Genomic DNA, 55486 nt, shown 5'->3' with positions numbered 1-55486 from the left:
CCGCGGCGTCCATGCGCAGGGGGACGTGCCGAACCGCTGGGGCCCCCTGACCAGGGCCGGAGGGGCCGGCCCTGACATGCTGACCGCCGCCACGGCGGCCGAAGCCCAGCGGGGAAGGGGGCGTCCCGTGGGGACAACGAGGAGTGCCGTGCGTACGGCACGTGACGCAGCCGGGAGGGCGAACGCTCGGCGACGGCCCGCGCGGCGATCCGAAGCGCACACCCAGTGGGGTGAAGACCTGAGGCCGCCGGAGCGTCGCGTGGCATACGGAATGGGTGAGCGAAAAACCGGAGGAAGGGCAGGAACCACCCGACGCAGGGCACCGGCGTCCGCCCGGAGTGAGCGACCTGACGGTCCAGGCACTGGGTTCCTTGTCGAAGGCGCTGGAGACCACCGAGCGGGCCCGCGGGCACCTGTACGCCTTTCACCAGCTGACCGGGACCGCCGACCTCGAGCTCGACCGCGCCGTCCGACTGCTGCGGGAGGCCGGCCACGCCGAGCCGGCCGACACGGTGGAGCGGGAGATCGTGGGACGCAATGTCATCCCCGGGCACTGGACCTTCCAGATCGTCGACGCCTACAACCGCACGTACTACCGGCCCTTCGCCGCCCTGGAGCAGAGCCTGGTCGGCGAACTCGCTCAGGGCCGGGACCATCTGTACGAGGCGGAGATGAAAGAGGCCCGGCGTACCCGCCACCATCCGCACCACACCGCCCGACCGCCGCACTGAGGCACGGATGCCGGCCGCCGGCGGCGTCCTCGCCCGGGCCAGGCGTCCCGGTGGGGAGGAACGCGCCGCACTCCACGGGGCGGGCGGTCGCGGACGTGCGGGTGCCGTGCCCGGGACCCGGGAGCCGGTGTGGCCAAGACCTGCTTGTGAGCACGCGTTCGGGGCGACCCCACCGTGGGGCCGCCCCGAACGCGTTGCAGCTGCGTGTGCCGGTGGATCAGTGCCGGCCGATGTCCTTGATCTTCTCCTTGGCCTCGCGGGCGTCGCCCTTGGCCTGTTCGATGTGGCCCTCTGCGGTCAGCCGCTCGTTGCCGACGGCCTCGCCGGTGGTCTTCTTGACCTTGCCGACAACCTGCTCGGTCTTCGCCTTGGCCTTCTCGTTGGCGGACATACTGTGCACCTTCCCTGGCCTCGACATCGTGTGCTCCGGCTTCGCCTGACCGCTGCGGGACGCGGCAAACATGCCGTGCGGGACGGGAGGACAGGCGAGCCGCCCCAAGAGGAGACCGCTGCCGCCTGCCTGGATGCCGCCGGCCGCTTTCCGGCGTGCCGCCTCGGGCCTGTGGCCCGCTGTGAATCGGCACGCTCCCGGCCGCCGAGTGCGGCGGCGCCGGGCGCCCGCGGGCCGGGCCGGAGCAGCCGCCGCTTCGCCGTCTGCCTTGCGGGGAACCGGGTCGCCTGCCCCGTCAGCCCTGCTGCTTTTGCCAGTGGAGTACGAGGAAGAGCGTGAGGAGGAGGTCGTCGGGCAGCACGCCGCCCTCACCCGGAAGACGTACGCGATGGGGGCGCGCGCCCAGCCGGTCGTAGAAGATCTCGAGCGGCCCGATGCCGCGCACGCGGTTGCCGAGTTGGTCGTGTCTCAGTTCGTACGGCCCGACGCGCAGCAGGCGGTTCGTGAGCTCGGTGTGGTCGCAGTTCCACTGGCCGACGGTGTGAGGCACGCCGGACCACCGGCTGTAGGTGATGCGGGCGGCACCCACGGCGGACAGGCGGGTGCCGAACTGCTCGTACACGAGCGGCCATGAACCCAGCGTCCGAGGCCGGCTCCCCAACCGGTCGTAGCTGATCGCCGAGCTGCCGATGCCGCACAAGCGGGTCCCGGCCATGTCGTAAGCCAGCTCGATGTCCATACGCCGCCTCGCCTCCGGACACGATGCCGCGCCGGCCGGGTCCGGCGGCGCGGGGCAGGTCGCACGCTTCCACGCAGGTGCAGACTTCCCTGGGGACGTCGATCGGCCCTCGGGTGGTTGCGGCCGCTGTGGCGGTCCGCTTCGCAGGACCGTTCGCGCGGGCAGGCGTGAGATCGGCTTTCGGGGGCAGAAGGCCACGGACGGGGCGGACAACTCAAAGGTGATGACGTGACGGAATCCACGCAGCAGGCCACGAGCATCATCGAACGCTCCGGTGGCCTCCCCGCCACGCGAGCCCTTCAGGAGACGGGTCTGCCCTGGATCGAGAACGCCGGTAAGGTAGCCCCCAAGGACGCCCGCGAGTTGTCGAAGCTGTTCTTCGACCGGCTGCAGAGCCTCGAAGAAGGCACAGCGGAGTACAGCTACGCGCGCAGCACGCTGATCGAGATGAACATGTGCCTGGTCCACTTCGCCGCCCGTCGCTTCCGCGGCCGTGGTTCCGAGGAGCAGGAGGACATCCTTCAGGTCGGCACGATCGGCCTGATCAAGGCCATCGACCGGTTCGACCTCAGCCGTGAGGTGGAGTTCACGACCTTCGCCGTCCCCTACATCGTCGGTGAGATGAAGCGGTGCTTCCGCGACACCTCCTGGGCCGTCCATGTGCCGCGGCGCCTGCAGGAGTTGCGGGTGGAACTGGCCAAGGCCCGCGATCACCTCACCACCGTCCTGGACGCCCCGCCCACCGTGGCTGAACTGGCGGCGTACCTGGAGATCGGCGAGGAGCAGGTCATCGAGGGCATGGTCGCCGCCAACGGCTACACCGCGGGCTCCCTCGACCTGCCCGCAGGGGACGAGGGCGACGAGGGCGGCCACTCCTACGCCGACACGATCGGTGCCTGCGACCCGGCGATGGAAAAGGTCGAGGACCTCCGGGCACTCGCCCCCATGCTGGACGATCTGGACGAGCGTGAACGTGTCCTGCTGGAGATGCGCTTCGGCCAGGAGATGACCCAGGCCCAGATCGGCGCCGAACTGGGGCTCTCGCAGATGCACGTCTCCAGGCTGCTCTCCCGGCTGCTGGCCAGGCTCCGTGCCGGAATGCTCACCGAAGCCTGAGCCCGCCCTCCGGCGTGAGCCGTGAACGGACTGAGGCCGGTCCCGCGACGAGCGCCGTCGCGGGACCGGCCTTTTGCGGGAACGACTCCGAACGCCGGAAGAAAATCGGTTGCGCGATGTGTGGTGCTCGGTAAGATCCTGCCGTTCCTGGAGTGCCGGGCGTGGACGACAGCCCGGTCGTGACGAGAGAGGAGGTGCGTCCTCGTGGATGCCGCCGTGATGCGGCGCGCCCGTGTGTGCGCGCCAGACGCCTTGTCTCGTCACCTTCCCACCGGCTGACGGCGCGCGTTTCGCCGACGCGCCTCGCGGTGGGTCCTTCCCCAGGAGATCACCACAGTGCGTGAGCGCTTTGCCGACGGCGAGTCCTTCGCCCGTATCCGCCCCAAGGGCAACAACCGACGCAATCACCGCGGCGAAGAAGCCTTCGAGGAGGCCTTCTCCGAGTACGCGGCACGCTGGACCCCGGACGCCTTCGCCGAGGCCGACGAGGACACCTACGAGGCCGAGGACGGCCTCACCCCGCCCGGCCACGCGGCCGACGGGCCTCCCCAGGGCGACCGCTGGTCCACCTGGGACCAGTCGACTCCGACCGAGAAGGGCCCCGAGCCCCGCCCCGCATGGGTGGTGACGGACCTGGCCGCCGTCGACACCGAGCTCGGCATCGTCAAGACGGGCAAGGAAGCCGACGTCTTCCTGATCGAACGGGCCGTGCCCGGGACCGACCGCCGCACCCTGATGGCGGCCAAGCGCTACCGCGACGGGCAGCACCGCATGTTCCACCGGGACTCCGGCTACCTGGAGGGGCGTACGCACAAGGAGTCCCGGGTCAGCCGGGCCATGGCCAAGCGCACGTCCTTCGGCAAGGAGGCCATCGCGGGCCAGTGGGCCGCTGCCGAGTTCGCGGCGTTGTGCCGGCTGTGGTCGGCGGGGGCGGCCGTGCCCTATCCGGTGCAGATCCTGGGGACGGAGATCCTGATGGAGTTCATCGGGGACCGGTCCGGGACGGCCGCCCCGCGCCTGGCCCAACTCCGCGTGGAAGAAGCCGATCTGGACGACCTGTGGGAGCAGCTCGGCCGCGGCCTGTCGCTGCTCGCGCGGGACGGCTACGCGCACGGCGACCTGTCCGCCTACAACATCCTGGTCCACGAGGGCCGCCTCGTCATCATCGACGTGCCCCAGATCGTCGACGTCATCGCCAACCCGCGGGGCCGCTCCTTCCTCGAGCGCGATGTCCGCAACGTGGGTGCCTGGTTCGTGGCCAGGGGCCTGGCGGAGCGACGTGTGGAGGAACTGGCGCAGTCCCTTGCCTTTGACGCACGGCTCGACTGAACGCCCTTGCCGCATCGGCGTGTTCGCGCTGCCGAGCACGCCGATGCGGGGGCGGGACCCGGGAGCGGCGCCCGGGTCCGCGCGGGCAGCCCGCTTCAGGCGTGGTAGTGGGTGAGGTCGATGGAGTGGATGCGCAGCGGGAAGCCGTACTCGGGGTGTGTGGTGTCGCGCTCCGGCGCCATGCCGAGCTTGCGCATCACGTTCTCCGAGGCGTTGTCGCCGATCCGGGCGATGCCGACCAGGCGGTCCAGGCCGCGGTCCTGGAGCGCGAACTCCATCGCGGCGTGGGCGGCCTCCGAGGCGTAGCCCTGGCCCCAGAACTGCGGGCCCAGCCGCCAGCAGACCGACACCTCGGGCATCACCTCGGGCAGGAACTCCGGCAGGGACAGGCCGGTGAAACCGGCCAGTTCGCCCGAGGCGAGCAATTCGACGGCGAAGAGGCCGAAGCCCTCCTCGTCCCACTCCTCCTCCCACCGCTCGATGGCCTCCGCCGTGTGTTCCAGGTCGCGCACGGAGCCGTCGCCGACCCAGCGCATCACCCGCGGGTCGCCGTTGATCTCGGCCATGGGGACCAGGTCGTCGTCCTGCCAGCGGCGCAGGAGCAGGCGGGGGGTCTGGATCTCGGTCATGAACTCATCCTGTCGGAGGCGGAACCGCAACGGTAACCGGCGCGGCGGCCGACGCCGACCAGCCGTGGGGGCGGCCTGTCGCGGCCGCCCGCCTCACCCGAGGGACGGCCGGGCGGGTTGGGCCCGGGCTCCAGGGACGCCGGGGGGTGGAGACGTGCGGCGAAGGCGTTGATGTCGTCCGTGGCTGCCAGGCGGTGAAGAGATTTCAGGGCGGCCGGGTCAGGGCGGCGTCGCTCGCATCGTCGGCTGCCGCGACACGTCACGGCGTCTTGCGAGGGTGCTTCCCGCGTGCCGGTGTGGGAGCACGGGGCGGGGGTAGCCGTTCAGAGTGCGACGATGCCGCGGGTCCGCCGCGGTGGTGATTCCCCAGGCGTCGCACGGGCGCGGCCCCGTCCGCTGCAGCGGTGGGCGGAGCTGTGTCGCGTTGAGCCGCTCCGGCGTACCCGCTCTCGCGCTGACGGTTCCGTTCCGCCGATCACTGTCGGCCCACCCTCACCCACGCGACGGCGGGAGTCGAGGCATTCAGCGGTACGTCGCGGCCACTGACGCCGTCCCGCTCAGACTCGGCCAGGTGAGCGGTCTTCGCGGGTCGCCCTCGGCCTACTCGACGCGGTGCGGCCGGCGGCCGGCGACGTGCAGACGGGTGCGGGTGGGGAGGTGCTCCCAGCCGGCGGATCGGCGGGCTCGTTCCACAGGTCCGTCGTGCAGGTCCGCCAGTACCTGGGCGGGGGTGCTGTCGGGATCGAGGGTGAGATCGATGCGGCCCTCGGGGTGCGGGGCCCTGCCCGCCATCCGTGCTGTGGCCTTGCGGACGCCTGGCAGGCGCCCGGCATCGGCGGCGAGTGCGTCGCTCAGTGCCCTGTCCCGTACTTGGACACCCTCGGCGGGGGAGTCCCCGCCCACTGCGACGGGACCGGGACGGTGCCGCCGCAGTTGTGCCAGCAGCCACCACAGGGCGAGCAGAACGGCGACGACCAGGGCGGCGATCACGGCGGGCCACCACCACCATCCCTGCCCGGACCAGGCGATCCGGTCCGCACGGCTGAGCAGGACCTGGTGCGGGGAGGTCAGGGGCCAGCCGTCGGGGGGCGCGAGAGCCCATCGGCGGTACACGTTCAGTCCGGCGGCCAGCACCAGGAGCCCTCCGCCCAGCAGAACGAATCCCACCGCGGCAAGCAGTGTCCGGTTGACCTTGGCTTGGGTGTCCATGATCCGTCCTCCATGTCACGTGGTCCCGGGGTGTGCGGCCGGTCAGGTCGAACGCCGTGCGCGGACTCTCGGTTTCGGGCTGTGGGCCAGAGCGAGCCGGTTGCGCTGCTCGTCCCTGACGGCGGCGACGATCTCGCTCTTGACGTCATGCGGGTCGCGGAAGCGCACGTCCGCCCGCACCCGGGTGCGGTGCCGGCGCACCCGGACCCGAGCCCGGCTCACTCCGGGGACCCGCAGGGTGGCGTCACGCAGCAACTGGGCCGCGCTGTCGCGGTCCAGCGTGGCGCGGGTGCGGCCGCGGCCGGCGGGTACCTGGAGCGGCAGCCGGCGGCGCAGGCCGGGAGTGAGCGCGAGCACGATCAGCCACAGGCCGAGGGCGGCTGCGGTGGCCGCGCCGGCGAGCATCCACACGTCGTCGAGAGGACGGCTCGCCAACTCGTCGAAGAGCCCCTTGCGCCAGGCGGCGGCCGGTTGGCCGGCCCGTACCTGCACGACGTCGAACAACAGCATCCCGGCGCAGAACAGCATCACCAGCGCGGCGAGGGCGGCGGGGGTCCGGCGTGCGGACCACAGCCGCCGCGAGGGTTTCCGTCTCACGGCGCCTCCCACCGGGCCGTGGCCGGGCGGGGACTCGTCACGCCTTGGCCCCCCGGTCGCCACGCGCCGTGTCGCCGAGGTCCCCGCGGGGGACTGCGGTGGGCGGGGTTCGGGGACGGGGGCGGGGACAGCGGGTTCTCGTCGGGGATTCATGACACTCCTTGCGTCGCTTCTTGTTCGGCGGCGGCGCCCCGCCGGATCAGTGGACTCTTCCGCTTCCCGGGCCCTCGACCGGGACGAGCCGGCGCACGGTCAGCGTGACCTCGCGGACGTCCAGCCCGGTCAACTGGGCGACCCGTTCGGCGATGTCATGCCGCAGCAGCGATCCGGTCCGCGCGAGGTCGAGGGGATAGGGCAGATCCAGGGACAGGGCCAGCCGTGCCGATCCGTGGTGCACGGCGGCCGAGGCGCTGGGGGAACCGAGCGCCCGGCGGCCCGACGCCCGGCCCGTCCGCCGGGTCATGGCCTCGCGGGCCGCTCTGGCGGCGATCCTTTCCACCACCTTGCCGGGGATGTCGGTCGCGCCGCGTTCGGCCGGGGGCGGCAGGCCGTCTGTTCCCGTGTCCCGGTGCCGGGTGGAGTCATGGACGGGAAGGGCCGGCTGCGCGGTCATTGCACTCGACTCCGAGGCGGCGTCGAGTCATTCCGGGGGCGCCTGAAGGTCTGGTGGCTGGGGCCGCTCCGGGGGCGGGGAAGGTCTCCCTCGCTCCTGTGGCTTCCCTCGTCGCGCCTTCCGTCACGGCGGTGGACGAAGTCGCCGACGACAAGGTCGCCTTGCGCGAAGCAGCCGATGATCAGACCGAGTGCCCCGAGGACGGCCACGACCAGAAACGCTCCGAACCCGCCGAAGTAACCGGCGAAGCCCAGTGCCATGCCTGCCACCAGGCCCAGTGCTGCTGTGCTCATCTCTCACTCACCCATTTCCTGGAGTGTGCCGTCTGGGCACACGGTTCGTCGCGACGCGGGTCGCGACCGGCCGATGACGCCGGGCGGTTCACGACACGCGGCCCTCGGTCGGGGGCGGCTCGTCGTCCTCCTCGTCGGGGAGGTGGACGTCGTCGACGGTGATGTTCACCTCGACCACTTCCAGTCCGGTCATGCGCTCCACCGACGTGATCACATCGGTGCGGACCTCCGCGGCCACGTCCACGATGGAGATGCCGTACTCGACGACGACGTCGAGGTCGATGGCGGCCTGGCGTTCGCCGACCTCCACGGTCACGCCGCGGCCGACGCCGGGGCGTCCGCCCGGGACCCGGTCCCGTACGGCCCCGATGGCCCTGGCCATCCCGGTGCCGAGGTTGTGGATGCCCGGTACTTCCCGGGTGGCCATCGCCGCGATCTTCTCCACCACGCTGTCCGTGATGGTGGTCTGGCCCCGGCTGTCGGCCGGGCAGTCGGCGCCGCGGCCGCCCTTCAGGATCGATCCGGCGTCGGCGGCCTGGTCGTTGGCGAATACCGGGCGGCTGGTCGTGTCCATCATGAGGAACTCCTTGATCGATGCGGGCACCGGTTCAGTGCCCGTCAAAGGATTGGACCCGCTCCAGCGGCAATCGTCACGGAATTCGGCCATTTATCTCATATAGACTGAATGATGCGGTGTTTTCGAAGGGTCGCAGTGCGTGTTCCGGCGCTGACCGCGCCGACCGCACACGCTTCCTGGGACAGCCGCTGGACGGCCCCGACACCCAGGGGAGCGGCCGTGCAGGAACCGGAGGAACCCACGCCACCCGAGCGGCCGGACGTCGCCGCGCAGGGTGGACCGGACTGGCTGCTGGCCGTACGCGCCGGTGAAGGCGACGACGACGCGTTCGCCGTCCTGGTGCGCCGGCACAGCGCCTCCCTGCTCGCGCTGGCCCACCATCTGCTCGGGAACTCCTCGGACGCCGAGGACGCCGTCCAGGACGCTTTCATCAGTGCCTGGCGGCGGCTCCCGCAGTTCCGGGGCGACGCGGCGTTCCGCACCTGGATGTACCGCATTGTCACCAACAGGTGCCTCAACGTTCTCCGCCGCCGCACGTCCGCCGTACCCCTGGACACCGTCCCCGAGCCCACCGCCGGCACTACGGGATCCGGGCCGGCCGGCGCCGCAGAGAGCGGCGCCGCCACCGCCGCGCTCGCCCGCGCGCTTTCCCGGTTGAACCCCGAGCAGCGCGCCTGCTGGGTGCTGCGGGAACTGCACGGCCTGCACTACGAGGAGATCGCGCAGATCGTGGACGCCAGTGAACAGACCGTACGAGGCAGGCTCTTTCGAGCCAGGCGCTCCCTGATGAAGGAGATGGCCCCATGGCGCTAGAAGACCCGCATGCACGGCCCTCCGCGGCTGGGCCGCCGCCGGCCGGCATCGAGGGTGCGGCCCCGCCCCGGGGCGCTGACGCGTCCCTGCTCGCCGGTGATCAGCTGCTGCCCTGCGGGCGCCCCCTCAGCCGCGCCTGGGAGCTCGCACGCGATGCCACTTCCGCCACCGATCCGCACACCGCCGACTGCCCCTACTGCCGGCAGGCCATCGAGGGTCTGGCTGCCCTGGACGAGGCGATCGGCGCCCTCGGCGCCCAGGAGCGGCCCAGTGCCCAGGCCATCGCCGACCGGGTGATCCGCACCGTCCGCGCCGAGATCCGCCTCGGCCGCATGCTGCCCCTGGACGACCCCGCCGGAGACCTGCAGATCGCCGAGACCGCGGCGGCGAAAGTCCTGCGCCGGGCCGCCGACACCGTCAGCGGCGCGCAGATCGCCAGTCTGCGCATGACCCCCTCCGGAAAGGGCCGGGCCGTGCACGTCGCCCTCACTCTGGCCGCCACGCCGGACCGGCCGCTGCCCGAGTACGCCGACCACGTACGCCAAGCGGTCCTCCACGCCGCGCACCGGACGCTCGGCCTGGCCGTCAGCGGCGTCGACGTCACGATCATGGACCTGCTGGAGCCCGGCGTTCCCACGGCCCGCGGCGAAGCCGATCTCCCGGAAGGCGAATTCCGATGACCCTCCTCCAAGCGGCGAACCTCAACCAGACCGCGGCCCATGCCGCCCTCGCCGTTCCCGGCGTGGCCGGACTGCAGCCCGGCCTCGGCTACCGGCTCGCCAATGCCGCCGCCCGTGCCCAGCAGCACATAGGCGTCGCCGCCCGGCCCCCCGAAGCGGGCATCCTGGTCGAACGCACACTCAAGCCGTCAGGCTGGCACGTGGAAGTGCGCTGCGTTCTCAACCAGGAGCGCCGCGCGCTGGACACCGCCCGCGACGTCCGTCAGCAGGTGCGGTCCGCCGTCACCGACCACCTGGCCCGCAACGGCACACCGGAACCGGTCACCGTCGTGGTGACCGTCACCGGTTCGACGCCCTGACCCGCTGGCCGTTGACAGCATCTCCGGGGGCCGGGTCGGGGCGTGAGCGGGTCCTGACAACCCGTCAATTCCGGGACGCTGGCGGCCCGGGGATCGTCGTCCGCCGTGCACTCGGCGTCGCCGCCGGGCGCCGAAGCGGTCCCTCTGTCACAGCGGGCGCACACGCGGGCGACCGCGTCGCCGCGGACTCCGCGGACTCCGCGGACCCGCCCGCGTCCGGGTGGGCGAGGGCCGCGCGAGTCCACGGGGGAGTGGGGGTCAGCCGGCCAGCAGATCGGCCACGGCGGCGATGCCCGTCGCGATCGCGCGCTCGCTCACGTTCCCGAAGCCCAGCACGAGACAGGCCCCGCCGGTGCCGGCCGGCGCGGAGCGGTTGGCCGTCATCCCGTAGAGGCCGACCCGCCGAGCGCGGGCCTCCGCCACTACGTGTGCCTCGTCGCGGCCCGCGGCGAGATGAGCCACGGCGTGGAAGCCGGCGGCCAGGCCGGTGAGGCGTACGCCGGGCGCGTGCGCCGCGAGCGCCTCGACCAGGGTGGCGCGCCGGGCCGCGTACACCGTCCGCATCCGCCGCAGGTGACGGTCGTAGCGCCCGGAGGCGAGCAGTCGGGCGAGCGCGACCTGGTCCAGGGTCGGCGATCCGCGGTCGTCCCCCTCCTTGAAGGCCACGACGGACTCGACGAGCGCCGGCGGACACAGCAGCCAGCCCAGCCGGAGTGCGGGCGCGAGGGACTTGCTCACCGTGCCGAGGGCCACGACGCGGTCGGCGGCGAGGCCCTGGAGTGAGCCGACCGGCTCACGGTCGTAGCGGAATTCGGCGTCGTAGTCGTCCTCGACGACGAAGGCGTCACGTCGCTGCGCCCAGGCGATCAGCGCGCGCCGCCGGCCGGCGGCCATGACCACCCCCGTCGGCCACTGGTGCGCGGGGGTCACGAGGACCGCCCGCGCGCCGGTCGCCTCCAGCGCGCCCACGTCGATGCCGTCCTCGTCGACGGGCACCGGCACGGCGGTCATCCCGGCGTGCGTGGCGGCCAGGGACGTCGCGCCGGGAGCGCCGGGGTCCTCGTAGGCCAGGGTGCGGACACCGTGGGCGGCCAGCGCGCGCAGGACCAGGCCCAGACCCTGGGCGTAGCCGGAGCAGATGACGGTCCGCCCGGGGTCGGCGGCGGCGGCCCGCACCCGTCGCTGGTACCCGGCGACCACTTCGCGCAGCGCGGGTGCGCCCCGCGGCTCGCCGTAGCCGAGTGCGGCGGTCGGCAGGGAGTTGCCGGCCTCGCGCATCGCCCACAGCCAGTCGGCGAGAGGGAAGGATCCGAGGTCCGGGACGCCGGATCGGAAGTCGGCGATGAGCCGCGGTACGGGCGGCGGTTCGGGGGCCGGCGCGGGTCGCGGGCAGGCGCGGGCCGCGACGGTGGTGGCCGCGCCGGCCCTGGTGGTGAGGTAGCCCTCGGCCTGCAACTGGGCGAAGCAGTCCTGGACCAGTCCGCGGGACACGCCCAGTCGGCGGGCCAGTTCGCGGGAGGACGGGAGCCGCTCGCCGACCCCGAGGCGTCCGGCCCTGATGGCGTCCCTGATCTGACGTTCCAGTTGCGCGCGCAGCCCTTCGGCGCTCTCCCGGTCCAGGGCGAGCAGCAGTTCCGGGGACAGACCGGACCACTCCAGCGGCATGGAATTGGAGCTTAGCCGGGGGCCGGCCGGCCTTTAGCGTCAACGGCATGACCAAGCCGCCCAGTCACCGGCCCGTCGCCGCGGCCCCGGGCACCGCACGCCTGCCGGGTACACCCCCCGTGCCCGCCCGGCCTCCGCTGATGACGCGGCGGTTGCTGCTGCGCTTCGTGACGGTGATCGGCGCCTCCGCGAGCTTCTTCCTGCTGCTGTCGGTGGTGCCGCTGTACGCCGAGCGCGGCGGCGGTGACGCGGGCCTTGCCACCGGTGCGTTGATGCTCGCCACAGTCGGCGGCGAGTTGGCCACGCCGCGCCTCGTCGCCCGGTTCGGATACCGGTCTGCGCTCGCCGCGGGGCTGGCGCTGCTCGGTGCGCCCGCACTGGTGCTGACCGTCGGGCACGGCATGGCGTGGATCGTCGGCGTGTGCCTGCTGCGTGGGTTGGGCTTCGCGCTCACCGTCGTCGCCGGCGGCGCTCTGACGGCCTCGCTGATCCCGGCCGAACGGCGCGGCGAGGGGCTGGCGCTGGCGGGCATCGTGTCGGGCGTGCCGTCCCTGGTGGGCCTGCCGCTGGGCGTGTGGCTGGCCTCGCACGTGGGGTTCACGCCGGTGTGCGCGGCGGGCGGGGTGGCGGCCCTGGCCGCGATGGTGGTGGTGCCGGGGCTGCCCGGGCGGGAACGGTCCGCGGGCCGGGACGCGGGGGTCGTCGCCGGCCTGCGCGGCGGAGCCCTGGCCCGGCCCACCGCCGTGTTCGCGGCGACCGCGCTGGGTGCGGGAATCATCGTGACCTTCCTGCCGGTCGCCGTCCCCTCGTCGCTGTCCGGGCTGGTGGCGGCAGCGCTGTTCGCCCAGCCCGCGACGGCCACCGTGGCCCGCTGGTTCGCCGGGCGGTTCGGCGACCGCCACGGCCCGGGCCGCCTGGTGCTCCCCGGCCTGCTGGCATCGTCCGCGGGCCTGCTGGTGACAGCGGCGACGAGCAGTCCGGTGGCGGTGCTGGCCGGGGTCGCGCTGTTCGGCGCCGGCTTCGGGGTGGCGCAGAACGCGACGCTGACGCTGATGTACGCGCGGGTCCCGGAATCCGGGTACGGAACGGTCAGCGCGTTGTGGAACGTCGCCTACGACGGAGGGATGGGCCTGGGCGCCGTCGGCTTCGGCGCGGCGGCGGCCCGCGCCGGCTACCCGGCCGCCTTCGCGCTCGCCGCCGCCGTGATGCTCGTCGCCCTCGCCCCGGCGTGGCGTGACCGCTGAGCTCTCGGCCGCGCCGTTTCCGTACCCGGTCGCGGGGCGGGCGCGGTCCGGGTGACCGATGGGCTCACGCGCCCGCTCGGCGGTGGCGCCGGGTCGAAGGGTCGCCGGGTTCGGGACGACGGTCCGGCGAAGGCCGGTGCTCTGAAGGCACGTTGGCCGCTGTCGGGCGATCAACTCGCGATGGCGTTGTCGTCGATCCAGTTCCCGTGGAAGCCGAACGGCACACGGCCGGGCAGGTGCACCCTCGCGACCGGGGCGGCGTCGAGGTCGGCCGCTTCGAGGACGACCAGTTCGGCGCGGCCGGCGTTGGCGTCGTGGACCACCGAGAGGATCCAGCCGTCGTCCTCGCACACGGCGTCCGGGCGCGGTACGAACGCGGGCTCCATCGTGACCCGGCCGGGACCGTAGTCGTGGAGGCTGGTGTTTCCGGTGCGGGTGTCGACCTTGACCAGCGGTCCCGTGCCGAAGCCGTCGCTCGGGTCGCGCTTCACGTCGTCGGTGATCTTCAGGCCGTGTGCGCTGAAACCGGCGAACCAGCCGTAGCGGTGCGCGCGTCCGGTCAGCGCGGGGTCGATCCGCGGGAACTCCACGCGGTACTCGCTGATCACCTCTTCGCCGACCGTGCCCAGCGCCGGGTTCACCGTCCAGCGGACCAGGGTGGGCTCGGCGTCACCGGGCCCCCAGACATCGCGGACGAACATCCGGTCGTAGCGCACGACGTCCATCGTCAGCGAGCCGTCGGCGTTGTCGTGGGCGTTGAGGACGTGGAAGACGAAACAGCGCGGCGCCTCGATCCAGCGCGTCTGCTCGGCCGTCCCGCCGATCGGCAGGATGCCGATGCGCGCCGCGTGACGGTCGTCCCAGGTCAGGGGCAGCCTGGTCAGGGGACCGCCGGCCCGGGCGAGGCGCTCGGCGGCGGCCAGGGTGACCGGGAGGTCGAGCACGACGACGCGCGTCTCGGTCAGCGCCATGTCGTGGACCATCGGACCGTCGTCGACCTCGATGTCACTGCTGTGCCTGGCCCTGCCGTCGGCTCCGAGCACCACATATCGAAGGGAGCTGAAACGCGGGTTGTAGGTGATGGCGTGCATGTCGCCGGTCACCGGGTCCACCTTCGGGTGGGCGGTGAACCCGCGGCTCAGGGCGCCGTCGCAGTCCCAGACCGCCATGCGGGCGAGGTCGGGGCTGATCTCGACCGGCGGCTTGCCGGCCTCGATGAGCGTGAGGATGCGCCCGGCGTGGTGGACGACGTTGGTGTTCGGCGCGCCCTGCTCGCTCTCGATGAAGCGGCTGCGGTACCACTCGGCCCTGCCGTCGCGCAGCCGGACACCGTGCACCATTCCGGCCCCGTTGAACCAGTGATGGGTGGCCGGGTCGACATCGCCGCGCGGATTCGGTCCGATCCGCAGGTAGCGGCCGTTCAGCTCGCGCGGCAACTCACCCGTGACGGGCAGGCCGGAGGCGCTCACCTCCTCGGTGAGCGGGGCGTAGTTGCCCGCGGTGAGGTACCGGTTGCCGAGAGACACACTGGTCACGTTGATTCCCTTCGACCGTGGTGACCTACGGTACGGTCGGGACGTTCCAGGCTGGAATATTGAGGTTCAGAACGTCCGAACCAGGAGACAGTGATGCCGGGCGCCCTCCCGATCAGTGCGTATGTCGTCCTCGGCCTGCTGGACAGGCACGACGGGGCGACCCCCTACCAACTCGACCAGCGCATCCGCGAGAGCATCGGCTACTTCTGGTCGTTCCCCCGCTCGCAGCTGTACGAGGAGGCCGGCCGGCTGGTCCGGCGCGGCTTGGTCGTCGAACGCCAGGAGGAGGGCGGACGCCGTCGCCGCACGTTGTCCCTCACCGCCGAAGGACGCCACGAACTGCGCCAGTGGCTCACCACCCCGACGCGGGCGACAACCGAGATCCACGACGAGGGGCTGCTGCGTCTGTACTTCCAGCCCCTCGGCCCCGCGGAGGGGGACGCCGACGGCGCCCCCGTCGAAGGGGGGAGCGCGGTCGTCCGGCTTGCCGCGGAGCAGATCGAGGCCCACGAAGCCAGGCTCGCGGAGTACGAGCGGCTCGTGGCCTCCGGCCGGCCCCTCCCCGGCTCGCCCCAGCGGGCCACGCTGGAGGTGGGACTGCGGTTCGAGCAGATGATCATCGGCTTCTGGCGGCAGATCGCCGCGTCCCCGGCGAACCCGCCAGGAGGAGCGCTCGGCGCATAGCGCCGCGCGGTGGCGGCAACCGCGACATGGCCGCGGGCGGCACGTGACGCTGTCCGCCCCCCTTCCGGGGGAGCGGACAGCAGAGGCGCCCGACGCCGTCATTCGAAGACGATGACCTGGCGTCCGACGACGTCGCCGCGGCCGAGGGCCTCCAGGCTGTCGTTGATGTCCTCCAGCCCCACTTTGGTGACGTTGTGCTTGACGAGGCCGGCTTCGGCCAGGGAGAGCACCTCGACCAGGTCCAGGTGGTTGCCCCAGAAGGAACCCATGTAGGTCAGCTCCGTCCCCACGAAGGGGAACTGCCTGTGCTCGACGTGGTGGCTCATGAGGCCCACCGCCGCCAGTACCCCCTCGGGGCCCAGCAGGTCGAACCCCATGGAGATGGACGCGTTGCTGCCCACGCAGTCCAGGATGGCGTCGATGGTCCTGCGTCCGGTGAGCTGTTCCAGCTCGTCCTGGATGGCCTCGGTGGACTTGTCGCGGACGTTGATCCCGTAGTCGGCGCCGTTCTCCTTCGCCACGTCCAGTTTGCCGTCCTTGCGGGCGAGGGCCACCACGGTGGCTCCGCCGCCGAGGAGTTTGGCGTACTGGACCGCGTAGCTGCCCAGGCCGCCGATGCCGGTGACGGCGACGGTGCGGCCGGGGCCGAGCTTTCCGGTGTCCCGGAGTTTGCGCATCCCGCGGTACGGGGTCATGCCCGCGTCGGTCATCGGGGCGAGCAGCTCAGGCGCCCGCGCGGCGTTCTCCGACACGGGGATGGCATGGCGGCATTCCACGGCCATGTACTCGGCGAAGCCCCCGGGCGGGCCGAAGCCCACCCACCTGCCGTTTCCGCTGCACAGTTGTTCGTTGCCCTCGCGGCACTGGCGGCATGTGCCGTCCCCCCAACTGGGGTTGACGACGACCATGTCGCCTTCCGAGTAGCCCACCGTCTTCGGTACGGCGCTGCCCATCCCGGCCACGCGGCCCGTGACCTCGTGGCCGGGGATGTAGGGGAGGTCCACGGGGAACGGGCCTTCGAAGTAGCCGTTGAGGAGTTGGTAGTCGCTGCGGCACATGCCGGTCGCGGCGACTTTCAGCAGGATCTCGTCCGGCGCCGGGTCGGGCATGGGGACTTCGTCGATGCGAAGGGGCTCTTTGTATCCGTGCATTCGAGCTGCTTGCATCATCTGCATGGGGGTGCCTCGCTTTCGCCGGCGGGCAGCCGTGCGGGCCGGACCGGTGCAGCCCGACGAGCTGCGGATGCCTCACCGGCCGGCGCGGCCGCCGCTCCGCTTCGACAACTCCAGGGTCCTGCGCATGCCGGCGCCGCGCATCCGGAGCCCGGTGACCGTGCCGCGGAACCCTCGTTGCCCACCACCGCACCCGTCGCGTCGGTACCTGCCTGTGCGACCACGAGCCCGTGGAAGCTCCCTGCCGCGCCCCGCCCTTCACACGCTGAGGTCCTCGCGGGGACGCGCGGTGGCTCACTCCACCGCCGGCGCCTACCGTTGACGGGTGGGAGTGCCACGCCGGACACGTGGTCGCGCGGCGGTGCGGGAAACGGCGTTGATGCGGGTCTCCACCGCCGTTTCCTTGGGCGCCGCTGACGCGGGCAGCGAGCGGATGGGTCGACCCCGCCGCCGACCGGACGGGAAAGTGGGAGATCGTCGTGATCAAGCCCTATGGCCCCTACGACTTCATGCCCCCGATCCCGAGCTTCTCGGTGACCTCTCAGTCCGTGGTCCACGGCGAGCGACTGGCCCGCGAGCAGGTGAGCGGCATCCTGGGCGCCGGCGGATCGGACATCTCGCCGCAGCTGAGCTGGTCGGGCTTCCCCGAGGAAACCCGCAGTTTCACGGTCGCGATGTTCGACCCCGACGTGCCGACCGCCTCGGGCTTCTGGCATTGGGCCGTGGCCGACCTTCCCGTCTCCGTGACCGACCTGCCGGCCGGAGCGGGAGACGGAAGCGAGCTGCCGGGCGGAGCGGTGACGCTGCCCAACGACGCCGGCTACCGAAGGTACCTGGGCCCGGCGACACCCCCGGGCAACGGCCCGGACCGCTACTTCCTCGTGGTGCACGCCGTCGACGTGGAAAAGCTGGACGTGTCCGAGACGACGGCCCCCGCCCTTATGGACTTCCGCCTGTTCACCCACGCCATCGCGCGGGCCACCATGTACGGCACCTTCGAGCGCTGAGTACCGTGCCACTGCCCGGGCGTCACCATGGCCGAGATCCTTTCCGTGCCGACCGGCGCGAGCTGCTGGAGCCTGAAAGACGGTCACGGGGACCCGACCGGTTACTGGGCCGAGGAGTTCGTCGCGCCGTGCCGCGTCCTCGCCGAAGCCGGGCACGAGGTCACCATGGCAACTCCCGGCGGGGTCATGCCCGTTGCGGACACGATGAGCCCCGGAGGCCAGGGCCCGATGGAAGACCTCTCGGCCGACCCCGACTCCGGATTCACTGCTGCGCGAGGCACTCGCCTCGGGCAGACCACCCGGAATCGTCCGCCACGCACCGGCCGCACTCCTCGCGACCCGCGACGCGAACGGCGACACGCTCTTCGCCGACCACGGTGTGACGGGCCTCCGCGACGAGAAGGAGGCCGGCGTCGGGGTCGCGGACAAGGCGCGAAGCGGCTGCCGGAGGACGAGCTGAAGAACCTGCCCACCCGGTATTCGCGGGGCCCCGCCCGGGAGCCCTGCACCGTCGTGGACCGCGGTCTCCTCACGAGGCGGAACCCCGCTTCCTCGGGTCCCCTCGCAGAGGAACTGCTCAAGGCCCTCTCCTGACCGGAGCCACGCCGGAGGGCCGATCACTCATCACGGGAGGTACGTCATGGCGCAGGTCATCGCCGGCCCCTCGATCACCGGCGTCCACCACCTGTCCTTCACGGTGTCCAACCTGGAGGACAGCCTGGACTGGTACCAGCGGCTGTTCGGCGCCGAGCGGGTCGACTACAGGTTCCACCACCTCTACCGCGAACAGACGGGGTACGGGGTCCTGCTGATCACGCCCGACTCCGGTGTCGTGATCGGGTTGCACAGGAACACGGGCAACCAGCACGAGGGATTCCTCGAAGCCCGGACCGGGCTGGACCACATCTCGTTCCAGGTCGGCTCCCGCGCCGACCTCGAGTCCTGGATGTCCTGGCTCGACGAGTTGGGCATCGCACACACGCCGATCCGGGACGAGTCCGAGCCCTTCGCCTACTCGACCGTCGTGTTCCGGGACCCCGACAACCTCCAACTCGAGTTCATCGCCCTGGGCTGACGTCCGCCGGCCCGCGTCGACCGGCCGCCGTGACGCGGTCTTCCGCGCAGCGCCCGGTGTCGCGTCCTGCACCTCGGGGTCCGTGCGCAACTTCGCGGCCGTGTCCGCCGTCATCTTGTCCCGGGCGGCCTTGCCCGCACCGTAAGGGGTGTGGTGCGCGTACCGGCGTGCGCCCGCGGGCGAGATGTCGACGATCAGCCCACCCCCGGTTTCCGGAAGCGAGCCGGGATACGGACGGCAGAGGGGGCCGGCAGTGGCCGGCCCCCTCTGCCCCTGTCGCCTGGTTCAGGACTTGCCGCGTCCGGTGATGAGGTCCCGTGCCCGGTCGACGAGGCCGGTGCCGGGAGCCAGCAGCTTGTTGGCGGGAGGGGTGTCCGGCGCGCTGGGGTGCGGCCGCGTCGGGGCGACCTTCTTGGCCCGGCGGACCTGGTCGCCCAGCTCCATGAGCTGCTCGGGCGAGCAGGCCTGCGCCAGGCTCGGGAAGAGCAGCCGCTCCTCCTCCCGGAGGTGCTCCGTGACATCGGTGATCAGCTTCTGCACGAGGACGTCGAACTGCGCGTCGTCCACGTCGACGCTCTCCAGATCCTTGAGGACCTGTTCGACCTCGGCGTGGTCCTGGATCTCCTTGTCGGCGAGTTGGCCCCCGCCGGGGACGTGCTCGCGCACCGCCGGGTAGAGGTACATCTCCTCGGCGACCGAGTGCCGTACGAGCTCGATGGTCACGTCGTCCAGGACGTCGCGTCGTTTCTTGTCGCCCGCGGGGAGAGCTCCAAGGCGGGCGAAGTACTCCTCGACCTCGCGGTGGTCGGCCGTGAGCTCCGCGATGACGTTGCCGCCGTGTCCCATGAGAATCTCCTTTTCCGAGCGAAAGCTCTTCATCACTCGGCTGCCCGGTCCTGCCGCGGTCACGCGTGCATCACGTGGTCGGGAGGGAGCCACGACGGCGAGTCGGAGGACACCGGCCTGATGCGGCCCCTCAGGGCCGCATCAGTACCTTGATGGCGCCGTCGGTCTTCTTCTGGAACATCTCGTACGCCTGCGGAGCCTGGTCGAGCGGCACGTGGTGCGTGGCGAAGGAGTCCACGCCCAAGGGGTCGTCGTCGGTGAGCAGCGGCAGGATCTCGTCGCTCCAGCGGTGCACGTTGGCTTGGCCCATGCGGAGCTGGATCTGCTTGTCGAACATGGTCATCATCGGCATCGGGTCGCTCATCCCGCCGTAGACGCCGCTCACCGACACCGTGCCGCCGCGCCGGACCATGTCGATGGCCAGGTGCAGCGCGCCGAGGCGGTCGACGCCCACGTACTCCATGAGCTTGGCGGCCCATTGCCGTGGCAGGAGGCCGGCCGCCTGCTGTGCCGCCCGGCCCAGAGTGCTGCCGTGGGCCTCGGTGCCGACGGCGTCGACGACCGCGTCCGGGCCGCGGCCGCCGGTGGCGTCCCTGACCGCTGTGACCAGGCTCTGCGCGTCGTCGAAGTCGTCCAGGTCGTACACCTCGGCACCGTCCTGCCGTGCCCGGGTCAGCCGCTCGGGCACGTGGTCGATGCCGATCACGCGTCCGGCGCCCAGCCGGCGTGCCACCCGGCAGCTCATCGCGCCGATCGGCCCGAGGCCGAGGACGGCGACGGTGCCGCCCGCGGGTACGGCCGCGTACTTCACGGCCTGCCAGGCGGTGGGCAGTACGTCCGAGAGATAGACGAACCGGTCGTCCGGCGGGCCGTCGGGCACCTTGATCGGCCCGAACTGGGCCTGCGGCACCCGCAGGTACTCGGCCTGGGCGCCGGGGACCTGACCGTACAGCTTGGTGTAGCCGAACAGTGCGGCACCGCTGCCGTACTCGGTGACCTGGGTGGTCTCGCACTGGGTGGGCAGTCCCTCCCGGCACATCCAGCAGGTGCCGCAGGAGATCTGGAACGGCACCACGACCCGGTCGCCGGGGGAGAGGTCGCCGACGTCGGGCCCGGTCTCCTCCACGATGCCCATCGGCTCGTGACCGAGGATGTCCCCGGGGGTCATGTACGGCGCCAGGACCTCGTACAGGTGCAGGTCGGAGCCGCACAGCCCGGTCGACGTAATCCGGATCACGGCATCCGTCGGCTTCTCGATCCCCGGGTCGGGCACCGTCTCGACCCTCACGTCACGCTTGCCGTGCCACACGGTCGCGCGCATGGTCGGTCACTCCTCTCGAACGGGGACGTCCGGCAGGACAGAAGGTTCGGCTACCCGAGGCGCGGCCCGCGAACCACGCGGCGGCCGCCGGGGACGACAGGGACCGTGGCCCCCCGACCGCCGCCGGTCCCTTCGCCCCCTCAGCCGGCGGCCCGGCCGCCCGGGCCGAGGAGCCCTGGGAAGGCGGTCCCGGGACGGGGTCCCCCGCTGCCCAGGACCCGTCCGGCCCGCCAGGTGACCAGTCCGGGCAGGAGGGCGCGCGCGGTCTGCACGCCGCGCACCCAGGGCTGGACGTACACGGAGGAGGACCGCCGTTCGATGCCGCGCACCAGACGCTCCGCCGTGGGCTCCACCGGGTGGGCCCGGTTGGCCGGCCACGGCATCAGCGCCCGCACCTCCCGCAGCGGCCCGTGGCGCCAGGCCTCCCGGATCATCTCGGTGTCCGTCCAGCTGAGGTAGGCGATGCCCACGCCCACTCCACGGCCCGCGACCTCGGTGCGCAGGCCGTGGGCGAAGGTCTCGACCCCCGACTTGGACGCGCAGTACGCGGACATCATCGGGGCGGCGCCGAGGGCGGCCAGGGACGAGATCTGCAGGTAGAAGCCGCGGGTGGCGAGGAGCCCTGGGAGGAAGGCGCGGGCGGTCAGTGCGCTGCCGACCAGGTTGACCTCCACGACGCGCCGCCAGACCGTCATGTCCGCATCCTCGAACGGTCCCACCGCAGCCACACCGGCATTGGCCACGACCACGGACACCGGACCGAACAGCCGCGTCACCTGATCGGCCGTATCCCGCAGGGCCGCCTCGTCCGTGATGTCCACCTGCCATGCCTTCGCCGAGCCGGGTCCTGCCTCGGCCTCGGCCGCGGCCGACAGTTCGTCCCGCTCGAGGCCCAGCAGCGCGACCTTCGCCCCGCGCGCCACCAGGGCGCCGGTCACGGCCCGCCCGATGCCGCGTGCGGCGCCGGTCACCACGGCGGTGCGTCCCGCCAGGACCGATCCGGAGCCTGCCATCGGCACCATCTCCTTCCGGAGGTGAATGGTGATGAAAGTGACGATAGTGACATCAGTGGCGAGCCGGCTGTCCGGCGTCGGCGAGTGCCGGCGCGCCGGCCCGGGATCGGGAGGGTCTATGGCCGTCAGGCACCGGCTGGTGGCCGGCACGCCGGAGGACGTGTGGGCCGTGCTGGCCGACGTCGACCGCTACGGGGAGTGGGTCGTCGGGCCATCGGGGTCCGAGCGGGACGACGGCGACTGGCCCCAGGTCGGCTCCAGCATCCGGTACACCGTGGACATCGGGCCGATGAAGCTCCAGGGAACCACTGTCGTGCGGATCAGCCGGCCGGGCCGGCAACTGGAACTCGAAGCCATGAGCGGATGGCTCGGCAGCGCCCGCATCGCCCTCGAACTGCGCCCCTGGGCCGACGACACCCTCGTGATCGTCGACGAGCATCCGCTGCGCGGTCCGGGGGGCATGCTGCACAACTCCCTGCTCGACGCGTTCCTCCAACTGCGCCACCGCAGCATGCTCAACAGACTGGCGCACCTGGTCGAGGAGCGCGTGGACCGGACCGCGTCCGGTACGTGAGCGGTGACTCTACGGAAGGCGATCGCATGCCGGACGCGGTGGTGATCGGTGCGGGCCCCAACGGTCTCGTCGCCGCGAATCTCCTGGCCGAGGCGGGATGGGCCGTGGAGGTCCTGGAAGCCCAGGACGAGCCCGGCGGCGGGGTCCGCTCCGACCGTGCCGTCCACCCCGACTTCGTCCACGACCTGTTCAGCTCCTTCTATCCGCTGGCCGCCGCCTCGCCGGTCATCCGCCGGCTCGAGCTGGAACGAGAAGGCCTGCGCTGGAGCCACGCCCCGGCCGTGGTCGCGCACCCGCTGCTGGACGGTCGCTGCGCGGTGCTCCACCGGAACGCCGCGGACACCGCGGCGCTCCTCGACCGGGACACCCCCGGTGACGGCGAGGCCTGGCTGCGCCTGTGCGCTCTGTGGGACCGCCTCGGTGACGACATCCTGGACGCGCTGTTCACGCCCTTCCCACCGGTGCGGGCCGGACTGCGCCTGGCCGCCCGGCTGCGCACCGCGGGGGGACTCCGCCTGGCCCGCACCCTGGTGCTTCCGGTGCGCAGGCTGGGGGAGGAGGAGTTCCGCGGCGCGCTGGGTCCGCTGCTCCTGGCGGGCAACGCCTTGCACGCCGACCTTGCCCCGGAAGCCGCCGGCAGCGGTGGGTACGGCTGGCTCATGGCGATGCTCGGGCAGGCGTACGGGTTTCCGGTCCCCGTGGGCGGCGCGCAGTCCCTGGTCACCGCTCTGGTCGCCCGTCTGCGGCGCAACGGAGGGACGGTGAGCTGTGGGGTCCGGGCCACGTCGGTGGTGGTCCGTTCCGGGCGGGCCATCGGCGTCCGCACGGCGGACGGCCGGGTCGTCCCGGCCGCCCGCGCCGTCCTGGCCGACGTCTCAGCGCCGGCGCTCTACACGCGACTGCTGGACCCGGCCGACCTTCCCGCACGCGTCCAGGAGGACCTGCGGCGGTTCCAGTGGGACTTCGCGACCTTCAAGGTCGACTGGGCGCTCGACGGCCCGGTGCCGTGGACCGCCGGCGCCGCGCGGGGCGCGGGCACGGTCCATCTGGCTGAGGGGGTGGACGGGCTGACGCGGTTCGCCGCGCAGATCGCCATGGGGGAGGTGCCCGAGCGGCCCTTCGTGCTGTTCGGGCAGATGACCACGGCCGACGGCACGCGTTCGCCGGCCGGAACGGAGTCGGCCTGGGCCTACACCCACCTCCCGCACCACATCCGCGGCGACGCGGGCGAGGGAGGCATCACGGGGGCGTGGCACTCGGGTGACCGGGAGCGGATGGCCGACCGCGTGGAAGAACAGGTCGAGCGGTACGCCCCCGGATTCCGCGCATTGATCCGCGCCCGTCGTGTCCTGGCCCCACCCGACATCGAATCGGCCGACGCCAATCTTCACGACGGCGCGATCAACGGCGGCACCGCCGCGCTGCACCAGCAACTGGTGTTCCGGCCCGTTCCGGGGACCGGGCGCCCGGAAACACCGGTCGCCGGGCTCTTCCTGGCCTCCGCGGCGGCCCATCCCGGCGGCGGCGTCCACGGGGCCCCGGGCGCCAACGCGGCCCGCGCCGCGCTGCGCTTCCGGTCCCCGAGCCGGCTGCTCAGCGGAACACAGCGCGCCCTCACCCGCCGTAACCGTTTCGGGGAACGCACCTGACACGCGGCGCTCCGGCCGCCGGGTCTTCGTGTCGGCGTGCACGCGGATGCCGTGCCAGCATGGGCCGTAGGCGGTGGACCGAGCGAGGAAAGTCGGGTCGGGCAGCCGAAGGCCCTGGCGGCGAGGGGGCCGGGTGCGCCGACAGCAGGGAGACGTTGTGGCCCACGAGCAGCTTCGACTGAGCGAGGTTCTCGCGGCGGCCGAGGCGGCCGCGCCCGCCGAGTCCGTCGAGGTCATCGCCCGCAACCTGCGCGACCGGTTCGGGGCGCGGTCCGTGTCGTTCCTCGTCGCCGACGTCATCGGCCGGAGGGTGGTGCGGATCGGTGAGCGAGGCGTGTCGGGGCAGCGCCGTGACGTGGAGCAGATCCCGTTGTCCGGCACCTTGTACGAGCGGGCGCTGCGCGGCCAGCGGCTCGTGCAGGAGCCGGGCGACGGCGAGGGCCTGCGGGTCATCGTGCCGGTCACCAACCGCGGCGACGCGATCGGCCTGCTGGAACTGACGCTTCCGGAATCCACGCCGAACGTCCTGGAGGAGGTGGGCGAGGCCGCCCACGCGCTCGCGTTCCTCATCGTCATGGACCGGCGCTTCACCGATCTCTACCACTGGCTCGAGCGGACCACGTCCGTCAGCCTGGCCGCCGAGATCCAGCGGGCACTGCTGCCCTCGGCCGCGAGTTACGAAGGGGAGCAGTTCACGCTGGCCGGCGCGCTCGTGCCCGCGGACTCCATCGGCGGTGACACCTACGACTACGCGGTCGACCACGACACCTTGCATCTGTCCATCACGGACGCGATGGGGCACGACGTCGATTCCGCGGTGCTGGCCACCCTCACGGTCAACGCCTCGCGGGGCGCCCGCCGGGCCGGGTGCGATCTCGCCGAGCAGGCGCGTCGGATGCACCGCACGCTCCTCGACCACGGCCACAACGGTCTCGCCACCGGTCAACTCATCCGCATCGCCATGGACGGAGCCGGCGCCCAGGTGATCAACGCCGGACACCCGTGGCCGCTCCGGCTGCGCGACGGCGCGGTCCAGGAGGTCCGCCTCGACGTCCACCTGCCCTTCGGCGTCCCGTCGAGCGCGCCTTTCCGTGCTCAGCCTCTCGACCTGCGGGCCGGCGACCGGCTGGTCCTGTACACCGACGGCATGCAGGAACGCCGGGCCACAGTGGTGGACTTGGCGGCCGTGATCCGCGAGACCGCCGCCGAGCACCCGCGTGAAATGGTCCGTGCGGCCACCGCCGCCGTGTTCGAGGCGTGCCTCGGACAACTGCAGGACGACGCCACGATTCTCTGCCTGGACTGGCGGGGACCGCGCACGGATGCGCGCCGCGCGCGGTGACGCCGATCAGGGCCACCGGGGGCCGCTCTGCGCCGCGGACGTCCCGGCCGCTATTCGTCGAGGAGCAGGTCGCCACGCAGGCGGGTGAGGATGTGCGACAGCAGTCGGGACACGTGCATTTGGCTGAGGCCGAGGGCGAGGCCGATCTGTGACTGCGTCATCTCCTCACGGAATCGCATCCTCAGGAGCAGGTGGTCACGCTCGCCGAGCCGGGCGATGAGCGGTTTCAGGGCCGCTATGTCCTCGACGCCTTCCAGGGCGGGGTCGGTGCCCCCGTGCTGCTCCGCGTAGCTGCCGCCGGCCTCGTCGTCCCGGTCGAGGGGAACGTCCAGGGAGCTTGCGGTGTAGCCGTTGGACGCCACGATGCCCTGGCGGACCTCCTGCTCGCTGAGTCCCAGGTGCCGCGCCAGTTCCGCCGGTGTGGGGTCGGTGTCCAGGACCTGGGCCATCTCGTCCATGGCTTTGGCCAGAGTGATCCGCAGTTCCTGCAGTCGGCGGGGGACGTGAACGGCCCAGCTGGTGTCCCGGAAGTAGCGTTTGATCTCCCCCGCGATACAGGGGATGGCGAAGGTGGTGAACTCGACTTCGCGGCTCAGGTCGAAGCGGTCGATGGCCTTGATCAGGCCGACCGTGCCGACTTGGACGATGTCCTCCATCTCGTCACCGCGGCTGCGGAAACGGGTCGCCACGAAACGGACGAGTGAGAGGTTCAGTTCGATCAGTGTGTTCCTGATGTACTGGAACTCCGGCGTCCCCTCCTCGAGGACGCCGAGTCTGCCGAGAAACACCTTCGACAACTCCCGGGCGTCCCTGGCGGCCACCTTCGTGGGGTCCTCCAGTACGGGGAGGCGTGCCTCGTTGCCGACGGGGTCCCCGATGCCCGATCGCGCGCGTTCCTTGCTTTCCTCAGTGATCATCTTCACGTATCGCGCTCCTAGGACGTGCGCTTGGGCACCCCTGCCGCCTACCCGGCACATGGCGCACCACGCCGCGCCCGCCGCGGCCCCGACCGCTTTCGGTCACACAGGGACTCTGCCTTTTCAGGGAATTGGCCCGGCACCGGTACGCCGGGCTGGGAGGGGAGGACCATCGAAATCCTCCGTCAGGGGGCCGATCGGGTCGCCGATCGCCCGTGGCGGAGGCATTTCTGAGACCGGCTCCGCACGTGGACCGTGAAGGCGCGAGCAGTCGAGGAAGGAGTCGGGGGCGCTGCCGTCCGGCCGCGGGCCGGCGACAGACATTCCGGATTCGGCCTGAATTCGCGCGTGTGTACGCTTTTTTCGGCGTGCGGACCGTAGGCTGCCGGTCATGATTCGCGCCGTGGTGTTCGACGTGGGTGAGTGCCTCGTGGACGACACTCGCGCATATGAGTCGTGGGCCGACTGGTTCGGTGTTCCGCGTCACACCTTCCACGCGATGTTCGGCGTGCTCGTCGCACAGGGCCGCGATCACCGCGATGTCTTCCATCTGTTCCGGCCCGGAGCGGACCTTGACGAGGAACGCGAGAAACGCGCTGCCGCGGGGAAGCCGGAATCCTTCGGCGAGGAGGACCTCTACCCCGACGCCCGGCCCGCCCTGGCCGCCCTGCGGGGCGCCGGGCTCTGGCTCGGCATAGCGGGGAACCAGACCATTGGGGGCGAGCGGCACCTGCGGGGCCTGTTCGCCGGGGACGTGGACGCCATCGGCACCTCGGCCGGCTGGGGGGTCGGCAAGCCCGATCCCGAGTTCTTCGTCCGCATGGGCGAGGCCGTTCCGTTCCCGGCGGGAGAGACCCTGTACGTCGGTGACCGTCTGGACGAGGACGTCGTGCCGGCTGCCGCGGCGGGGATGCGGACGGCGTTGGTGCGCCGTGGCCCCTGGGCCCTGATGCAATGGAGGGAGCCGGAGGCCGGACTGCCCACGTTCCGCGTGGAGGGTCTCTCGGCGCTCCCGGAGGAAGTGGCGAGGTTCAATGCGCAGGTGCGCTGAACGCGGCCCCGCGGACGGGTGGGCCCACCACCCGGAGGCGACCCCCTCGCCGACAGGCACCTGGACAGACGACACGAACGCGACATCTGCGCCGACGTGGGGGTATTCGCTGGCCAAGGCATCGGATCATCGGGTATGCAAGGGGCGGCAGCCCGGCACCGGAGGTTTGCCGGCGCGCCGGTGGCGCGCCGCAGCAGCAGCATGTGAAGGACGAGCAAGTGGCATCTGGCGTTGTGAAGTGGTTCAACTCGGAAAAGGGCTTCGGCTTCATCGCTCAGGACGGGGGAGGGCCGGACGTGTTCGCCCACTACTCCAACATCTCCGGCAACGGCTACCGCGAGCTGGTGGAGGGTGAGCACGTCACCTTCGACGTGACGCAGGGACAGAAGGGCCCGCAGGCGGAGAACATCGTCCGCGGCTGATCTCCGGCCCACCGCTCCCAGCGGGGGCCGTCTCGCGCGGGGTCGCTCTCTTCGTGGAGGGCGACCCCGTTGCGCTTCACGGAGTCAGCTCGCGGATGACCACCGAGCGGCGTCGTCGTGCACGGTGGCCGCGGACTTCGTACGCCAGGGAGCGAGGTCGTCGCGGCTCCGCCGAAGCATGACGGCGCGGCTGACCTTGATCAGCCGGAAGACGACGAGGCCGGACAGCGAGCGGGGGTCGGCGTCGCTGCTCTCTCCCAGTGCGCCCAGCAGGCCCTGTCCGGTGTTGTCCACCAGGACGTCGAAGCCGCGGGACGCACCAGTGATGTACCAGGTGGGGCGGCCTCCGCCGGCCGGGCGTGTCCGCACCCAGGAGGCGGCCTCAGGTACGTGTCGCCCCAGGACGGGGCTTTCTCCCGATGAAGTGACCCGGGCCCGTGGCCCACGCTCGGTGTGACCGGAAAAGCCGGTCGGTGAGCAGCGGCGGGACGGAGTCGATTGTGCGGTGGACGGGCGGGGCCGTGTTCGGGGGACTGCCCCGGGGCTTCTGGTGGCTGTGGTCGAGCACGCTCGTGAACCGGCTGGGTACCTTCGTCTATCCGTTCCTGACCCTCTACCTCACGCTCGACCGGGGGTTCTCCGCGACCGCGGCGGGACTGGTGGTCTCGTGCTTCGGCCTCGGCTCGGTCGCGGGCTCGCTCGTCGGCGGCGAGCTGAGCGACCGGCTCGGCCGGCGGGCCACCATGGCCGGGTCCTACGTCGTGACCGCGGCCGTCACGGCCGCGCTGGCCGTGACCCCGCAGGTTGCCGCCATGGCCGTGCTGACGTTTCTCTTCGGCGCCGGCAGCTCCGCGCCGCGCCCGGCGCTCTCGGCCATGATCGCGGACCTCGTGGGCCCGGAGGACCGGCAGCGTGCCTTCTCGCTGAATTACTGGGCGGTGAACATCGGCTTCGGCCTGTCCTCGGTCATGGCCGGATTCCTTGTGCGGGCCGACTTCGTGTGGATCTTCGTCGGCGACGCGGCGACGACGCTGGTCTGCGGACTCATGGCCTGGTTGCTGCTGCCGGAGACGCGTCCGGCGGCGAACGACGCGGTCCCGGCGCCGACGGCCGGGCCGGCTGCCGCGCGCGGCCTGACCGTGGCCCTTCGCGACGGCCGGCTGCTCGCACTGACCGCCGTGTCCTTCGCGCTGTGGTTGCTGTTCCACCAGGGCGTGACCACCCTGCCGGTGGCCATGGAGGCCCAGGGGCTCAGCACACGCACGTACGGCCTGGTGATCGGCCTCAACGGCCTGGTGGTCGTGCTGCTGCAGATCCCGCTGTCGCGGGGGCTGCGCGGCCGGCGGCCCGGCCCGCTGCTCGCCGGGGCCGCCGTCCTGTTCGGGGCCGGGTTCGGCGTGACGGCCCTCGCCGGGAGCGCCGCAACGGTCTACGGGCTCGGCGTGGTGATCTGGACGGTCGGCGAGATGGTCTTCGCGCCCACGTCGGCGGCCGCGGTCGCCGACCTGTCGCCGTCGCATCTGAGAGGCCGCTACCAGGGCGTCTTCGGCTTCGGTACGGCGGCCGCGTCCTGTGTCGCGCCGATCGCCGGCGGCATCGTCCTCGACCGCGCCGGCGGCTCGGTGCTCTGGGCGGGCTGTGCGGCCGTCGGTCTCCTGGCGGCCTGCGCCTTCCTCGTGCTCAGGCTCGGGAGCGGTCCCGGGACCCCCGGGAACGGTCAGGCACGTCCGGAAGCGGACGCCGAGCGTCCACGGGCGGCGGGCCGGCGCGGCACCGCCCGCACCTGAGCCGGGCACGCGCGTCCGCGTCCGTGTGTCCTCACTGTCTTCGTTCCCACCCGCTGGAGGTTCCCCATGTCGGTCATCGCCGCCGTAGAAGCGCTCAACTTCGGTCTCGACCACCTGGCCGCCGCGGCCCGGCGCCGCGGTCACGAGCTGGTGCTCCTGACCGCCGACCGGTCCCGCTATCTGCACGAGCTGGCGCAGGCCGAGCCGGGCACCGTCACGGTGGTCGACGTCGACACCGATGACGCCGGCCGCGTGCTGGCGGTGCTGCGCGCCATGCCCGCCGTGGCAGGGGTGCTGCGGATGGTGGACTCCGTCAGTGACCAGGCCGTACACGTCGCACGTGAACTCGGGCTGCCGCACGCGGACCCCGCCGCCGTGGCGCTGCTGCGCGACAAGGGCGGATTCCGCGACCATCTGCGCCGCCACGGCCTGTCCCGGGCGCGCAGCCACGTCTTCGACCCCGCCACGGCGACGACGGACGACCTGGTCCCGTTCCTGGACTTCCCGTGCGTCGTGAAGGACGTGGCGGGGGCAGGCAGCCGCAATGTGTGGCTGGTCCGGGACAAGGACGAGCTCACCGGCGTACTGGAGGCGGCCCGGATGTCCACGTCCCTGGGCGGTCGGGACCTGATCGCCGAGACCTACCTGATCGGCCCGATGTACAGCGCGGAGACGCTGACCTGGGACGGGCAGACGCGCGTGCTCGGTGTCTGCAGTCGCACGCTGTCGCCCGAGCCCCACTTCCGCGAGGAGTCGGCCTCCTTCCCCGTCGCGCTGCCGGACCACCTGGAGGCGGAGATCCGGGAGCACGTGTCGCGGACCCTGGCGTCGGTCGGCTACCGGCACGGATTCACCCACACGGAGTTCATCAGGACCGCCGACGGAGTGGAGATCGTGGAGGTGAACCCCCGTCTCGGCGGCGTCGTGATCGGGGAACTCATGCGCCGTGCCGCCGGGTTGGACGTCCACCAGGCGCTGGTGGAGATGGCGCTCGGGGAGCGCCCCGCCCTGATGGACCTGGTCCCGCCGCCGCCCACCGGCGCGGCGGGCGTGGCCCTGTACGCTCCCGAGCCCGGTGTCGTCGCGTCCGTCGAGGGGGCCGCGGCCCTGGCGAGTCACCCCGGGAGTCCCCAGCTGTACGCCGTCCAGGACCGTGGGGCGCGGATCGCGACGACCGGCGACCAGCGCGGTCTGGTCTCCATCGTCCTGGCCGAGGGGGAGACGGCGGAACTGGCCCTGCACCACGCGTGGTCGGCGGCGGGCAAGATCCGGGTGCGGATGGAGACCGCGGGAGGTACCCCCTGACGAACGGCGGCGAACCGGCTGGGAGCGGACTGCGCGGGGCGGAAGGGAACCGTCCGCTGTCACCGTGGGTCACCGGGGTCGCCCGCGTCCCGTGCGATGATCGCTTGTGTGAAGGATGTCATGGTCAGCCCCGCTTTCATCGGTCGTGACGAGGAGATGGCCACGCTCACGCGGGCTCTCGCCGACGCGGCCGCGGGCGAGCCGCGCATGGTGCTCGTCGGTGGTGAGGCCGGGGTGGGGAAGTCACGCCTGGTGGACGAGCTGGGGGAGACGGCCCGGGGCCGGGGAGCCCTCGTCGCGGTGGGCGGCTGCATGGAGATGGACGCGGAAGAGGTGCCGTTCGCCGCGCCTCTGGCCGCGTTGCGGTCCGCGCTGCGTCAGGCGTCCGGGGGACCCGTCGACGAAGGCGGTGCGTTCCCGCTGGCCGGCGTGCCCGCCGAACTGTCCGGGATCATGCCCGAACTGGGGGCAGGGGTGGCGCGTGGGCACGAGGGCGGTGCCCCGCCGCGGGCGCCGAACGGTGCGGTCCGGTTGTTCGAGCTCGCGCTCGGCCTGCTGGAGCGGTTGTCGGCGGAACGGGTCCTGGTCCTGGTCCTGGAGGACCTGCAGTGGGCGGACGCCTCGACCCGGCAACTGCTGCTGTACCTGTTCCGGTCGTTGCGGTCCGGCCGGGTGCTGATCGTCGGAACCTACCGCTCCGACGACGTGCACCGCCGCCATCCGCTGCGTCCGTTCCTCGCCGAGGCCGCTCGGCTGCGCCATCTGATCCGCGTCGACCTGCCGGCTTTCACGCGGAGCGAGGTGAGCGCACTGGTGGCGGCGCTTCAGGGCGCGCCGGCGGATCCGCCCGTGGTGGACCGGATCTTCGAGCGGTCGGACGGCAACGCCTTCTTCGTGGAGGAGCTGGTGCATGCCGCGCAGACGGGTCCGGGCTCCCGGCTGAGCGAGTCCCTGCGGGATCTGCTGCTCGACCGGGTCCACGCGCTGCCGGACGCGGCGCAGGAGGTCGTGCGGATCGCCGCGGTCGGCGGCGGTGCCGTGCCGCACGCGCTGCTGGCTGCCGTCGCCGGACTGCGGGAGGAGGAGCTGATCGAGGTGGTGCGGGTGGCTGTCGACGCCCAGCTCTTCCGGCCCACGGCGTACGGCTACCGGTTCCGCCATGCCCTGGTCGGCGAAGCGGTGACCGACGAAGTGCTGCCGGGCGAACGCGTCCGCTGGAGTCGCCGCTGCGCCGAGACGCTGGAGGCCGACCCCTCACTGGTGCCGCCGGAGGAGTACAACGCCCGCCTCGCGGGCAGCTGGGCCGGCGCGCACGAGCCGGCGAGGGCGTTCACGCATTACGTGGCGGCGGCCGGTGAGGCCAGGGGGCGCTACGCCTTCGCGGAGCAACTGCGTCTGCTCACCCGGGCGATGGAGCTGTGGCAGAAGGTTCCGCCGGAGGCCCGGGACACCCTGCGGATCCCCGGAACCCCGTTCGCGCAGAATCCCGCGGTCGCGGCCGGGGCGGCCGGCTTCGTCTACGCCGATCTGCTGGCCGAGGCGGCGGTGGCCGCGCGGCTCGGTGGCGACCGGGAGCGGGCGATGGCCATCTGCAAGGAGGCGGGCGTCCTCACCGGCACCCAGGTCGATCCGCTGCGCCGTGCCTGGTTCTGGGCCGAACGGGCGCAGCTCGTGCAGGACCTCGGGCTCGGCGACGGCAAGAGCGAACTCGACCGTGCCCAGGACCTGGTGCGGGATCTGCCGCCGTCCGCCGTGCACGCCGACATCCTGGGCAGGATCGCCGCGTGGGGTGCGCGGCACCAGCCGGGCCCGGACAGCATGCAGGCCGCGGAACGGGCGGTCGGCTACGCCCGGGAGGTCGGCGACGCGTACGGCGAACTGGACGCCCGGGTCACGCGCGCCTGGCTGCTCACCGGCACCGAGCGGTTCGAGGAGAGCGTCACCGAACTGCGGCACGTGCTGCGCCGGGCGCAGGAACTCGGCGATGCCGCGGTGATCGGCCGCGCCTGCATCATGCTGCCGTCCGTGCTGGAGGGGCTGGGGCGGTCCGTCGAGGCGCTGGCCGCGGGGGACGAGAGCGCTCGGCTCTGCCGCAGCCTGTGCCTGGCCAACGTCGAGGCATGGGTGCATGCCAACCGTGCGCTGTCGCTGTTCGCACTGGGACGCTGGCCGGAGATGGCGGCCGCGACGGACGAGGCGGCGCGGCTGGCCCGGTCCCGCAAGGCCCGCGGACTGGTCGCGGCGCTGCGGGCCGAGTGGGGGTCCGTGGCGGGCGACTTGGGGGAGGCGACGCGGCAACTGGGGGCTGCGCGGGAGCTGTTCGGCACGCAGGACCGGCAGCCTCAGCTGGTGATCGGACTGGCCACCGTGGCCGTCCGTATCGCCGCCCGGGAGGGCCGCCTGGCCGACGTCCGGCGGGAGCTGTTCACCGTACTGTCCGCCGGTCTGCCGCCCGCCACCGAGCGGTACTCCCTGCGGCTGCTGTACGTCGCGGCAGCGGCCGAGGCGGACGCCTGGACGCCGGGCGTGGATGCCGAACGCGACCGGGTCCTGGCGGCCGTCCGCGCGGAGACGGACGCGCTTCCCCCGCGGGTGCCGGTGTGGCGGGCTCATCGGCTCATGATCGAGGCGGAACTCGCCCGGGCCGCGGGACATGCGGGCCCGGAGGCCTGGGCACGGGCCGTGGACGCGCTGACCGGTCTGGAGCGTCCGTACGAACTGGCCGTGGCCCGCAGCCGGTGGGCCGCCCGCGCGCTGGCCGTCCGCACCCCCCGTTCGAACGTCGTCCCGGTATTGGACCAGGCGTGGGAGAGCGCCCGGTCCCTGGGCGCCCGGCATCTGCGGAGCGACATCGAGGCCCTGGCCGGACGCGCCGGAATCACGCTGCGGCGCGGCGACGGGCCGGCGGAGGCCGCCGGTCCCGCCGCCGCACCCGGCACCGGTGCCGTACCGGCCACGGGTCTGGAAGGACTCACGGCACGGGAGCAGGAGGTGCTGCGACTGGTCGCCCGCGGCTACAGCAACGGCCGCATCGCGGAGACCTTGTTCATCTCGGCGAAGACGGTGAGCACGCACGTGTCGAACATCCTCGCCAAGCTCGGCGTCACCAGCCGCACCGAGGCCGCCGCCCTCGCCCACCGCGTCGGGTTCGTCGACCCGTAGGGAGGCCGGGCGGGGGACCGCTGTGACCCGCCTCGGGGCCTCATCGGCAGTGCCTCTCGGAGCGTTGGCGGGGACACCGGTGGTGGTCGTCCCCGAGTCCTCAACCGGTTGGCGCTGCCGGGACGTTGCCATGCGGGAGTGGGCGGACCGGTGAAGCGGGGTAGCGATACGCCGGCCCGGTTGCGCGGGCCGCACGCTGCCGCTGCGGGTGCGACGCGCCGCCCCGGGGTGGCCCCGGCGGCGGCGTCCGGGCCGTCGTGCCTGCGGTCCCCTGTCCCGCGTTGCCGGGCTGTGCCGTGGCAGTGATCCGGGTCCCTGGGCACGGTGCGACGAGGTTGGGCGGTGCGGCGTCCCTCGCGCCGATCGAGCCCCGTCCGGTTGAGTGCCGAATAGTGGGCATGCGTGTAAAGAGGGCAAATGACGCCAAGGGGGATGGAAAGGGCACTGTCATGACGAAAAAGCGCAGCTCGGTTCCGCCTGGCAAGGCCACGAGCCGGTTCGAAGGCGATGACCAGCACGGATGGTCTCCGGATGTGGACGCGACACATCAAGAGGAGAACCCGAGTGCACATCGTTCGTTCCATCCCGACACCTACGCGCCGGGTGGCAAGAACCGCGAACCGAGTCAGCAGGACATAGAGGACTCGCTGGAGGGCACGCCGGTGGAAGGCGTTTCCCGCAGCGGTGAGGAGCGGTCCGGGAAGTCCGGGAAGAAGGGGATCCAGGACATGGGGCCGCGTGGCCGTTCCGGACGCCCCAGTGGCGGCAAGGACGTGTCCGAGTCCACCGCGGTGGACCCGCAGGAGCCGTCCGGCGGCCCTTCCTCACGTGGGACCAGAGAGAGGAATCCGTAGGCCCTGCCGTCGCCGCGAGCCGTATACCGGTCAGGGGCGAGGGGGGACGCGCAGGGCGAGGAGGGCGGTGTCGTCGCTGGCCCAGTCGCCGCTGTGCTCCGCGATGAGCTGCCCGAGGTGGGTGACGATGCCCTGGGCGTCCAGGTCGCCGCAGCCGGCGAGGGCGGCGGACAACGCGTCCTCGCCGAACAGTGCGCGGGCGCCGGAGGAAGCAGTGCGGCGGGCGCGGGCCTCGGTGGCGCCGTCCGTGTAGAGCAGCAGCGCGTCGCCGGGCGCGAGCCTGAAGGTGACGTCAGCGAGCCTCACGTCCGCGAGGACGCCGAGCAGGCTTCCGGATCGGCCGATGTCCCGGACGCGGCCGTCGGCGCGGCGGATCAGGGCCGGGGGGTGTCCCGCTCTGCACAGGCGGCCCGCGATGCCGGAGGACGTGCTGCGGAAGGTGGCGTAGACGGCGGTCAGGAACCGCTCCCCCTTGCGCTGCTCGATGAGGGCGCGGTTCAGGTTGCCGAGGACGGCGGCGGGAGACAGGTGCTGGGTCGCCTCGGCGCGCAAGGTGTAGCGGGCCAGGGCGGTGACCTTGGCCGCCTCGGTGCCCTTGCCGCACACGTCGCCCATCACGGTGCACCACCACGGGCCTTTGGCGTGGAACAGGTCGTAGAAGTCACCGACCACGGTGCTGCCACCGGCCGCCGGTAGGTAGGAGGCGGCGGCCTCCAGCCCCGGCACCTTCTGCAGGACGGGGGGCAGCAGGCTGTCCTGGAGGCTGCGGGCCAGGGTGCTGGAGGTCTCCAGGGCGTCCTCGACGGCTGTCAGAGAGGTGCGGAGGTTGATCTCGTTGCTGACCGCACGGGCGATCGTGGCAAGTGCTGCCAGTTCCTCGGGCTGCCATACGTGGGGATTCTCGTCGATCACGCACGTGCTGCCGAGCACCTCCCCGCCGGGGGCGAGGATCGGATGCCCCGCCCAGGCCCCGATCTTCATCCGGGCGATCGACGGATGGCCGCTGGTGCGGGGATCGGCGGCAGCGTCCTCGACCACGAAAGCGTCCCCGGCCAGGCCGACCAGGAAGGAGCAGAAGGATTCCCCGATCGGGCTCTGCCGTTCGACCGCCTCCTGGACGTCCACACCCACGCAGGACTTCCAGAACGACCGGTGCTCGTCGACCAGCGTGATGAAAGCCCGCCCGCAGCCGGTCACCGACGCCGCCAGTTGGGCCAGGTCCTCGAAGGCGTCCTCAGGGCCGGTGTCGAGCAGCCCGGTCGCCTCCACCGCCGTCAGCCGCCGACGGTCCGACAGGGCAGCCGGCAGACCGTCGGGGCGCAACCCGCCAGGGAACGCGATGCCCGTCTGCCGGCCTCTCCGAGTCCCCAATGCCGCCTCCGAGATCAGAGAGTTGAGAATGGTCACGGAATGCCACCGGAACATTCGCCGCAGGGCCACGTTAGTCAGCAGGGACACCAACATTCCAGGCGCGAAGAGGCATCGTCCGGAAGAGTCCACGGTTTCAAGGAGAGCCCGCGCCAAGGGATACGGATGCGAAATGCCGGCGCCGGGCAGCGGGGACGCCTCCGATTCCCCTCCGGCAGCACGTCGTATCTCGGGTGCTGCAGGGAGCCTCTCCGGCAGGCCCGGGCTGGCCGGACACCTTCCACGCTACGCTCCGTCCGCCCGACGACGCACCTTCGAGCGCTGGGACATGCGGTCATGAGCACATGACGGTCAGGGCGATCGCCGCATAGTGGGTCGTGAAGGCCGCCAGGGTGAAGGCGTGGAAGACCTCATGGAATCCGAACCAGCGCGGAGAGGGGTCGGGTCGTTTCATTCCGTACACCACGGCGCCCGCGGTGTAGAGAAGGCCGCCGGCCACGAGCAGGCTTGCCACCGCTACTCCTCCGACGTGCAGGAAGTCGGGGAGGAGGAAGGCGGCGGACCAGCCCAGCGCCAGATAGCAGGGGGTGTACAGCCATCGGGGAGCCTCAACCCACAGCACCCGGAACGCAACTCCGGCCAGGGCGCCGGTCCATACGAGCCCTAGCATGACGGTTCGCTTGTGCTGGGGGAGAAGAATCATGGCCAGGGGCGTGTACGTCCCGGCGATGATCATAAAAATGTTGGCATGGTCCAGCCTCCTCAGGACCGCCTCGCCGCGCCGACCCCACGTGCCGCGATGGTAGACAGCGCTGACACCGAACAGCAGCCACGCGGAAGCGGAGAAGACTCCACAGGCCAGTGCCGCCGCGGATGTGCGAGCCAGGCAGATCAGTGCAACGCCGGCGATCAGCGCCACGGGGAACATCCCCGCGTGCAACCAGCCGCGGAGCTTGGGTTTGAGCGGCTCCATCGCCTCGGCGACCGCTTCCACCACGTCGCCAACCTGGCTGGCCGCTCCTGCAATTCCGTAGGGGGCCGCCTCGGCCTGGTCGAAATCTCGGGGCCTTCCCTCAGTGATGCGGCCAGAAGCTTTGCCGGCAGGCCAGGCGCGTGCCGTGAAGTCCCGGTGCGGCTGATGCCGCTGGGCGTCATCTGCGCACATATGTCCATGGTGCGAAGTTTGTCCATGCTGCCACCGGACGCCCCGTGCCACTCTCTGCTCTCCGCATGCGCCAGCTGACGTCGACACCCAGACTGAAAGGAGAGGAGGGACCAGCGCGGCCGGTGCCGGCTACTCCGTATGGTCGCCTCCCTCCTGCGAGCGAGCCCTGACACTGCCGGGCGTCACTCACGAGCCGCAGTGCCGGCTCGGCAGCCCTTCGAAGGGAAATCTGATGGCTGATGTACCCAAGATCGCCCTCGCCGCTGCAGTTGCCGGGGGGTACGTCCTGGGCCGGACGAAGAAGGGACGTGTCGCCTTTGCGTTGGCGACCTACCTGGCCGGCCGTCGGGTGGGCCTGGAACCCCAGCAATTGGTGATGGAGGGGGTCAAGAAGCTGCGTGAACTTCCCCAGTTCGCCGACCTCAACGAGCAGCTGCGAGGTGAGCTGTTCGCCGCCGGGCGCAAGGCGGCGGGCACGCTGGCCGATCGCAAACTCGCTGATCTGGCCGAGTCCTTGCACAAGCGCACCGAGCGCATAGGCAGCAAGGCCGAGGAGGAAGAGCCGGAAGGCGAGGGCGTGGCAGACGAGGGGCCGGAGGAAGAAGAACCGGAGGGTGAAGAGGGGGAGGACGAGTACGAGCCGGAGGACGAAGAGGAAGAGGGCGAAGAGGAAGAGCCCGAGGACGAAGAGGAAGAGGACGAAGAGGAGGGTGAAGAGGGGGAGGACGAGTACGAGCCGGAGGACGAAGAGGAGGAGCCCGAAGAGGAGGAGGAAGAACCGGAGGGTGAAGAGGGGGAGGACGAGTACGAGCCGGAGGACGAAGAGGAAGAGGGCGAAGAGGAAGAGCCCGAGGACGAAGAGGAAGAAGACGAAGAGGAAGAGGGCGAAGAGGAAGAGCCCGAAGAAGAAGAGCCCGAGGAAGAACAGGAACCGGAAGCGGAAGAGGAGCCGGCGAAGCCTGCTCCTCGGCGTCGCGCGGCCGCCGGCAGGAAGTCGGACGAGGACCGCGAAGAGGGTTCCCCGCACGGACGCGACAGCGCGCGTCGTGAGAAGTCGTCCGCTGCTCGCAAGGCACCGGCCAAGAAGACGCCACCTGCGAAGAAGGCGGTGGCGAAGAAGGCCGCGTCGGCGAAGAAGGCCGCGCCCGCCAAGAAGGCCGCGTCGGCGAAGAAGGCTGCGCCCGCCAAGAAGGCCGCGTCGGCGAAGAAGGCCGCGCCCGCCAAGAAGGCCACGCCCGCCAAGAAGACGGTGGCGAAGAAGGCCGCGCCCGCCAAGAAGGCCGCGCCCGCCAGGAAGGGGGCGCCCGCGAAGAAGACACCTTCGGCGAGGAAATCCTCGGCACCCCCGAAGAAGGCCGCAGCCAAGAAAACGGCGGCCAAGAAGACAGCGGCGAAGAAGACGTCAACAGGGCGGCGGAGGTAGACCCATGGCCGACACGGCACGTGACACCAAAGGCGAGCAGGGCTCGGGACTCGACCAACTGCGGGGCGCGTTCAAGGACTTTGTCGGAGCCCAGGTGGGCAACCTGGCCGACAAGGCCGGTGACAAGCTGAGCGACATCACCAGCGGGTTGACAGGTGTCGCGGAGAACGGCGGCGTACTGCCCAAAGCTGGTCTGCGGATGCTGCAAGGGGATTCGCCGATCAAGGCTTTGATCGGCGAGAAGGCGAAGAGCGTCAAGGACAACGTGGTCGGCAAGGTCAAGGAGGCCTTCGGCGGAGGCGGCAAGGGTCGCGGTTCCGGTACCACCAAGGTGATGAACATCATCGAAGTACTGGACGTGGGCGTTCCGATACGCGATGCCTACGACTACTGGACCCAGTTCGAGAAGTTCAGCGGCTTCACCAAGGGCGTCCGGAGTGTCTCCAAGGGCAAGGAGGCCGACAGCGATTGGAAGGTGAAGGTCGGCCCCTCCACGCGCGGCTGGAAGGCCACGGTTCAGGAGCAGATCCCGGACGAACGCATCGTGTGGACCTCCGAGGGAGCCAAGGGCACCACGCGGGGCTGCGTCAGCTTCCATGAACTGACGCCCACGCTGACGCGCGTCGTCCTGGTCGTCGAGTACTACCCCTCCGGGTTCTTCGAGAAGACCGGGAACATCTGGCGCGCTCAGGGTCGGCGGCTCCGGTTGGACTTCAAGCACTTCCAGCGCTACGTCACGCTGACCGACGAGGAACCGGAGGGCTGGCGCGGCGAGATCCGCGAGGGTGAAGTGGTCCGCACCCATGAGGAGGCCTTGGAGGAAGAGGAACAGGCCGCTGAGGAAGAGGGTGAAGAGGACACCGCCGACGACGAATACGCGGATGAGGAAGGCGAAGAGGAGGAATCCCCAGAGGACGAGGAAGACGAATACGACGAGGACGAGGACGGAGAGGAGGAGTACGACGAGGACGAGGACGGAGAGGAGGAGTACGCCGAAGACGACGAGGAGGGGGGCGAGGATGAAGAGGCCGACGAGGACGACGAGGACGACGAGGACGACGAGGACGACGAGGGGAAACGGTGAACGCTGATCCCCGGTACGACGGCGCGCGCAACGCGTGCCGGGGGTACGGCAGAGCCACCGGGCACGGCAGCCAGGTGCGCGCGTCGTGCTGACCGATCCCGGCCTTGAGGGCAGTGGCGAACGGCGCCACCGTACGTAGGCGGGCCGTCGATGCGACCTGCGGGACCAGATCGGGCGATTTCAGGGGTTTTGATCCCTTCGTTGCGGTTAGCCGAACGGTAGCGACCGCTCGACACCCCGGGTACCGGCCCGCCAAGGCGGTGATCGGGACGCCGCCCGCGGAGCCGGCGATCGCGGGACGCGCCGGCAGGGACCGCCAATGGGCCGATGTCCCGGGCAGGCGCGAACCGATCCCCAACGGCAGGAGCCGAGATGAACACACCCGAGTACACCATCCCCTCCATGAGCGCGGACGAGGGAGCACAGACCATTGAGGTGCTGCGCATGCGCCTGCACGCTCTCAACGATCTGGCCCTGACCCTGAAGCACGTCCACTGGAACGTCGTGGGGCCGCACTTCATCGCGGTGCACGAGATGCTCGACCCGCAGGTGGACGCGGTCCGTGAGATGGTCGATCAGACCGCCGAGCGCATCTCGATCCTGGGCGGCTCGCCGGTCGGCACCCCCGGCGCGTTGGTCAGGGAGCGCAGCTGGCACGACTACGCCGTCGGTCGCGCCGAGAGCATGGCGCACCTGGGGGCGCTCGACATGGTCTACAGCGGTGTGATCGCCGACCACCGCAAGGCGGTGCGGGCCACCGACGAGCTGGACCCGGTCACTCAGGACATGCTCATCGGGCATCTTCGCCAGCTGGAGTTGTTCCAGTGGTTCGTGCGCGCGCACTTGGAGAACCCCGGCGGCATGCTGAGCGTGAGCCCCGGCGACAGCGAGCGGCAGGCCGCCCGCAAGGCCGCCGAACGGGCCATCCACCAGCCCTGAGACGCCGCTGCTCCGAGCCCGGACCCATGTTCCCCGGCCGTCGGCCGTCCCTTCGTCCGCGACCGGGAACGGAGGCCGGCACCCGCGGTCCGCCCGCGGTCCTCCGCCGGTCTGTCCGGCGTGGTCATTGGGGGGAATGCGTCCTGTCGACCGGCGCCCGTGCAACGAAGGTGTGCGCGATGCCGGTCTGCCAGCCGGGAAGCGGCAGGACGCGCACCTGGGTGAATCCCGCGCGTTCCATTCGCTCCGCGAAGCCGTCGGCGGTGTCGAAATCGAGAACGCTGCGCCACAGATGTTCGTAGAGGGGGCCGTCCCCGGTCCGGCGCGCGACCGGCATCAGCAGCGCGCGACACACCGCCGTCCACACCGCGCGATGCGCGGGTCGCCCGCTGAGCGCGTACTCGTGGACGGCGATGCGCCCGCCAGGGACCATCGCGTCACGGACGTGCGCAAGAACGCTGTCGGGGTCGAGCACGTTGCGGAAGAGGTAGGCGGCGAACACGGCGTCGAAACGACCGTCCGCTGCCACCTCGGCAAGCCGCTCCGCCGTCGAGTGGACGAACCTGACCCCGGAGGGCCATCGTTTGGCGGCCGCCGCTTCGAGCATGCCGGCCGAGGCGTCGACCGCGACGACCCGCGCACGTGGGGCGGCGCGGAGCAGGGCGGCAGTGGACGCGCCCGTGCCGCAGCCCAGATCGAGCAGCCGCATCCGCGCGGCTCCGGCGGGCAGTCGCAGGCGCCGGGCGGAACGCCGCAGATGGGCGTGGTAGCCCGGATTGGCGGCGACCATGCGGTCGTACAGGTCGGAGGCGTGGTCGAAAGCCGATGCGAGCTCGGCGTCGTGCATGAGTGACATCGACACACCTCCGCGAGACGGGAACGCTGCGGTCACCCGCTCATTGCACCGCCGCGGCCGGACGCCCGCGACCGGAAGTCCCGCCACGAGCAGCGTGTCCGGGGCGCCTTCCCCGCGCTTGGCCGCGGGAGCAGCGATGATCGCCACAACGGTCCGCTCACACCGCCGGCTCCCGGAGGATTCGTGCCCCAGGCCCCCATCGAAGGTGGTGCCGACGTCGTCATCGTCGGCGCCGGCGCCGCGGGGTTGTCGCTCGCGCGTCGGCTGACGGCGCCGCCGGCCCCGGAGGGAGGGCCCGCATCGGTCGTCGTGATCGAGCCGCCGGCCGGTTCCTCCCTGCGCTCCCCGGACCGGACCTGGTGCTTCTGGGAGAACGACCCGGGCGAGTACGACGCCCTGGTCGCCGCCCGCTGGCGCAGAATGCGGATCACAGCGCGGGACGGCCGTACGGCATCGGCTGCCTTCCCGCGCACCTACAAGATGATCCGTTCGACCGACTTCCTGCGCGAGGTCGGTGCCGAGCTCGCGCACCGATCCGGTGTACGGACCGTGGAGGCGACGGTGACCTGTGTCCGTGACGTACCCGGCGGCGCCGAGGTGACCGGGCGGGACTCCGGAGGACGCCCGGTACGGCTGAAAGGCCGCTGGGTCTACGACTCCCGCCCCCCACGCGACCTTCCGCCCGCGCGCACCACACTCCTGCAGCACTTCCGCGGATGGTTCGTCACCACACGCGACGACCGCTTCGAGCCCGGCGTCGCGGATCTGATGGACTTCCGCACCCGGCAGCCCGACCGCGGACTGTCCTTTGCCTACGTCCTGCCCTTCACCCCGCGCGAGGCGCTGGTCGAGTACACGGTGTTCTCCGCCGATCCGCTGCCGGAGGCCGCCTACGACGCGGCGTTGGACACATACGTCCGCACGGCGCGCCCGCTGGGCGCCCTGCTCGTCACCGGCGTCGAACAGGGGGTGATTCCCATGACGGACGGGGTCTTCGCACGCCGCGCCGGAGAACGTGTCTTCCGGATCGGCGTGGCCGGCGGCGCCACCCGCCCCTCGACGGGGTACGCCTTCGCCGCGATCCAGCGGCAGACGGCCGCGATCGCTGACGCGTGGCATGCCGGCCGGACCCCGCAGCCTCCGCAGCCGCACGCGGCGCGCCACCGGCTCATGGACGCCGTCATGCTGCGTGCCCTGGCAACCGGCGGGGCGGGCGGGGCGGCGTTCTTCGAGGGCTTGTTCGGCCGCAATCCCCCTGACCGGGTGCTTCGCTTCCTCGACGGCACCTCGACCCTGCGCGACGAATGGGCGATCGGCCTGAGCACCCCGGTGCCGGCCATGCTCCGCGCGCTGGCGGAACTCCCTGTGGCCCCACGGCGAAAGGGCAGAGCATGGTCCTGAATTCCTCGCACCGGCCGTCCCGTCCGGGCCGCGACGCCAAAGCCGTCCTGTGGCGGGCGACGAGCGGCTTTGAACGCGCCGCGGCTGCCGCGCCGAGCGCGGCCGTGGTCGGCGGGGGCATCGCCGGACTCGCGGCGGCCACCGGCCTCGCCGAGCGCGGCGTCCGGGTCGATCTGCTGGAGCGGGCGGAAACGCTGGGCGGCCGGGCCGCGGGATGGCCGACCACTCTGGCCGACGGCTCGACGGCGACGATGAGCCGCGGCTTTCACGCCTTCTTCCGTCAGTACTACAACCTGCGCGGACTGCTGCGCAGGGTCGACCCGGCCCTCGGCTCACTGCGGCCGCTGACCGACTACCCGCTGCGGCGAGCCGATGGCGCCGGCGACAGCTTCCGGAACGTTCCGCGGACGCCCCCGTGGAGCGTCCTGGGCTTCGTAGCGCTCAGCCCCAGCTTCAGTTGGTCGGGCCTGACGCGGATGAACCCGCGGGCCGCCCTCCCGCTGCTGGACGTACGGGTCCCCGACGTGTACGAGCGGCTCGACACGATCAGCGCGCAGAAGTTCCTGGACGACATCCGCTTTCCCGAGCAGGCCCGAGATCTGGCGTTCGAGGTGTTCTCCCGCAGCTTCTTCGCCGATCCGGGCGAACTGTCGGCCGCGGAACTGGTGCTGATGTTCCACATCTACTTCCTGGGATCCGCCGAGGGGCTGCTCTTCGACGTACCGGGAGAGCCCTATCCGCAGGCCCTGTGGGACCCACTCGCCGACCACCTGTCCGGGCTGGGCGCCACGGTGCGTACCGGCACCACGGTCCTCGCCGTGACGCCCTGCGCGGAGGGCTTCCGCTTGGCGCGCACCGTCCCGGGTTCGTCCGGGGGAGTCCAGGAGGACCGGTACGACGCCGTGGTCCTGGCCCTGGACAGCGCCGGTCTGCGATCCGTGGTCGGGGCATCCCCGGGACTGGGCGACGCGACCTGGCGGACGGGAATCGAACAACTCCGGCAGGCGCCCCCCTTCCTGGTCTCGCGCTACTGGCTGGACCGCCCCGTGCGCCGCGAACGCCCGGGCTTTCTCGGGACCAGCGGCTACGGGCCGGTCGACAACGTCAGCGTCCTGAGCCACTGGGAGGGAGAGGCGGCACGGTGGGCGCAGGCGACCGGCGGCTCCGTGGTCGAACTGCATGCGTATGCCGTCGACCCCGCCGCCGATCGGACCGGCGTCGAGGCCGCGGCGCTCCGTGAACTGTCGCGGATCTACCCCGAGTGCACCGGCGCGAGGGTGGTCGACGTACGCCACGAATGGCGCCAGGACTGTCCCCTGTTCGCCGTCGGCGGCTACCAGGACCGGCCCGCCGTGCGCACCGCCCATCCTCGTCTGGCCCTCGCCGGCGACCTGGTGCGCACCGCGTTGCCGGTGGCCTTGATGGAACGCGCCGCGACCACGGGCATCCAGGCGGCCAACGCACTCCTGTCCACCTGGGGAGTCCGGGGCCACCCCTTGTGGTCGGTTCCCCTGGGGGGCCGGAACGCGTTCCTGCGGGCCCTGGCTCGGTGGGGCTGAAGCGGCCGGGCGCCGGCGGCGTCACCGGTCCGCCGCCCGGGTGCGCGTCCCGGGACGTCCTCAACCCGGGAAACGGCCCTGGCTGCGCAGGTCGTAGCGGCGCTCGGCATAGGCGAGATCGTCGCGCCACAGACGGGCGGCGGTGCGACGGACCAGCGGGCGCAGCAACGGCGCCGCGTGGCGTGCCGCCGCGAAGCCCGGACGCCGCGAGTGGGCGACGACGGCCTCGATCACCGCGGTGCGCGGCCGTCCGTCGGCGCCTGTGCCCAGGGGGGTGGCATGGGTCTCGACCACGCTGCCGGTCCCCTCGCCGGAGACGATGCGCATCACCACGGTGCGGGGCCCGGGTGCGGTGAACTCCGCTCGAACGGGCACCCCCAGCCGTCCGCGGACCCGAAAGGCGACGTCGACGAGAAAACGGTCCGCGGCGGCGTTCTGCGCGTCCTCAGCGGTGGCGGGTGCCTGGCGCACCGTCAGGTCGGCGAACGCGTGCGGATGGAACCAGGCGCCGTGCCAGGGATCCAGCCGGTTCGCGACGACGTCCTCGGGCTCGCAGCGACCGACGACCGTCATGACAGCCGCGAGCGACGCCTCGGAAGCGGGCCGCTCGGGGACGAACGGAGCCGGTGTCGGGGTCTCACCGCCCGGGGCGTCCAGACGGACCCACACCAGCAGCCCGTCGTCGTGGGCGGGATAGGGATCCCAACCGGGAACTCCACCGGGTTCGAGTGCGAGGCCGTGCCAGTGGCAGACGATGGTGCCCTCCCGCAAACCGCTCTCGCACAGCGGCGCGCCCAGATGGGGGCAGGCGCCGGGCGCGGCGTGCACCGCGCCCGCGGAGTCCCGCCACAGCACGAGTTCGATGCCCGCCACGGTCCGACCGGTGATCCGGCCGCTGCCGACCTCGGAGCCTGCCGCCGCCACGTACCAATTGCCGGACGGACGGCTCTGGGCCCTCTTCAGAGCCGACGCGATGAGGGCGGGCCTGGCCTCGCGCCAAGTGGGCCGCTGATCCTCCCATCGGCCGCCGCCGAGCCGGGCGAGCGGTGTGAGCGGACGACGCGAACGCCTCATACCGGCGACTCCTGCCGTGTGTCGGAAGCGGTCCGGGACACCACTGCGTGCGGACGAACCCGCTGGACGGCGCGGCTCGAAGCGACGGCGAGCAGTCCTCGCGCGGCAGCGCGGGCACGGCGACGGCGCGGCACGGCCACCCGCCGGTGGAGCACCGGGTAGTCGGCCGCCTCGATCTCATCGAGGATGCCCTGGTAGAGCACGAGAGCCGTGCGGACGCAGGGGCGCGACACGGGCGCGAGCAGCGGGATCCCGGTCGCGGCCCGCCGGTACAGGGTGCGGGTGAGGGCCGTGGTCTCGCGCAGCGCGGCGCGGACCCTCGGGTCGGTGGTGCGGCGTTCGCGACACCAGGTCAGCAGCGCGTGGTCGGCGTCGTGGGCGGTCAGGATGTCGCCGGGGATGTACACGCGGCCCCGGTCCAGGTCCTCGCCGACGTCGCGCAGGAAATTGGTGAGCTGGAAGGCGAGGCCGAGCGCGGCGGCCGCGGGTTCGGCGTCCTCCCGGGGCACCACGGTGCCGAGGACGGGCAGGACCTGGAGACCGATCACCGCGGCCGAGCCGTGCATGTACCGCGCGAGGTCGCCGTAGGTGGGGTAGGCGGTGACGGTCAGGTCCATCCGCATGGACGCCATGAAGTCGGTGAACAGCGTGTGGTCGAGCCGGTGCCTGCGGACGGTGTCGGCGAGTGCGGTGACGACGGGATGGTCGGCGTGACCGTTGCGCAGACCGGCCAGGAGCACCGTTTCCAGTTCCGCGAGTACCCGTTGCCGAACGGCGGCGGTGACGCCGGCGGGGTCGTCGTCGACGATGTCGTCGGCCCAGCGGGCGAAGCCGTACAGGGCGTGCACGAAGGGGCGCCGGTCCGGCGTGAGCAGGCGGGTGGCCAGGAAGTAGGTCTTGCCGTGCCGTGCGTTGAGCACGCGGCAGCGGGTGTACGCGGCACGCGCCCGGGGATCGGTGATGCCCGCGGCGTCGAGCTCCCGGGCGGTCACAGCAGGCTCCTTCGCGGGCGGTGCCGGGAGACCGCTCGATCCCCGGCGATGCGCGCGGCGGCGAGCTTCCCTGAGATCAGCACGGTGGGCACCCCGACGCCCGGCACTGTGCCGCAGCCCGCCAGGACCACGTTCTCGGCACCGTGGACGAGGTTGCGCGAGCGGAAGGGACCGGTCTGGGCGAAGGTGTGCGCGGCGGAGAAGGGGGTGCCCGCGGCGTGCCCCTCGGCGGCCCAGTCGGCGGGTGTGACCACCCGCTGGGTCTCGACGGACGCCCGGAAGCCCTCCATGCCGCGCTTCTCCAGTTCCTCCATCAGCCGCTCCTGGTAGCCGGGGGCGGTCCGGTCCCAGTCGATGGGCCCGGTCTCGAGATTGGGGCAGGGCGCGAGTACGTAGTGCAGGTGGCGCCCCTCGGGAGCGAGCGAGGGGTCGGTGGCCGTGGGGCGGGTGACGAGCACCGAAGGATCGCTCATGAGGCGTCCGAACCGCGTCAGTTCGGCGAAGGTACGGCCCCAGGCGCCGCCGAAGGAGAGGGTGTGGTGGGCCAGGTGAGGCCAGGTCCGGCGGGTGCCGGCGTGCAGCACGAACGCCGAGGGGGACCAGCGCAGCGGGACCGGCCGCCGGGGAGCGCGGCCCAGCAGCGCGTACACCCCCGGCAGGTCGAGGGTGAGGACGACGGCGTCGCAGCCGATCCGCTCGCCGTGTGCCGTGCGTACGGCCGTGACGCGGCCGCCGTCGGTGCGTTCCAGGGCGGCGACCTCGGTGCCGTAGCGGACGTCGCCCCCGGCGTGGGCGGCTTCCGCGGCGAGGGCCTCGGCGACGGCGTGCATGCCGCCGCGGGGGAAGTACACGCCGGCGACGGTGTCCATGTAGGCGATGACGGCGTAGGCGGCAAGCGCGCGGGCCGGCGGCACTCCGGCGTACAGGGACTGGAACGAGAAGACACGCTGGAGGCGTTCGTCCTGGATGAACCGGGCGATGCGCGGCTGGAGCCGGCCGAAGCCGCCGAGCACGGCGAGGCGGGCCAGGTCGGGGGTGAGCAGCGACAGCGGCGAGTCGAAGTTGGAGTCGATGAAGCTGCGCATCTGCACCCGGTACAACTCGCTCAGCCACGCACGCAGGCGCCGGTACCCCAGGGCCTCCCGCCCGCCGGCGAACCGGCTGATCTCGGACTCCATCACGGCGGGATCGGTGTGCACGTCGAGGGCGGAACCGTCGACGAACTGCGCTCGGTACGCGGGGTGCAGCGGTCGCAGATCCAGGCGGTCGGCGAGGGATCCGCCGGTGGCCGCGAAGGCCTCCTCCAGAATGTCGGGCATGGTCAGCACGGTCGGGCCGGTGTCGATGCGGTAACCGTCGAGTTCGAGCAGGCCGGCCCTGCCGCCGGGAACGCCGGCACGTTCGAGTACGGTCACACGGCGTCCTGCGCCGAGCAGGTGCAAGGCGGCCGAGAGGCCCGACAGCCCTGCTCCCACCACGACGACGTGGTCGGTGGGTCCCTGGACGGTCTTCATCGGCGGTGCGTCCTCCTTCGCGGGCGCGGCGGGCGCGGCGGGCTCCATCGCGGGTTCACGTGACGGTGCCCTTGGCCACGCGGCGGGCGAGCCGCTCCAAGGGGAGGGCGCTTTCCGGGGCGAGAGCCTCGTCCCCGAGGAGGGCGACGGCCTCGTCGGCCAGAGCCGAGATGCGGGCCTCCACGGCCTGTACCGCACCCAGCTGCACCAGCAGTTCACGGAAGGCCCGGAGTGCCGTGCCGCTCGCCAGAGGATCACCCAGCGTGGTCCGGATCCGGTTCTCCGCCTCCGGCGACGCGGCCTTCCGGGCCAGACGCAACGCCACGGCCGTCAGGTAGGTGCGTTTGCCCGAGCGGATGTCGTCGCCCGACGGCTTGCCCGTCTTCGTGGGGTCCCCGTAGACACCCAGCAGGTCGTCCCGGAGCTGGAAGGCGAGCCCGATCCGACGGCCGTATTCGTGGAGGATGCGCGTCACGTCATCCGCGGCGCCCGCCGCGACGGCGCCGAGTTCCAGCGGGCGGGCGACGCTGTACAGGGCGGTCTTCAGTTCCGCGGTCCGCAGGGCCGCCTCCGGGCACTCCGAGCCTTCCGCCTGCAGCCGCAGGTCGAGGTGCTGACCCGCCACCATCTCGGCGAGCATGGACCGCCACGTACGGTCGGCGCGACGTCGCACCTGGACGTCCAGCGGAACCGACCTGAACACGTCCTCCGCCCACATCAGGGCCAGGTCCCCGGCGAGCACCGCTTGCGCCGTACCGTAGGCCGCCGCGTCCCCGCACCACCCCGCACGGCGGTGCGCCGTACTGAAGAGGACGTGCAGCGCCGGACCGCCACGCCGTGTCCGCGAGCCGTCCATCACGTCGTCGTGCACCAGCGCGGACGCCTGCAACAGCTCCAGCGCCACCGCCAGTCCGACCGGCGACCGGGACGCTTCCCCCGCGTCCGGACCGCCACCGGCGAGCCAGCCCCACCACACGCATCGCGCACGGAGCCGGGATCCTCCCCGCAGCACGAACGCCGTCAGTGCGTCGGCCGGAGCGACACCGCCCGGCGCGACATCGAGGTCGACCAGACGCCGCTCCGCCATGCAGGCGACCAGCTCGGCCTCGACCCGAACCACCACGTCGGTGTGCGGTCCTGCCTCCGGGCTCGGCGCGTCCGCCTGCCGGTCGACGACCCAGGCGGCGGCCTCACTCGGCGGGAGCGACTGCGGCTCCACTCTGGACAACCGCCCTTCACCTCCGAAGCCCCTGGCGGACGCAACCCCACCTGGAACGAGGGCACATCCGCCAGGGAGCGTCCCTCGCCACTGGTGATCACTGTCGTCCGACTCTGACACCGGCCCCGTCACTCCGCATCCGCTGGCCGCCGAGCAGACCAACCGTGCATCACCTGCACGGACGCCTCCGGGGTGGTCGGTCCCGTCCGATGGGTCAGGACCTGCGACGGACGCTTCACCCGTGGCGGGCGGCTCCGGTGCGCCGGCCGAGCGGGTCCGAGCAGCGGGTCCGAGCAGCAGGTCCCCGAGCAGGAAGGCGACGCGCGAGTGCGTCAGTCAGGTGTGCCGTCGGCCGTGTGGCGCAGCGCTGCCTCGGTGGTCCTGAGTCTCGCCAGCAGGGCGGTCAGGGCGTCGTTCCAGCGCGCCGTGCCCTGCTGCTCGGCCAGGAAGTCGCGCAGGGCCAGGATCTCGTCGGCGGTGAAGGACTCGTGACCGGGGTTGCAGGCGAACTGCAGCAGCGGGATCTCCAGGTCGCTGTACCTGGCGTGATCCGTCGTGAACAGCCACGCACCCAGGGCCAGGGCCGCGGTCCCCTCGTCCGCGGTGCACCGCAGACTCACCGCGGGTTCCACGGCGAACTCCACCGTGGAGACGCCGTGCGGCGTGAGCAGGACCATCCGCGCGTGTGTCGGAGGCGTCTGGGCCGTTTCGAACACCTCTGCCGACCGCGAGAGTTCCTGACCCCGGCAGGTGCCGCAGCTGTCGTGGCAGCCCGGCCGCGAGGAGGCGGTCCCGCCCTGTGCCGTTCCGGCATGGGCGTACACGGGGTGCTTGCATTCCCCGCAGACAGGCATGGTGTCTCCCGTTGGTTCGGTTCGGTCCGGTGGGCGGCTTCTCCACGGGATGTGGTGGGACCCCTTCATGGACGCTTCATGGACCTCAACAAACGGGCAGTGCCTTGTCATGCCCGCCCGGCCCGGTGGGTCGGCGGCGCGGACGCGTGCGTCGCGGCCTACGACGTCGAGGGCCGTACGGTCCGCGACGTCGAGACCGCCAGCCTCTCGTCCAGCTTCGCGATCGTCGCCCCATGGCCGAAGAAGCCGGCCATTCCGCCCGAGTGCAGGAAGACCGTGCGCTGCCCCGGGCGTACCTCGCCTTCCGCGATCGCCGCGATGAGGCCGGCCATCGCGCGCCCGGTGTAGACGGGGTCCAGCACGATGCCCTCGGTGCGCGCGGTCACGGTGAGGGCCGCCAAGGTGGCCCCGGTCAGGGCCGCGTAGCCGTCGCCGACCTGGTCGAGCCTGAGCCGCAGCGTTTCGGGCGGACAGTCCGCGCCGGACAGGCCGGAGGCCAGGTCGGCCACCGCACGTCCGGGATCGGTGACGGCTCCGCAGTGGACCCCGAGCACGCGTGTCGCGCCCAGCGGACCGAGCAGGCCCGCCATCGTGCCCCCGGAACCGACCGCGACGACGACCGTCGCGAGGTCGGGTGCCTGCACGAGCAGTTCTCGCCCGCACTCCTCGTAGCCGCGGGCGCCGGAGACACTCGAACCCCCGAAGGGGATCAGCGACGGCACGGCGCCCTGCCGCCGCAGTTGCTCGACCACGTCGTCGGCGACGGAGGCGAGTTCCTGATCGTCGACGTCACCCGCCCAGACGACCGTGGCCCCGAACAGGCTGTCGAGCGCGAGGTTGCCGGACGTCGAGGATCCGGCTTCTCCGGACAGCACGAGGACGACGTCACGTCCCAGCCGCGCCCCCGCGGCGGCGGTCAGGCGTGCGTGGTTGCTCTGTGGTGCTCCGGTGGTGACCAGAACGGTCGCGCCGTCGGCGAGTGCCTCACCGCAGGTCCACTCGAGTTTGCGCACCTTGTTCCCACCGCCGCCCAGTCCGGTGAGATCGTCCCGTTTCACCCACAGGTCATCGGCGCCCAGGCCGAGTGCGAGGGCAAGCCGCGGCATCGGCTCCAGCGGAGTCGGCCACGTCCCGAGGACGGCCCGCGGAGTGGGCTGACTTTCCGAGCTCATGGCTGTCCCCGTCCCTGCGTGACCGTCGCGCACGACCACCGGTGTGATCGCCTCCGGCCCATCTTGCCATCACGTCCCAGGCAGCCGGACGCCTCGAATCCGCCGAGGTCCGGGTCGAGATGGCCGCCGGATACGCGGCAGGGGCGAGCTCCGGGCCGCCGACGCCGTCGGTGTGACCGCCGCGGTCGCACCGACGTGAGCGAACCGGTCATTCCGCTGGCCCCCATGTGTCACGGATGCTTGGTGCGTCGGGGTCCGACGGTTGCGTCCTTGGAAGTGGGTGTACGGATTCGACCGGATCCTCGGTTCGCCCCGGCAGCGCGGGACGACAGCACCCCGCTCCTCCCCGTGATCGGGAGCGGGGTGCTGCCGTCCGTCGGCGAGGAGCCGAAGTCGACGTCCGCCGCGGTCTGTTGTGCGCCGTTGGCGTTGACCGCGAAGCGGTGCCGGCAGCCGGACCCGGCGTTGCCGGCGATGGCCGCGCGGGCCGGCGCCCAGGTCCTCCGGTGCGGCGGAGAACGAGGTGGGCACCGGGGGAAGTTGGTGCCGCGCGGTTCAGGTGCTGGTGCTGACGCGACCCCAGAGAACCCGGCCGCCCATGAGGACATGGTCGCCGAAGTACACGCCGTGGACGATCAGGGTCGCGCCGACCGCCGTGGCGATCGCCCGCTTCAGCCCGTGGCGTCTGCCGCCGACCACGGGGACGACGACGAACGCTTCGTTGAGGAAGCGGTTCGTCCGTGCGGGAATCACCACCAGGCAGCAGCCGAGCCCGACCAGCGCGAAGACGGCCAGGATCGCGACCAGGGATGCTCCAGCGAAGCCGCGCACCACTCCACCTCCCACATTGCCCGAACACGGCGACGGCAGGCGCCCGGGGAGACCGCGACCGTCCCATGTACGCCTTTTTGACGGGGCGCTGACGGCCGTTTGGCGGCCGCCGGCTGTGCGGAACGAGACGCGTGCCGACGGTCCCCGTCGCCGCGCACGCGGGGGCCGTCCCCTCGTCGGGCCAGCGGCGTGATCCGGAGGACGGCACCGTCACCCGCACCGGGTATCCGTCGCCTGGTCCCCGGCTCCGAGAGGAAGACGACCCACCTGAGAGTCCAGGCGTCATCGGGCAGGCGGCCGGGCTGTTCGCCGTGACCAACATCGACGACATCCTGGTACTGGCGCTGTTCTTCGCCCAGGGCGCCGGACACCGCGGCTCCACGGGCCGCATCGTGCTCGGTCAGTACCTGGGCTCACCGCGATCCTCGCTGTCGCCGTGGCGGCCGCGTTCGGCGCCACGCTCCTGCCCGGGTCCGCCGTCCCCTACCTCGGTCTGCTGCCGGTCGCGCTGGGCCTCACATCCGCGTGGCAGGCGTGGAAGGGCCGCCGCGAGGCGGAACGAAGGAGAGGACACGGGCCGGGGGGAGCGGTCCGGGCCCGCTGGAGGTCGCCGCGGTCACCTTCGCCAACGGCGGCGACAACATCGGCGTCTACGTTCCCGTCCTCACCACCGCGGGCGTCGGCGGGATGAGCGTGTACGCCGTGGTGTTCCTGGCGCTGGTGGCGGTGTGGTGTTTCGCGGGCCGCTGGTTCGCGACCCGTCCGGTTGTCGCCAGGGGCCTCGCCCGCGGGGGTCACGTCCTGCTGCCGCTGGTTCTCGTCGCCATCGGCCTGCTCATCCTTGTGGAAGGCGGAGCCTTCGGCCTGTGACCCGGTCCCGTGCTGTGCGTTCTCAGGCTGCGCCGGAGAACGCACAGCACGCTGCCCGGAGGGCGGCCCGGCCCCGGTGTCAGCGTTCGAAGACGCCGGTGAGTCGGCCGCGGCCGAGTACGGGGGCGGTGACGGCGCCCAGAAGGGCGCGGGGCCGTGCCCGGTCCACCGGCGTGGTGTCAGGTGTGCCGTCCACGGCGGCGGACAGGGCGAACAGTTCGAAGACGTAGCGGTGCGGCCCGTGGCCCTTGATGGGCGCGGGACCGTGGTAGCCCCGGCCGATGGTGGAACGCAGCACCCGCACCCCGGGGCCGGGCTGCCGCGAGGCCAGGGCACCGGGCTCCAGGTGTCCGGCTGCCGGGTCGATCAGGGCCGTGCAGTGGACCGCGGGCTTGGCCAGGGGGACGTCGATGTCCTCGACGACCAGCAGGAGCTGTGCGGTGCCGGGTGGGAGCGGAGCCCAGGCCAGGTGAGGGGACCGGTCGGCGCCGCCTATGTGCTTCGCGCAGTGTTCCAGCGGTAGGGAGCCGCCGTCGGCGAAGTGCCGGCTGGTGAGCGTCAGCAGCTCGGGGCCCTGCAGGTTGGGCAGGTTCCAGGCCGTGTGGGTCTCGCCCGCTCTGCGGTTGTTCAGGAGCCGGCCGAGCAGGGTCATCGTGTGGCCTCGACCATGTCGACCACCTCGGCGGTGGTGGCGGTCTCGCCGATCCTGGGGAAGACGCGCTCGACGCTGTGGCGGTGGGCTTCTGCGTCGGGGTCGGTCATCGCGTCGGTGGCCAGGACGACGTGGTAGCCGTGGTCGGACGCCGAGCGTGCGGTCGACTCGACGCCTGAACTGGTGGAGATCCCCGCGAGCACGATCTGGGTGATGCCCAGGTCGCGCAGGAGGGTGTCGAGTCCGGTGTCGTGGAACGCGCTGCGGCGCCGCTTGGTGAGCAGGTGGTCGCTCGGCTGGACGTCGAGTTCGTCGACGAGGTCGGCCCAGCCGGTCGGCAGTGCGGCCGTTCTGCTCCCCGGCCGTCCGTCCTCGGTCCGTCCGGGGGCGCGTCCGGTGACGTTGACCAGGACCACGGGCAGGGTGTGCCGGCGGAATTGGGCGGCCAAATGGGCGGCGTGCTCGACCGCGTCGGTGACCGCGGGATCGTCGAGGGCGGAGACGATGCCCTTCTGCAGGTCGATCACGACGAGCGCGGACCGGGGGTCGATCGCTGTGAGGGTCATGGAGGTGGTTGCTCCTGTGGAGGTCGGCTGGTTGCGAGGTCGGAGGCGTGGCGGTCTCAGCCGTCCGGCGTCCCTGTCAGGCCTTCGGCCGCAGGGCGACGGCGTCACCGGTGGAGGCCGGTCGAGGTCGTGAGGACGGGGTGGCGGGCCCGGCACCGCGGAGGAGGGAGGCGATGGCGGCGAGCAGGGCGAGGGTGGCGCCGAAGGCGAACACGATCACCAGGCCGGAGTGGAAGGGGCCGGCGATCAGGCCCGGGAAGAACTCGCGTCCGGTCAGGCTCTGTCGCTGCGCCGCGGTCAGGTGGGCCAGGGTGCCGCTGGGCTCGAGCAGGTGCTGGATCGGGTTGACGCCCAGCTGGGCGGCGAACAGGGACGAGACGGGTGGCAGGCTGCCGACCTGGGTGGCGACGTGGGCCGGTACGCCCTGCTCCCGCAGGCCGGCGGTGAGGGTGTGCGGGAGGCTGCCGGCCAGTCCGGCGATCATGAGGGAGAAGAACACGCCGATCGACACGGCGGTGCCGGAGTTCTGGAATGTGGCGCGCATACCGGAGGCGACGCCGCGCAGGTCTGCGGGAACGCTGCCCATGATCGAGGAGGAGTTGGGGGAGGCGAACATGCCGTTGGCGATCCCGTTGAGCGCGATCAGCAGGGCGAAGATCCAGTAGCTGAAGTCGATGGGCAGCACCATCAGGCCCAGGAAGCTGGCGCCGAACAGCAGCGCGCCGCCGGTGGCCAGGCCCCGGGAGCCGAGCCGGTCCGACAGGTACCCGGAGACGGGGCCCGCGGCGAGGAATCCGGCGGTCAGCGGCAGCATGAAGATCCCGGCCCACAGCGGAGTGTCGCCGTAGTCGTAGCCGTGCAACGGAAGCCAGATGCCCTGCAGCCAGATGATCAGCACGAACTGCATCCCGCCGCGGCCGATCGAGATGGCCAGGCCTGCCAGATTGCCGAAGGTGAAGGCCCGTTGGCGAAAGAGGCCCAGCCGGATCATCGGCGCGGGAACGCGTCTCTCGACGGCGACGAATGCCGCCAGGAGGGCCAGTCCGCCGACGATCAGCCCGTCGACCAGCGGGTTGGTCCACCCCATGGTGTGGCCTTCGTACGGCTGCAGGCCGAAGGTGACCGCGATCAAGGTCGCGCTGAGGCCCACCCCGAAGGTGATGTTGCCCCACCAGTCGATCCTGCCGCCGCCTCGTGTGCCGGTCTCGCGCAGGGTGCGGTAGGCCCACACCGTGAAGAACACGCC

The 55486-nt window shown here is 71.9% G+C and carries 52 protein-coding genes and 2 pseudogenes (1 of these 54 cut by a window edge); 25 read left to right on the top strand and 29 right to left on the bottom strand.

Going from position 1 to position 55486, the window contains the following annotated elements; translation table 11 throughout:
- Positions 1-338: 338 nt before the first annotated feature.
- A complete protein-coding gene (locus PV364_RS24370; RefSeq protein WP_319662379.1) occupies positions 339-731 on the top strand; it encodes a hypothetical protein in 393 nt (130 codons plus the stop codon).
- Positions 732-948: 217 nt separating this feature from the next.
- On the opposite strand, the gene PV364_RS24365 is transcribed toward PV364_RS24370, so the two are convergent.
- Positions 949-1122, bottom strand: coding sequence for a CsbD family protein (locus tag PV364_RS24365; RefSeq protein ID WP_319662378.1), 174 nt, complete (start codon positions 1120-1122; stop codon positions 949-951).
- Between the two features lie 295 nt (positions 1123-1417).
- Positions 1418-1861 (bottom strand): hypothetical protein, encoded by a 444-nt coding sequence (locus tag PV364_RS24360; RefSeq protein ID WP_319662377.1) that lies wholly within the window; start codon positions 1859-1861, stop codon positions 1418-1420.
- A 258-nt stretch (positions 1862-2119) separates the two neighbouring features.
- Between PV364_RS24360 and PV364_RS24355 the strand changes: the two genes are divergently transcribed.
- Together PV364_RS24355 and PV364_RS24350 are read left to right on the top strand one after the other, a co-directional pair.
- The gene (locus tag PV364_RS24355) at positions 2120-2977 is read left to right on the top strand and encodes a SigB/SigF/SigG family RNA polymerase sigma factor (RefSeq protein ID WP_319662486.1); all 858 of its coding nucleotides are present in this window, start codon (positions 2120-2122) and stop codon (positions 2975-2977) included.
- A 336-nt stretch (positions 2978-3313) separates the two neighbouring features.
- On the top strand, positions 3314-4306 hold the full coding sequence (locus PV364_RS24350) for a serine protein kinase RIO (RefSeq protein WP_319662376.1): 993 nt from the start codon (positions 3314-3316) through the stop codon (positions 4304-4306).
- Between the two features lie 95 nt (positions 4307-4401).
- On the opposite strand, the gene PV364_RS24345 is transcribed toward PV364_RS24350, so the two are convergent.
- From PV364_RS24345 to PV364_RS24320, 6 genes and pseudogenes are all read right to left on the bottom strand, one after another.
- Positions 4402-4935, bottom strand: coding sequence for a GNAT family N-acetyltransferase (locus tag PV364_RS24345; RefSeq protein ID WP_319662375.1), 534 nt, complete (start codon positions 4933-4935; stop codon positions 4402-4404).
- A 600-nt stretch (positions 4936-5535) separates the two neighbouring features.
- Positions 5536-6144 (bottom strand): alkaline shock response membrane anchor protein AmaP, encoded by a 609-nt coding sequence (locus PV364_RS24340; RefSeq protein WP_319662374.1) that lies wholly within the window; start codon positions 6142-6144, stop codon positions 5536-5538.
- Between the two features lie 42 nt (positions 6145-6186).
- Positions 6187-6741, bottom strand: a complete 555-nt coding sequence (locus PV364_RS24335; RefSeq protein ID WP_319662373.1) for a DUF6286 domain-containing protein — start codon at positions 6739-6741, stop codon at positions 6187-6189.
- Positions 6742-6940: 199 nt separating this feature from the next.
- Entirely contained in the window at positions 6941-7354 is a 414-nt protein-coding gene (locus PV364_RS24330; RefSeq protein WP_319662372.1) for an Asp23/Gls24 family envelope stress response protein, read from the bottom strand.
- Between the two features lie 113 nt (positions 7355-7467).
- Positions 7468-7647 (bottom strand): annotated as a pseudogene (locus PV364_RS24325) (hypothetical protein); the annotation flags it as partial.
- An 88-nt stretch (positions 7648-7735) separates the two neighbouring features.
- On the bottom strand, positions 7736-8224 hold the full coding sequence (locus PV364_RS24320; RefSeq protein WP_319662371.1) for an Asp23/Gls24 family envelope stress response protein: 489 nt from the start codon (positions 8222-8224) through the stop codon (positions 7736-7738).
- Positions 8225-8443: 219 nt separating this feature from the next.
- On the opposite strand from PV364_RS24320, the gene PV364_RS24315 reads away from it, so the two are divergent.
- Genes PV364_RS24315 through PV364_RS24305 form a run of 3 tightly spaced genes read left to right on the top strand, consistent with a single transcriptional unit; the run spans position 8444 to position 10076 of the window.
- A complete protein-coding gene (locus PV364_RS24315) occupies positions 8444-9037 on the top strand; it encodes an RNA polymerase sigma factor (protein ID WP_319662370.1) in 594 nt (197 codons plus the stop codon).
- Positions 9028-9717: a hypothetical protein gene (locus PV364_RS24310; RefSeq protein ID WP_319662369.1), complete on the top strand. Its 690-nt coding sequence runs from the start codon at positions 9028-9030 to the stop codon at positions 9715-9717. Before PV364_RS24315 ends, PV364_RS24310 begins: the two co-directional genes overlap by 10 nt.
- On the top strand, positions 9714-10076 hold the full coding sequence (locus tag PV364_RS24305) for a hypothetical protein (RefSeq protein WP_319662368.1): 363 nt from the start codon (positions 9714-9716) through the stop codon (positions 10074-10076). The genes PV364_RS24310 and PV364_RS24305 overlap by 4 nt, the downstream gene beginning before the upstream one ends.
- Before the next feature lie 258 nt (positions 10077-10334).
- On the opposite strand, the gene PV364_RS24300 is transcribed toward PV364_RS24305, so the two are convergent.
- Positions 10335-11741 carry a PLP-dependent aminotransferase family protein gene (locus PV364_RS24300; protein WP_319662367.1) on the bottom strand — a complete coding sequence of 469 codons (1407 nt, stop codon included), beginning with the start codon at positions 11739-11741 and terminating at the stop codon, positions 10335-10337.
- Between the two features lie 47 nt (positions 11742-11788).
- Here PV364_RS24300 and PV364_RS24295 point away from each other — a divergent pair, with 47 nt between their 5' ends.
- The gene (locus PV364_RS24295; protein WP_319662366.1) at positions 11789-12985 is read left to right on the top strand and encodes an MFS transporter; all 1197 of its coding nucleotides are present in this window, start codon (positions 11789-11791) and stop codon (positions 12983-12985) included.
- A gap of 170 nt (positions 12986-13155) precedes the next feature.
- On the opposite strand, the gene PV364_RS24290 is transcribed toward PV364_RS24295, so the two are convergent.
- Positions 13156-14520, bottom strand: a complete 1365-nt coding sequence (locus PV364_RS24290) for a carotenoid oxygenase family protein (RefSeq protein WP_319662365.1) — start codon at positions 14518-14520, stop codon at positions 13156-13158.
- Between the two features lie 93 nt (positions 14521-14613).
- Between PV364_RS24290 and PV364_RS24285 the strand changes: the two genes are divergently transcribed.
- Positions 14614-15204 carry a PadR family transcriptional regulator gene (locus PV364_RS24285; RefSeq protein ID WP_319662364.1) on the top strand — a complete coding sequence of 197 codons (591 nt, stop codon included), beginning with the start codon at positions 14614-14616 and terminating at the stop codon, positions 15202-15204.
- A 98-nt stretch (positions 15205-15302) separates the two neighbouring features.
- On the opposite strand, the gene PV364_RS24280 is transcribed toward PV364_RS24285, so the two are convergent.
- The gene (locus tag PV364_RS24280; RefSeq protein ID WP_319662362.1) at positions 15303-16313 is read right to left on the bottom strand and encodes a zinc-binding dehydrogenase; all 1011 of its coding nucleotides are present in this window, start codon (positions 16311-16313) and stop codon (positions 15303-15305) included.
- Between the two features lie 542 nt (positions 16314-16855).
- Between PV364_RS24280 and PV364_RS24275 the strand changes: the two genes are divergently transcribed.
- Both PV364_RS24275 and PV364_RS24265 read left to right on the top strand, forming a co-directional pair.
- Positions 16856-17383, top strand: coding sequence for a YbhB/YbcL family Raf kinase inhibitor-like protein (locus PV364_RS24275; RefSeq protein WP_319662361.1), 528 nt, complete (start codon positions 16856-16858; stop codon positions 17381-17383).
- A 640-nt stretch (positions 17384-18023) separates the two neighbouring features.
- Positions 18024-18458 carry a VOC family protein gene (locus PV364_RS24265; RefSeq protein ID WP_319662360.1) on the top strand — a complete coding sequence of 145 codons (435 nt, stop codon included), beginning with the start codon at positions 18024-18026 and terminating at the stop codon, positions 18456-18458.
- 285 nt (positions 18459-18743) lie between these two features.
- Here the strand turns inward: PV364_RS24265 and PV364_RS24260 are convergent, their stop codons facing one another.
- The 3 genes from PV364_RS24260 to PV364_RS24250 form a co-directional block, all read right to left on the bottom strand.
- Positions 18744-19304 (bottom strand): hemerythrin domain-containing protein, encoded by a 561-nt coding sequence (locus tag PV364_RS24260; RefSeq protein ID WP_319662359.1) that lies wholly within the window; start codon positions 19302-19304, stop codon positions 18744-18746.
- Positions 19305-19434: 130 nt separating this feature from the next.
- Complete coding sequence (locus PV364_RS24255) at positions 19435-20625, bottom strand: zinc-dependent alcohol dehydrogenase (protein WP_319662358.1); 1191 nt, start codon at positions 20623-20625, stop codon at positions 19435-19437.
- A 140-nt stretch (positions 20626-20765) separates the two neighbouring features.
- The gene (locus PV364_RS24250) at positions 20766-21638 is read right to left on the bottom strand and encodes a short-chain dehydrogenase/reductase (protein WP_319662357.1); all 873 of its coding nucleotides are present in this window, start codon (positions 21636-21638) and stop codon (positions 20766-20768) included.
- A gap of 118 nt (positions 21639-21756) precedes the next feature.
- On the opposite strand from PV364_RS24250, the gene PV364_RS24245 reads away from it, so the two are divergent.
- The 3 genes from PV364_RS24245 to PV364_RS24235 all read left to right on the top strand — a co-directional run bounded on the left by PV364_RS24245 (position 21757) and on the right by PV364_RS24235 (position 25203).
- A complete protein-coding gene (locus PV364_RS24245; RefSeq protein WP_319662356.1) occupies positions 21757-22212 on the top strand; it encodes an SRPBCC family protein in 456 nt (151 codons plus the stop codon).
- Between the two features lie 26 nt (positions 22213-22238).
- Positions 22239-23861, top strand: a complete 1623-nt coding sequence (locus tag PV364_RS24240) for an NAD(P)/FAD-dependent oxidoreductase (RefSeq protein WP_319662355.1) — start codon at positions 22239-22241, stop codon at positions 23859-23861.
- Between the two features lie 157 nt (positions 23862-24018).
- Entirely contained in the window at positions 24019-25203 is a 1185-nt protein-coding gene (locus tag PV364_RS24235; RefSeq protein WP_319662354.1) for a PP2C family protein-serine/threonine phosphatase, read from the top strand.
- Positions 25204-25253: 50 nt separating this feature from the next.
- Here PV364_RS24235 and PV364_RS24230 read toward each other — a convergent pair whose 3' ends face one another.
- Positions 25254-26120 carry a SigB/SigF/SigG family RNA polymerase sigma factor gene (locus PV364_RS24230; protein ID WP_415924600.1) on the bottom strand — a complete coding sequence of 289 codons (867 nt, stop codon included), beginning with the start codon at positions 26118-26120 and terminating at the stop codon, positions 25254-25256.
- Between the two features lie 391 nt (positions 26121-26511).
- Between PV364_RS24230 and PV364_RS24225 the strand changes: the two genes are divergently transcribed.
- Both PV364_RS24225 and PV364_RS24220 read left to right on the top strand, forming a co-directional pair.
- On the top strand, positions 26512-27171 hold the full coding sequence (locus tag PV364_RS24225; RefSeq protein WP_319662352.1) for an HAD family hydrolase: 660 nt from the start codon (positions 26512-26514) through the stop codon (positions 27169-27171).
- Between the two features lie 218 nt (positions 27172-27389).
- Complete coding sequence (locus PV364_RS24220; protein WP_319133361.1) at positions 27390-27593, top strand: cold-shock protein; 204 nt, start codon at positions 27390-27392, stop codon at positions 27591-27593.
- Between the two features lie 84 nt (positions 27594-27677).
- Here the strand turns inward: PV364_RS24220 and PV364_RS24215 are convergent, their stop codons facing one another.
- Positions 27678-27962 (bottom strand): hypothetical protein, encoded by a 285-nt coding sequence (locus tag PV364_RS24215; RefSeq protein ID WP_319662351.1) that lies wholly within the window; start codon positions 27960-27962, stop codon positions 27678-27680.
- A gap of 131 nt (positions 27963-28093) precedes the next feature.
- Here PV364_RS24215 and PV364_RS24210 point away from each other — a divergent pair, with 131 nt between their 5' ends.
- The 4 genes from PV364_RS24210 (at position 28094) to PV364_RS24195 (ending at position 34701) form a co-directional block, all read left to right on the top strand.
- A complete protein-coding gene (locus PV364_RS24210) occupies positions 28094-29380 on the top strand; it encodes an MFS transporter (RefSeq protein WP_319662350.1) in 1287 nt (428 codons plus the stop codon).
- Between the two features lie 66 nt (positions 29381-29446).
- The gene (locus tag PV364_RS24205; protein ID WP_319662348.1) at positions 29447-30685 is read left to right on the top strand and encodes an ATP-grasp domain-containing protein; all 1239 of its coding nucleotides are present in this window, start codon (positions 29447-29449) and stop codon (positions 30683-30685) included.
- 120 nt (positions 30686-30805) lie between these two features.
- Entirely contained in the window at positions 30806-33847 is a 3042-nt protein-coding gene (locus PV364_RS24200) for a helix-turn-helix transcriptional regulator (protein ID WP_319662347.1), read from the top strand.
- Between the two features lie 449 nt (positions 33848-34296).
- The gene (locus PV364_RS24195) at positions 34297-34701 is read left to right on the top strand and encodes a hypothetical protein (protein ID WP_319662346.1); all 405 of its coding nucleotides are present in this window, start codon (positions 34297-34299) and stop codon (positions 34699-34701) included.
- Positions 34702-34731: 30 nt separating this feature from the next.
- Here PV364_RS24195 and PV364_RS24190 read toward each other — a convergent pair whose 3' ends face one another.
- Together PV364_RS24190 and trhA are read right to left on the bottom strand one after the other, a co-directional pair.
- Complete coding sequence (locus tag PV364_RS24190) at positions 34732-36024, bottom strand: GAF domain-containing SpoIIE family protein phosphatase (RefSeq protein ID WP_319662345.1); 1293 nt, start codon at positions 36022-36024, stop codon at positions 34732-34734.
- A gap of 379 nt (positions 36025-36403) precedes the next feature.
- Positions 36404-37234, bottom strand: a complete 831-nt coding sequence (gene trhA / locus PV364_RS24185) for a PAQR family membrane homeostasis protein TrhA (protein ID WP_319662344.1) — start codon at positions 37232-37234, stop codon at positions 36404-36406.
- Positions 37235-37466: 232 nt separating this feature from the next.
- Here trhA and PV364_RS24180 point away from each other — a divergent pair, with 232 nt between their 5' ends.
- The 3 genes from PV364_RS24180 (at position 37467) to PV364_RS24170 (ending at position 40680) form a co-directional block, all read left to right on the top strand.
- Positions 37467-38657, top strand: coding sequence for a histone protein (locus PV364_RS24180; protein ID WP_319662343.1), 1191 nt, complete (start codon positions 37467-37469; stop codon positions 38655-38657).
- Positions 38658-38661: 4 nt separating this feature from the next.
- Positions 38662-39741 (top strand): SRPBCC family protein, encoded by a 1080-nt coding sequence (locus tag PV364_RS24175; RefSeq protein WP_319662342.1) that lies wholly within the window; start codon positions 38662-38664, stop codon positions 39739-39741.
- Between the two features lie 372 nt (positions 39742-40113).
- Positions 40114-40680 (top strand): DNA starvation/stationary phase protection protein, encoded by a 567-nt coding sequence (locus PV364_RS24170; RefSeq protein ID WP_319662341.1) that lies wholly within the window; start codon positions 40114-40116, stop codon positions 40678-40680.
- Between the two features lie 124 nt (positions 40681-40804).
- Here PV364_RS24170 and PV364_RS24165 read toward each other — a convergent pair whose 3' ends face one another.
- The gene (locus PV364_RS24165; RefSeq protein WP_319662340.1) at positions 40805-41536 is read right to left on the bottom strand and encodes a class I SAM-dependent methyltransferase; all 732 of its coding nucleotides are present in this window, start codon (positions 41534-41536) and stop codon (positions 40805-40807) included.
- A gap of 183 nt (positions 41537-41719) precedes the next feature.
- On the opposite strand from PV364_RS24165, the gene PV364_RS24160 reads away from it, so the two are divergent.
- Positions 41720-42937 carry a lycopene cyclase family protein gene (locus PV364_RS24160; protein ID WP_319662339.1) on the top strand — a complete coding sequence of 406 codons (1218 nt, stop codon included), beginning with the start codon at positions 41720-41722 and terminating at the stop codon, positions 42935-42937.
- The gene (locus PV364_RS24155; RefSeq protein ID WP_319662338.1) at positions 42928-44496 is read left to right on the top strand and encodes an FAD-dependent oxidoreductase; all 1569 of its coding nucleotides are present in this window, start codon (positions 42928-42930) and stop codon (positions 44494-44496) included. The genes PV364_RS24160 and PV364_RS24155 overlap by 10 nt, the downstream gene beginning before the upstream one ends.
- Before the next feature lie 60 nt (positions 44497-44556).
- Here PV364_RS24155 and PV364_RS24150 read toward each other — a convergent pair whose 3' ends face one another.
- From PV364_RS24150 to PV364_RS24120, 7 genes are all read right to left on the bottom strand, one after another.
- Entirely contained in the window at positions 44557-45570 is a 1014-nt protein-coding gene (locus PV364_RS24150) for a DUF5914 domain-containing protein (protein ID WP_319662337.1), read from the bottom strand.
- Positions 45567-46562, bottom strand: a complete 996-nt coding sequence (locus tag PV364_RS24145) for a phytoene/squalene synthase family protein (RefSeq protein ID WP_319662336.1) — start codon at positions 46560-46562, stop codon at positions 45567-45569. The genes PV364_RS24150 and PV364_RS24145 overlap by 4 nt, the downstream gene beginning before the upstream one ends.
- Complete coding sequence (gene crtI / locus PV364_RS24140) at positions 46559-48076, bottom strand: phytoene desaturase family protein (protein ID WP_319662335.1); 1518 nt, start codon at positions 48074-48076, stop codon at positions 46559-46561. The genes PV364_RS24145 and crtI overlap by 4 nt, the downstream gene beginning before the upstream one ends.
- Positions 48077-48131: 55 nt before the next feature.
- Complete coding sequence (locus PV364_RS24135) at positions 48132-49295, bottom strand: polyprenyl synthetase family protein (RefSeq protein ID WP_319662484.1); 1164 nt, start codon at positions 49293-49295, stop codon at positions 48132-48134.
- Between the two features lie 332 nt (positions 49296-49627).
- On the bottom strand, positions 49628-49972 hold the full coding sequence (locus PV364_RS24130) for a hypothetical protein (RefSeq protein WP_319662334.1): 345 nt from the start codon (positions 49970-49972) through the stop codon (positions 49628-49630).
- Between the two features lie 335 nt (positions 49973-50307).
- Positions 50308-51321 carry a pyridoxal-phosphate dependent enzyme gene (locus tag PV364_RS24125; RefSeq protein WP_319662333.1) on the bottom strand — a complete coding sequence of 338 codons (1014 nt, stop codon included), beginning with the start codon at positions 51319-51321 and terminating at the stop codon, positions 50308-50310.
- A 555-nt stretch (positions 51322-51876) separates the two neighbouring features.
- Positions 51877-52152, bottom strand: coding sequence for a hypothetical protein (locus PV364_RS24120; RefSeq protein WP_319662332.1), 276 nt, complete (start codon positions 52150-52152; stop codon positions 51877-51879).
- Positions 52153-52436: 284 nt separating this feature from the next.
- Between PV364_RS24120 and PV364_RS24115 the strand changes: the two are divergent.
- Positions 52437-53022: pseudogene (locus tag PV364_RS24115) on the top strand (cadmium resistance transporter).
- A 79-nt stretch (positions 53023-53101) separates the two neighbouring features.
- Here the strand turns inward: PV364_RS24115 and PV364_RS24110 are convergent.
- The 3 genes from PV364_RS24110 to PV364_RS24100 all read right to left on the bottom strand — a co-directional run.
- A complete protein-coding gene (locus PV364_RS24110; RefSeq protein WP_319662331.1) occupies positions 53102-53674 on the bottom strand; it encodes a YbhB/YbcL family Raf kinase inhibitor-like protein in 573 nt (190 codons plus the stop codon).
- Positions 53671-54240, bottom strand: a complete 570-nt coding sequence (locus PV364_RS24105) for an isochorismatase family protein (RefSeq protein WP_319662330.1) — start codon at positions 54238-54240, stop codon at positions 53671-53673. The genes PV364_RS24110 and PV364_RS24105 overlap by 4 nt, the downstream gene beginning before the upstream one ends.
- Positions 54241-54316: 76 nt before the next feature.
- Positions 54317-55486, bottom strand: the 3' portion of a protein-coding gene (locus PV364_RS24100; protein ID WP_319662483.1) for an MFS transporter. It continues 489 nt past the right edge of the window; 1170 of the gene's 1659 nt are visible here — the last part of the coding sequence; its start codon lies off the right edge, out of view; its stop codon occupies positions 54317-54319.

It is taken from the genome of Streptomyces sp. MI02-7b (assembly GCF_033793585.1).
In the GTDB taxonomy this organism is placed as follows: Bacteria; Actinomycetota; Actinomycetes; order Streptomycetales; family Streptomycetaceae; genus Actinacidiphila.
Note: the sequence above shows the minus strand (reverse complement) of the source record. Positions and strands in the feature narration are given on the sequence as shown.

What these genes read in the sequence shown, in the direction of transcription:
- PV364_RS24170 (WP_319662341.1), top strand. Translation starts at nt 40,114, where the DNA reads ATGAACACACCCGAGTACACCATCCCCTCCATGAGCGCGGACGAGGGA.
- PV364_RS24320 (WP_319662371.1), bottom strand. Translation starts at nt 8,224, where the DNA reads ATGATGGACACGACCAGCCGCCCGGTATTCGCCAACGACCAGGCCGCC.
- PV364_RS24300 (WP_319662367.1), bottom strand. Translation starts at nt 11,741, where the DNA reads ATGCCGCTGGAGTGGTCCGGTCTGTCCCCGGAACTGCTGCTCGCCCTG.
- PV364_RS24265 (WP_319662360.1), top strand. Translation starts at nt 18,024, where the DNA reads ATGGCGCAGGTCATCGCCGGCCCCTCGATCACCGGCGTCCACCACCTG.
- PV364_RS24310 (WP_319662369.1), top strand. Translation starts at nt 9,028, where the DNA reads ATGGCGCTAGAAGACCCGCATGCACGGCCCTCCGCGGCTGGGCCGCCG.
- PV364_RS24255 (WP_319662358.1), bottom strand. Translation starts at nt 20,625, where the DNA reads ATGCGCGCGACCGTGTGGCACGGCAAGCGTGACGTGAGGGTCGAGACG.
- PV364_RS24240 (WP_319662355.1), top strand. Translation starts at nt 22,239, where the DNA reads ATGCCGGACGCGGTGGTGATCGGTGCGGGCCCCAACGGTCTCGTCGCC.
- trhA (WP_319662344.1), bottom strand. Translation starts at nt 37,234, where the DNA reads ATGTGCGCAGATGACGCCCAGCGGCATCAGCCGCACCGGGACTTCACG.
- PV364_RS24360 (WP_319662377.1), bottom strand. Translation starts at nt 1,861, where the DNA reads ATGGACATCGAGCTGGCTTACGACATGGCCGGGACCCGCTTGTGCGGC.
- PV364_RS24330 (WP_319662372.1), bottom strand. Translation starts at nt 7,354, where the DNA reads ATGACCGCGCAGCCGGCCCTTCCCGTCCATGACTCCACCCGGCACCGG.
- PV364_RS24305 (WP_319662368.1), top strand. Translation starts at nt 9,714, where the DNA reads ATGACCCTCCTCCAAGCGGCGAACCTCAACCAGACCGCGGCCCATGCC.
- PV364_RS24165 (WP_319662340.1), bottom strand. Translation starts at nt 41,536, where the DNA reads ATGTCACTCATGCACGACGCCGAGCTCGCATCGGCTTTCGACCACGCC.
- PV364_RS24130 (WP_319662334.1), bottom strand. Translation starts at nt 49,972, where the DNA reads ATGGTCCTGCTCACGCCGCACGGCGTCTCCACGGTGGAGTTCGCCGTG.
- PV364_RS24340 (WP_319662374.1), bottom strand. Translation starts at nt 6,144, where the DNA reads ATGGACACCCAAGCCAAGGTCAACCGGACACTGCTTGCCGCGGTGGGA.
- PV364_RS24180 (WP_319662343.1), top strand. Translation starts at nt 37,467, where the DNA reads ATGGCTGATGTACCCAAGATCGCCCTCGCCGCTGCAGTTGCCGGGGGG.
- PV364_RS24295 (WP_319662366.1), top strand. Translation starts at nt 11,789, where the DNA reads ATGACCAAGCCGCCCAGTCACCGGCCCGTCGCCGCGGCCCCGGGCACC.
- PV364_RS24110 (WP_319662331.1), bottom strand. Translation starts at nt 53,674, where the DNA reads ATGACCCTGCTCGGCCGGCTCCTGAACAACCGCAGAGCGGGCGAGACC.
- crtI (WP_319662335.1), bottom strand. Translation starts at nt 48,076, where the DNA reads ATGAAGACCGTCCAGGGACCCACCGACCACGTCGTCGTGGTGGGAGCA.
- PV364_RS24285 (WP_319662364.1), top strand. Translation starts at nt 14,614, where the DNA reads ATGCCGGGCGCCCTCCCGATCAGTGCGTATGTCGTCCTCGGCCTGCTG.
- PV364_RS24260 (WP_319662359.1), bottom strand. Translation starts at nt 19,304, where the DNA reads ATGGGACACGGCGGCAACGTCATCGCGGAGCTCACGGCCGACCACCGC.
- PV364_RS24195 (WP_319662346.1), top strand. Translation starts at nt 34,297, where the DNA reads ATGACGAAAAAGCGCAGCTCGGTTCCGCCTGGCAAGGCCACGAGCCGG.
- PV364_RS24250 (WP_319662357.1), bottom strand. Translation starts at nt 21,638, where the DNA reads ATGGCAGGCTCCGGATCGGTCCTGGCGGGACGCACCGCCGTGGTGACC.
- PV364_RS24125 (WP_319662333.1), bottom strand. Translation starts at nt 51,321, where the DNA reads ATGAGCTCGGAAAGTCAGCCCACTCCGCGGGCCGTCCTCGGGACGTGG.
- PV364_RS24155 (WP_319662338.1), top strand. Translation starts at nt 42,928, where the DNA reads ATGGTCCTGAATTCCTCGCACCGGCCGTCCCGTCCGGGCCGCGACGCC.
- PV364_RS24175 (WP_319662342.1), top strand. Translation starts at nt 38,662, where the DNA reads ATGGCCGACACGGCACGTGACACCAAAGGCGAGCAGGGCTCGGGACTC.
- PV364_RS24205 (WP_319662348.1), top strand. Translation starts at nt 29,447, where the DNA reads ATGTCGGTCATCGCCGCCGTAGAAGCGCTCAACTTCGGTCTCGACCAC.
- PV364_RS24200 (WP_319662347.1), top strand. Translation starts at nt 30,806, where the DNA reads ATGGTCAGCCCCGCTTTCATCGGTCGTGACGAGGAGATGGCCACGCTC.
- PV364_RS24150 (WP_319662337.1), bottom strand. Translation starts at nt 45,570, where the DNA reads ATGAGGCGTTCGCGTCGTCCGCTCACACCGCTCGCCCGGCTCGGCGGC.
- PV364_RS24105 (WP_319662330.1), bottom strand. Translation starts at nt 54,240, where the DNA reads ATGACCCTCACAGCGATCGACCCCCGGTCCGCGCTCGTCGTGATCGAC.
- PV364_RS24365 (WP_319662378.1), bottom strand. Translation starts at nt 1,122, where the DNA reads ATGTCCGCCAACGAGAAGGCCAAGGCGAAGACCGAGCAGGTTGTCGGC.
- PV364_RS24245 (WP_319662356.1), top strand. Translation starts at nt 21,757, where the DNA reads ATGGCCGTCAGGCACCGGCTGGTGGCCGGCACGCCGGAGGACGTGTGG.
- PV364_RS24230 (WP_415924600.1), bottom strand. Translation starts at nt 26,120, where the DNA reads ATGATCACTGAGGAAAGCAAGGAACGCGCGCGATCGGGCATCGGGGAC.
- PV364_RS24345 (WP_319662375.1), bottom strand. Translation starts at nt 4,935, where the DNA reads ATGACCGAGATCCAGACCCCCCGCCTGCTCCTGCGCCGCTGGCAGGAC.
- PV364_RS24225 (WP_319662352.1), top strand. Translation starts at nt 26,512, where the DNA reads ATGATTCGCGCCGTGGTGTTCGACGTGGGTGAGTGCCTCGTGGACGAC.
- PV364_RS24280 (WP_319662362.1), bottom strand. Translation starts at nt 16,313, where the DNA reads ATGCCCGACCCGGCGCCGGACGAGATCCTGCTGAAAGTCGCCGCGACC.